This is a genomic window from Jiella endophytica, assembly GCF_004519335.1.
GTDB classification, from domain to species: Bacteria; Pseudomonadota; Alphaproteobacteria; order Rhizobiales; family Rhizobiaceae; genus Jiella; species Jiella endophytica.
Genome location: NZ_SOZD01000012.1, coordinates 1 through 54,090, shown reverse-complemented (window position 1 = coordinate 54,090; position 54,090 = coordinate 1). Strand labels below are relative to the sequence as shown.

Here is a 54,090-nt window from a genome sequence, read left to right as displayed (position 1 = left end):
TGCTCGTCGACGGCGGTCTGCCGGTCCGGATAGCCGCCAAGAAGGGCGGTCACTGCAGAAAAGTTGAACCCCATCGTTCTTCTCCAGGCGCTGAAGAAAAATCTTGGGGATGACTGTCCTGCGGATTTCTTGTGATTGACGAGCGCATTTTATCGATCGGGCAATACGCAAGCGTTTTCGCAGAAACGTGATCTTACCCAGCGACCGGATTGCCGAGAACTGTGCGTCAAACGCCAGGCGGGCGCTGCGGAAAGAGCCCCCGTCGCAGCGCCGATTTCCTCTGCCGCCCTTGCCATTGAGCAGCCGGCGGACATCTACGGCCTTCATTGCGCGATGACCTCACGGGGTCCCGCTCCCATCTCAAAAGCGACGAACCGCTCATGACAGCCACGCGCGACGCGCATCTCCCGGATGCGGGCAGGACCGTGCGACGGCCAATGCTGGTCACTTTGATGATCGCCTCGGCGCTCTCGCCGCTGGCGATCAACATCTTCATCCCGTCCATGGCCTCGATCGCCAGGGATCTGGTCGCCGACGAGGCGATCGTCGGCCTCGGCCTGTCGCTCTATCTCGCCGCGACGGCGCTGATCCAGCTCTTGGCCGGTCCGCTGTCGGATCGCTACGGCCGCCGGCCAGTGATCATCGGCGGCATGGTGCTGTACCTCGTCGGAACGGTCATGTGCCTCGCCGCTGCCGACGTCGTCTTGTTTCTCGCCGGCCGGGTGGTGCAGGCGGCGAGCGCGACGGGCATCGCCTTGTCGCGGGCGATCGTTCGCGACGTCTATGAGCGCGAACGCGCTGCCGCGATGATCGGCTATGTCACTATGGGTTTCGCCATTGCGCCGCTGCTCGGCCCGCTGATCGGCGGCACGATCGACACGGCATTCGGCTGGCGGATGGTGTTCTGGCTCCTGGCGGCGATCGGCATCGTCGCCATCGGCCTGCTCTTCGTCGATCTCAACGAGACCAATCCCGAGCGCGGCAAGCCGATGCGCGGTCAGTTGGCCAATTACGCCGCCCTCCTCACCGCCGGCTCGTTCTGGAACTATGCCATGGTTTCAGCGCTGATTTCGGCGGTTTTCTTCGCCTTTCTCGGCGGTGCCCCCTTCGTCGCGGCGAGTCTCCTCGGCATGACGCCGGCGGAATACGGCCTGTGGTTCGCGCTCTGCGCCGCGGGCTACATCATCGGCAATTTCATCACCGCCCAGCTCTCCGAACGGCTTGGCATCAAGACGCTGATGGTGGCCGGCAGCGCCATTTCCATGGGGGCGGCGCTGCTTTCCCTTGCTTTGGTCGGGGCCGGCTGGCTGAGCCCGCTGACGCTGTTCGGCCCGATGTTCCTCGTCGGCATCGGCAACGGTCTGGCGACGCCGACCTCCACCGCCGGCGGCGTCAGCGTGGTTCCCCATGCCGCCGGCGCCGCGGCGGGCATGATGGGAGCGCTGCAGATCGGCACCGGTGCGCTCGCCTCGTTTGCCGCCGCGCTGGTCGCGACTCGCCATGGCGGGCCGATCGGCCTGTTGGCGCTGATGTCGGTGTTCGGTCTCGGCTCCCTCGTCGCCGCCATGCTGGTGCGGCGCGTCCGGCACACGGCGTGACGCCGGCCGGCCTGATCCTCGCAGGCGGCAGGGGCAGCCGCATGGGCGGCGCTGTCCCGAAGCCGCTCGTTCCCCTCGCCGGCCGGCCGCTGATCCTTCATGTCGTCGCAAGGCTCGAGCGACAGGCGGCGCCGCTGATCCTCGCCGCGCCCGCCGGCGCCGGATACGATCATCTCAATCTCCCCCTCGCGCCCGACCACCGGCCTGGCCTCCCCGGCCCACTCGCTGGCATCGAGGCCGGGCTTCAGGCGCTGTCAGTGATGGGAACGGCCGGGCCAGACCGGCTCTTCGTCACGCCGGGGGATACACCCTTCCTGCCGGTCGACATCGTCGAACGGCTGGCCTCGACAGATCTCGACAAGCCGGTGGCGGCCGTCCATGCCGGTCGCATCCAGCCGGCGACGGCGATGTGGCCGCTGACGGTGCTGCCGGATCTCGAACGCTGGCTCGACGAGGGCCGGCCGCTGGCAATCCGTGCCTTTCTCGAGGCGATCGGGCATGTGGTGGCGGAGATCCCCGCGACCGCGGACGCACCGGCGGGCGACCCGTTCTTCAACGTCAACACGCCGGACGATCTTTCGCTGGCTGAAGCCTTTCTCCGCCGGCAGCATGGTGCGTGACGCGCAGACATGCGGGGCGAAATCCACGGGGCGGCCGGCAAACGAGAGTTGCTTTCGGCTTTCGAAAAATGGCAGCATGCCTTCCGACCAAGCATGCCCAATCGGTCGGCAGCTTAGCTGCCGCGCCGGTTTGGAAAACAGAGCAACCAATTTCTGACGACATAAGGGGTTTCCATGCGTCTTGCCCAATCATTCGCTCTCGCCGCCGCGCTGTCGGCGCTGCTCGCCGGCGCGGCCGTGGCTCAGGAGAGCGACGCCGACAAGGACTGGTCGACGGTCAGGATCGGCACCGAGGGCGCCTATCCGCCCTTCAACTTCCTCGACGCATCGGGCGAACTCAAGGGCTTCGACGTCGACATCGCCAAGGCGCTCTGCGAGCACATGAAGGTGGAATGCACCTTTGTGACCCAGGACTGGGACGGCATGATCCCGGCGCTGCAGAACGGCAATTTCGACGCGATCATCGCCTCGATGTCGATTACGCCGGAGCGCGAGGAGCAGATCGCCTTCACCAACAAATACTACAACACGCCGCCGGCGATCGCCGTGCCGAAGGACAGCGAAGTCACCGAGGCAACCGACGAGGCGCTGTCGGGCAAGGCGATCGGCGCGCAGGTCTCGACGACCCACGCCCGCGCCGCCGCGGCGCTCTTCCCGGACGCCGACATCCGCCAGTATCCGACCGCCGAGGAATACAAGCTCGACATCGAGAACGGCCGCCTCGACGCGGTGATGGACGATGTCGTCGTGCTCGACGAATGGGTGAAGAGCGACGAGGGCAAGTGCTGCAAGATCCTCGGCACGCTGCCGGCCGATCCGCAGATCTATGGCAAGGGCGTCGGCATCGGCCTTCGCAAGGGTAACGACAAGCTCAAGGAGATGTTCAACAAGGCGATCGCCGAGATCCGCGAAGACGGCACCTACGAGAAGATCCAGGGCCAATACTTCGACTTCGACGTCTACGGCGCCGAGACCAAGTGACGCTCGCCTACGGATAGGAGGACACAGGCCGCCGGCACCCTGCCGGCGGCCTTTTTTCGGCGCGGCGCGAATTGCATGCCGGCAACTCAATCGACTGCGGTGACGATCTGACCCGATGAACGAATCCCTCACCCTTCTCGGCTTCGGCTCGACCGGCTGGGGCGACGACCTCGCCCGGGGCGTTCTCGTCACCGTCTCCCTGTCGCTCGCAACCTTGCCGATCGGTCTCGTCCTCGGCTTCCTCCTGTCGCTCGCCAAGCAGTCCGAAGACGCGCTGCTGAAGCTTTCCGCCGATATCTTCACGACGATCTTCCGCGGCCTGCCCGAACTCCTGACGCTGTTCCTCGTCTATTTCGGCATCAATGCCGCGCTGAAGTCGGCAAGCCAAGCGACCGGCCTGCCGGACATCGCGCTGTCGAGCTTCGTCTCCGGCATGGTGGCGCTCGGCGTCGTCTTCTCGGCCTTCGCCAGCGAGGTGTTCCTCTCCGCCTTCCGGGCGATCCCGCACGGCCAGCGCGAGGGCGGGCTATCGCTGGGGCTCGGCAGGGCCAAGGTGATGCTCCTCGTCATCCTGCCGCAGCTGATCAAGATCGCCTTGCCGGGCCTTGCCAATCTCTGGATGAACCTTCTGAAGGACACCGCCCTCGTCTCGGTCATCGGCCTTGCCGACATCCTGCGGCAGGCCGGAATCGCCGCCCGCGTCTCGCGCGAGCCCTTCCTGTTTTTCGGCACGGCGATCGTCCTCTACCTAATCCTCACCATCATCTCGTCCTTCGCCATCGGCGGCATCGACCGCTGGACCAAGCGCGGCGAGGTGGCGAAATGAGCGGCAACACGACGACGCTCGCCGTTCCGGCCGCACCGCGGCCGAAGCTGAAGCCCGCCGGCCTGATCGCCATCGGCATCTGGATCGCCGTCGCTATCGCCTTCGTCTTCTATTTCGTCCAGGCCTTCGACGTGACGCTGATCGAGCGTTTCGGAATGAAATATCTGTCAGGCCTCTGGGTCACGGTCTCTCTGGTCGCCGTCTCCTTCGTCTGCGGCGCCATCGTCTCGCTGCCGGTCGCGCTCGGCCGGATGGCGACGAACCCGATCGCCCGGGCGCTGTCCTTCGCCTTCGTCTACTTCTTCCGCGGCACGCCGCTGATCGCTCAGATCTTCCTGATCTACTATGGCTTCGGCCAGTTTCACGGCTTCTTCGAGACGATCGGACTGTGGTGGTTCTTCCGCGAGGCCTGGTATTGCGGCCTTCTCTCCCTCGCCCTCAACACCGCCGCCTACCAGGCCGAGATCCTGCGCGGCGCCATCGAGAGCGTGCCGAAGGGCCAGTGGGAGGGCGGGCGCTCGCTCGGCATCCCGCGCCTGGTGATCTTCTTCAAGATCGTGCTGCCGCAGGCGCTGATCGTTGCGCTACGCCCCTATGCCAACGAGATCATTTTGATGATCAAGGCCTCGGCGATCGTCGCGATCATCACCGTCTACGACCTCTTCGGCGAGACCCGGCAGGCCTATTCGCGCACCTACGACTTCCAGACCTATGTCTGGGCGGCGCTGCTTTACCTCGCCATCGTCGAGGCGCTGAGGCACGCCACCAACTGGGCCGAGCGGCGGCTGACACGCCATTTGAAGCGGTGAGCGTTTGAACCCATCTCAATTTTGAGATATGGATGCGTTGGAAAGTCGAACTCACGCAGGATGCTGCATCCAAATCTGAAGCGCTACCGGGCGACCTCCGCGGTAAGTTCATCTTCATTGCTCGGCGTCTTGAGAGTGAGTCGCCGATGCAGGTCGGCATGCCCCATGTTCGACCGCTCGGAAACAAGCTTTGGGAAATGCGTCTGCAAGGCAGGGATGGTATTGCGCGGGCGGTCTATTTTCTCGCCTCGGGTCAACGCATCCTCGTCGTCCGGATCTTTGCGAAGAAGAGCCAGAAGACACCGCGTTCCGAAATCGATCTGGCACTGAAGCGACTGAAGGATGCGACATGAACCGCGCCGACACCATCTCCCTCGACGAACTGGCGGCCAGGCACCTCGCCGATCCGGAGGTGAAAGCCGCCTATGACGAGATGGCCAACGAATTCGCCGTGGCAAAGGCCCTGATCGCCGCCAGGAGCGCATCGAGACTTTCGCAGAAGGACGTCGCCGAGCGGATGAAGACCTCCCAGTCGGCGATCGCCCGGATGGAGAGCGGCCGGCAATCGGTGTCGACGGGCTCGATCCAGAAATACGCCACCGCCGTCGGCCGCCCGATCACCATCGAGATCAAGCCGCTGCCGGCGCCCCGCGGGTCCCAGTCCGCGGCATGAGAGCCCGGCCGCTTCACGCGGCCAAACGCGGCGTCTTCAGGCCAGACCCGGCTTTGTGTCGCGCGTTTTCATGCCGGCATTCTGGCACCCTGTGCCGGAACTGACATTTTCACGGGCCAGGCAGGCCAACGACCGGACGACAACCGCCTTTTCGCCAGCGGCTCGATTGAAAAGCCGCGCCCTGCCGATAGTTTCGCCCCCGACATTCTTTAAAGGAAGAGGAAGACGGATGGCCAAGGTCGCATTCATCGGGCTCGGCGTGATGGGCTACCCCATGGCCGCGCATCTGAAGGACAAGGGCGGCCACGACGTCACCGTCTACAACCGCACTGCCGAAAAGGCCAGGAAATGGGCCGGCGAGCATGGCGGCGGCCATTCCCCGACCCCGCGCGAGGCCGTGGTGGACGCCGACTTCGTCTTCATGTGCGTCGGCAATGACGACGACGTCCGCTCGGTCGTCTATGGCGAGGACGGCATCTTCGCGGGCATGAAATCCGGCGCGACGCTGATCGACAACACCACCGCCTCGGCGGAGCTCGCCCGCGAGCTTGGCGAGGCCGCATACGAGCAGGGCTTCAAGTTCCTCGACGCGCCGGTGTCGGGCGGGCAGGCCGGCGCCGAGAACGGCGTCCTCACCGTCATGTGCGGCGGTTCACAGGCGGATTTCGACGCAGCGAAACCGGTGATCGAATGCTACGCCAAGATGGTCGGGCTGATGGGCCCCGCCGGCTCCGGCCAACTCACCAAGATGATGAACCAGATCTGCATTGCCGGGCTCGTCCAGGGGCTTTCAGAGTCCATCGCCTTCGGCCAGAAGGCCGGGCTCGACATCGAGAAGGTGGTTTCGGTGATCTCCAAGGGCGCCGCCGGTTCCTGGCAGATGGAGAACCGCCACAAGACGATGAGCGCCGGCCACTACGACCACGGCTTCGCGGTCGAATGGATGCGCAAGGACCTCGGCATCTGCCTTGCCGAGGCCAAGCGCAAGGGCGCCCGCCTGCCGGTCACCGCACTGGTCGATCAGTTCTATGCCGAGGTGGAGGCGATGGGCGGCAAACGCTGGGATACGTCGAGTTTGCTGGCGCTGCTCAATCGGTAGCGAAGCATACAGTGTTCCAAGACTCTGTCATAACAGCCTCTCGTTGACAGGCGGCCCATAGGGTCGTTCTCTGAGCCGGACATCAATTGCAGGGGGCTCATGCGGATCGTTTGAGACGATGCGAAGCGGCGGGCAAACTTGCGAAAACACGGAATGGATTTCGAGGACGTCGATCTGGAATTCTTCCTCTCCCCCATCGTCGTTCCTGGAAAGCATGGTCGTCAGATTGCCATTGGCCGCCTGAAGGGCGTGACGGCCGTCATTTTCGCCCCACTTGGAAGTGAAGCCATCTCGATCATCAGCATGCGCCGGGCATCCAGAAATGAACGGAGGCTCCTTTGAAGAAAAAGTTTCCAAAGAGCGAGGACTTCAGCCCGGAAGACTGGGATGCCGTCGAATTTCCGGAATTGACGGACGCGGAGCTGGCCGAAGCCCGCCCGCTTTCTGAGGCCATGCCTCAGTTACACGCCGCGATCGTGGAAACACTTGGCCGACGTGCCGCGGCGCAAGACAAGCGACCGATCTCGATCCGTCTCGACGCGGATCTCGTCGAAAAGCTGCGTGCGACAGGGCCTGGCTGGCAAAGCCGCGTCAATGACGTTCTGCGACGGTGGATCGAGGGTAAGGCGGCCTGAGCCACGTTCGGCTCGAACCGGCTGCCGCGAAGCCGAGGCGCGCTGGACCATTCAGGCCTTCTCGGTTCGGCTCACTCGCCCCGCGGTTCCTTGTCGAGCACCATGTAGTCGAGCGGCAGCTGGGTGGTGTACTTGATCTGCTCCATCGCGAAGGACGAGGAGACGTCGCGGATCTCGATCTTCTCGATCAGCCGCTTGTAGAAGGCGTCATAGGCGGCGATGTCCGGCACCACGACGCGCAGCAGATAGTCGACGTCGCCGCTCATGCGGTAGAACTCGATCACCTCGGGAAACTCGCCGACCACCTCGGAGAAGCGCTTCAGCCATTCGGTCGAATGGGAATTGGTGCGGATGGCGACGAAGACGGTCACCCGGGCGTTGATCTTCTCGGGGTCGAGCACGGCAACGCGCCGCCTGATGACGCCCTCTTCCTCCAGCCGCTGGATCCGCCGCCAGCAGGGCGTCGTCGACAGGCCGACGCGCTTGGCGACGTCGGCGACCGCGAGGGTCGCGTCCTCCTGAAGCAGGCGCAGGATCTTCTTGTCGAGCCGGTCCATATGGCTTCCCGAACGATGGGCTGGAAGCAACGGGATACAGGAGATGAGCCGCGAGCGGAAGTTCGCGTCCACAACCGCTGTGCGGCGGCTTGAACGTCAGACGACAGCTGCGTCCCGCGACTGGCTAGCTCAGGCGACAGCGGGCTCGGGCTGGAGATGCGGGCGCAGGCTCGCTTCCAGTGCGTCGCGGTCGAAGGGCTTGTAGAGATAGCTGTCGACGCCCGCCCGCTTCAGCCGGGTCATCAGGCCGAGATTGGCCTCGACGATCATCGCGATGACATGCATGCCGCTGCCGGCCTGTTCGCGCAGCAGCTTGATGTCGCCGACGACGGTCTTGTCCTGGGCGCTGGCGCCGATCAGCAGGATGTTCGGCGCGCCGTGGCTTTCGATCCACTCGACGGCCTCGGCCGGCTTCTCCAGCGTGTCGACGGAGAGCCCTTCCCGGCTCAGGAGGCGAAAGGCGATCTTCCGGATGACCGGCGCATCGTCGATGATCAGGCAGGTCGTCATTGTCTCATCCTTCCGATGCCGCATCCCTGTCGTTTGCGAGCAGATGGCGAGTGTGTCGGGACACTTGGCGGGCCCGCGACGATCTACTTCGACGTTTCAAAGTCGAGGTCGCCAAAGGCCGTTCCTGCTCGCCGGTCGCAAGGTAACGTTACGGCTTTTCGGAAGTGTTCAGGAAAATGGCTAACGCTGGGTAAAACGGACCGCGAGAATGCCGTGCATCGCGTAATTGTGAGCGCGGTCCGCCAGATTTCGACGCCCCGCCGGACATTGCGGCATCTCGTCGAAGCCCTCCCCGGTCGAAGTGGCCACCCGGCGGCGGATAGCTGCCGTTTCGGCGCGGGGGGCCGGCTCAGCCGGCACTCGCCGGCTTCGGCTGCAGATGGAATTCCACCTTCTCGTCGGTCTTCTCATAGGTGACGGCGAGGCCGGATTCCTCCGCCAGGAACAGCGTGTAAAAGGGCTGGATCGCCTGGGCGTCGAGAGCCTCCTCGACCTCGGTGCCGTCGAGCATCTGGACGAGCCGCGGCTGCAGGCGGATGCGCCCGCCACCGGCGGAGACCGTCGCGCGGAAAGGCTCGATGCTTTCGATGACGACCTTGATCTCGCCGCCACGGCTGATGGCGGCACTCGCCATGACCACCAGATTGAGGACGATCTTGGCGTAGTTCTTGGGAACGTAACCCGGCTCACCTTCCCAGACGAGGCTCGGCTTCTCGTGGTCCATATAGCCGATCGCCACGGTCTTGGCGTCGTTGAGGTCGATCGCCGCGGTCTGGGAGCCGGCGGCGCCGAAGGCGATGCGCGCGAACTGGAGCTTGGCCACCGCCGCCTTCAGCGACGAGCGCACCAGATCCATCGACTCCTTGTCGCCCGGCATGTCGTCGAGGAGTTCCAGGCCGCTCTGGATGCCGAAGACCGGCGAGATGATGTCGTGGCACAGGCGGCTGGCCAGAAGCGCCGCGAGATCTGCCGCGGAGATGGATGGCAGGCTGGTCATGGACGCACCTCGGCCCCGTCAGGATCGTTAAAAAGCGAATCATCGCCGGTTTTGCGAAACGACCATGATTCCTCGCCGCCGGGAGGTCAACCAAGTGCTGGAGCAAGGTCCGAGCGCCGCGGGAAACCATCGACCCAGAGGTGCCTCGCGAAAAAGATGCGCTTTCCTTCGCCTGCATTAGTCTTTCGGAAACCACGATCGGATCAAATTGCGCGGAAAGGGGCGGATGCGCCCCGTTTCCGGCCGTCACGGCCCGCCTTGCGAAAGGAATGGATCATGCGTTCGATCGTCGGCACGTTCCGCAGTCTCGCCGTCGCCGCCTGCCTCGGCCTTGCGGCAATCGGCTCGCTCGCCAGCCCCGCCACCGCGCAGGCGGTCGGGCAGAACGGCTACACCATGGACGAGGTCGTCAATACCGGCCAGCAGTTCTTCGGCTCGACCTCGGGTGGCCTCGCCCAGCTGATCGAGCGGGCCTTCCAGAACTACGGCCTGCCGAACGGCTACATCCTCGGTCAGGAAGCCTCCGGCGCCTTCTTCGGCGGCCTGCGCTTCGGCGAGGGCTCGCTCTACACCAAGAATGCCGGCCAGCGGAAAGTCTTCTGGCAGGGCCCCTCGCTCGGCTTCGACGTCGGCGGCGACGGCGCCCGCACCATGATGCTGGTCTACAATCTGCCTTCGGTCGACGCCGTCTTCGGCCGCTTCGGCGGCGTTTCCGGCACCGCCTATCTCGTCGGCGGCCTCGGCATGACGGTTCTGGCCCGGGACAACGTGCTCCTCGTTCCGGTCAAGACCGGCGTCGGCGCGCGGCTCGGCCTGAATGTGGGCTACCTCAAGCTCACCCCGATGCCGACCTGGAACCCGTTCTGATCTTTCGAAGACCGGCGGTTGCCCCAGAAGGCAGCCGTCAATCGATTTTCCTGACGCCGGATCCCATAAGGGTCCGGCGTCTTCGCGCGTGCCGTGATATCGTCCCGCGATGCAGCATCTTGGGCCACTTCCGCGGCCCGCTTTGGCCGCGAGGAGCCGGCGCCGGCCGTGTCGCATTCACCATAGGGCGTTGCTTTTGTGGCGATCTCGCCGCTCGGGGCGCGCATGGAAGCGGCAAATGCTCTATATGTCTGCGCGAAGGACTTGACGCTTCGGAATTTCGATGATCGCCACCGCCCTCACTTTTGCGTTCGGCTTCCTGGCGGCGACCCTGATCGCCCTGGTCGTATCGCCGCTGTTCTGGTCGCGGTCGCGGCGCCTCGCGCTTCGCGAGTACCGCGCCACCATTCCGGCATCGGCACGGGAGATCCGCGCCAGCCTCGATCACGTGCGCGCCGAGGCGGCCGTCTCGGCGCGGCGCCGGGAGCTGAAGGCCGAGGCCGAGATGGACAAGGCGGCGCTGGCAAGGGCCGAGGCCGGCCGCATCGCCGGCGAGAACGCCGAATTGCGGGCCCGCAACACGGTTCTCGCCGAGAGCGTCGCGGCACTGACCGACGAGCTTTCGGAAGCCAGCGAGCAGCTCTCCTTGAGGGATGCCGAGATCGAGACGATCGAGAGCGATCTGCGCGCGGTCGGCAGCGATCTCGAGGCGCGGACCGACGAGCTCGACGCACTCTCCGACCGCTTCGACGAACTCGGCGCCATCGCCGACGAGCGCAAGGCGATGATCGTCGAACTCGAGACCAGAGTCGAGGATCTGTCGGATGCGCTGCGCGAGGCCGAACGCGACCGGCGCGAGAGCGTCCACCAGATCGAGCGGCTGCGCGGCGAGACGAGCGCCCTCCAGGCTCACCTCGCCAAGGAAAAGAATGCCGTGAAGCGGCTTGACGAAAAGGGCGCCAGACTGGCCTCGCAACTCGCCGACCGGGACGATCAGGTCGCAAGGCTGCTCGGCGAGGCGGCGAGCAGCGCTGCGCTGGCAGGATCCTCTTTCGGCCCGAAAGCCGGCGGGGCCGGTGAGGCGACCGAGGACGACGACGAGGCCCGGGGCGAGCGCCGCTTGCGCCTTCGCCCCGCCGTGCGCCCGGCTTTCGGCCGCCGCAGCGAAGAGGCCGCGGAAGAGCCCAAGGTGTCGCCTCTGCCGGCGGCCGATCCCGTGGCCGCTGCTTCCATTGCATCTGTCGTGGCCGCCACCGCAAAGCCTGCCGAGCCCGCTGCGCAGACCGAAACCCCCAACGAGACGGAGGCTGCCGCCGAGGAGCCCGTTGCCGCCGTTGCGCGGCCGTCTCTTGCCGAAACCCTCGGTCTTTCGGAACGGCCGGAATTTCCCGACGATCTCGGCGACGACGATCTGCGGCAGAAGGTCGGCGAACTCGCCGCCCGAGTCATCGCCCTCACCGCCGAGAAGGAAGGGCCGCGCTCGCCGCTCGACGCCATTCTCGACGCCGACGCGACGATCGCTCCGTCCGGCCCGGGGCAGGCATCGCAACCCTCCCTCGCCGACCGGGTGCGTCGCCTTCGCGAGGAAACCCGCGATCACGCCGCCGAATAGAGCCGCGACAGGACGATTGCGGCAGAGGTCGCGACGTTGAGGCTGTCGATCCCCGGCGCCATGGCAATCCGTACCGTCTCGCAGCGGGACAGCACGTCCTCCGGAAGGCCCGTTCCCTCGCTGCCGAGGAGAAGCGCGAGCTTGCCGCGCTGCAGAAGCGCCGAGATCCCGCTCTCGCCCTGCGGCGACAACGCCGCGAGATGGCGGCCCGCCGCTTCCAGCGCCGCGATGATCGTTGCGAGATCGGCGCCGTGGTGCCAGGGGAGCGTCAGAGCCGTGCCCACGGAGACGCGGATCGCCTTGCGATAGAGCGGATGGCAGGATGTCGCGTCGAGGATGACGCCGGCCGCACCGAAGGCGGCGGCATTGCGGAAGATCGCGCCGACATTGTCGTGATTGGCAAGGCCGATGGCGACGACCAGCGGCCCGGCAGACGCCACCGTCGCATCCAGGAAGCCGGCAAGGCCAGGATCGGCGGTGTCCGCCCTGTCCGGATGGCCGCGATCGATCCCGTGGGCAAGCACGCCGCGATGGATGGCAAAGCCGGCGACGTCGTCCATCACGTGCCGCTCGGTGACGAAGATCGGCACGTCGTCAGGCACCCGCGCCAGGCGGGGCTCGAGACCCGCGACACGGGCTTTCAGGACGAACAGGCTGGTCGGCCGGAAGCGCTCCGAGGTCAAAAGATGGTCGAGGACGACGGTTCCCTCGGCGATGAAGCCACCGCCGCCGATGCGGTCGCGCTCGCGGATGTCGGCATAGTCTGCGACACGCGGATCGTCGGCGTCGTCGATCTCGATGAGGCGGGCGGCAATGGCCGGTGGGATGCTCGGGGTGGTCATGGGATCATCTAAGCCAAAGTCACCGCCGATTTAAGGGGCGCGTGTCGGTCGTTCGATCCCGGCTTGCACGGCCCGGCCCCCTGTGAGAGGGGATCGGCTTCACCCGGAGCACCGACAACTCCTCCGGTCGCCAGGCCACAGAACGAGCGAGCCCATGATCCTCTATCCCGCGATCGATCTGAAGGATGGGGCCTGCGTGCGCCTGAAACTCGGCCTGATGGACGAGGCGACGGTGTACAACGCCGATCCGGCCGGCCAGGCCAAGGCCTTCCTCGATACCGGCTTCACCCATCTCCATGTCGTCGACCTCAACGGCGCCTTTGCCGGCCGGGCCGTCAACGACGACGCCGTCGAGGCGATCCTTGCCGCCGTCGGCTCCGAAATGAAGGTGCAGCTCGGCGGCGGCATCCGGACGATGGCCGATATCGAGCGCTGGCTGGAGAAGGGCCTGTCGCGGGTGATCCTCGGCACCGTCGCGGTGCGCGATCCGGAGCTGGTGAAGGCCGCGGCACGGCGCTTCCCCGGAAAGATCGCGGTCGGCATCGACGCCAAGGGCGGCAAGGTCGCCGTCGAGGGCTGGGCCGAAACATCGGAGCTTTCCGCCATCGATCTCGCCCGGCGCTTCGAGGATGCCGGCGTCGCGGCGATCATCTACACCGATATAGACCGCGACGGCGTGCTGGCCGGCATCAACTGGGAATCCACCATCGAACTCGCCGAGGCCGTCGACATTCCGGTGATCGCCTCGGGCGGCCTCGCCTCGATCGCCGACGTCGTGCGCATGACCATGCCCGACGCGACGAAGCTGGATGGGGCGATCTCCGGCCGGGCGCTCTATGACGGCAGGCTCGACGCCATCGAGGCGTTGAAGGTGCTGGCCGGACAAGGCTGAGCGACACGCCTCTGGCATTGGCGGCGGGACGGATTACATTGGAATGATTCCAATCTGAATATCCGTCCCTCTCCCGCCTGCCGCCGAGGTCGCCATGCTCTCCTTCGCACCCCTCTCCTTTGCCCGCGGGCGCCGCCGCTTTGCCGATCTTTCCGAGCGGGAGATCCTCGCCCTCGCCATCTCGGCCGAGGAGGACGACGGGCGGATCTATGACGGCTATGCCGAGCGGCTGGAGCAGGACTATCCCGCGACGGCGACGATCTTTCGCGAGATGGCGCGCGAGGAGGACGGCCATCGACGGGCGCTGATCGCCGAGCACGAGCGCCGCTTCGGACCGACCATTCCGCTGATCCGCCGCGAGCATGTCGCCGACTATGTCTCGCGCCAGCCGATCTGGCTGATCGAAAATCTCGGCATTGAAAGGATCCGCGCCGAAGCCGAGCGGATGGAGAAGGATGCGGCACGCTTCTACGAGGTCGCGGCCCAGCGCAGCGAGGATGCCGGCACGCGGCGTCTGCTCGGCGATCTCGCCGCCGCAGAGCGGGCCCACGAGCACAAGGCCGAGGAACTCGTGGCGGAAAATCTCGGCGGCGATGCCCGCCAGGAGGAGGACAGGACCGCCCGCCGCCAGATGATCCTCACCCTCGTCCAGCCGGGCCTTGCCGGCCTGATGGACGGCTCGGTGTCGACGCTGGCGCCGATCTTCGCCACCGCCTTTGCCACCCGCGACCCGCACACGACGCTGCTCGTCGGCCTTGCGGCCGCTGTCGGCGCCGGCATTTCGATGGGCTTCACCGAGGCGGCCCATGACGACGGCAAGCTTTCGGGACGCGGCTCGCCGATCAAGCGGGGCCTTGCCTCCGGCATCATGACCGCCGTCGGCGGCCTCGGCCATGCGCTGCCCTATCTCATCCCGGATTTCTGGACGGCGACGAGCATCGCATTTGCCGTCGTGTTCCTGGAGCTCTGGGCAATCGTCTGGATCCAGAACCGCTTCATGGAGACGCCGGTGCTTCGGGCGACGGTGCAGGTGGTGGTCGGCGGTGCGCTGGTGCTGGCGGCCGGTGCCGCGATCGGCGGGGGATGAGGGTAGGATGGGTCCGCTTGCTTCTGTCCGTTGTTGTGGGAGGCTGATCCCTCGAAATGCTTTCGGCTCATAGCGGGTTGGATTGCCGTCGCCGGTGCCCGCTTCGATCGGTACTTGAAGGAGACGAGACATGCGTAGCCTCAACGAGGTCATGGCCGGTCTGTCAGACGAACGCCGCGCCCGCATCGACCAGAAAGTAAAGAGGCTTGGGCGCGCGGAGGGGCTTCGACAGCTTCGCAAGGGGTTGAAGAAGACCCAGCACCAGGTCGCCGAAGCCACCGGCATGTCTCAGCACAACGTCTCGCGTCTCGAACATCGCGACGACATGCTACTGTCGACCCTGAACGACTATATCGAAGCCCTCGGCGGCCGGTTGCGCGTGATGGCCGAAATGCCGGGCGACGCAACAATCGAGATCGACCTCGCCCTCAAGGCTCCGGTCGGCCGCGGTGGCAGACGGCGCAAGCAGGAAACAGCCTGACGCCCATCCGCTTTACGGTGCCACGGCCCGCTCCTGATCTCCGCAAAACGCGAAAACGCCGCGGATCCAGCTGGAACCGCGGCGTTGCAATGTCTGACGAAGGGGCCAGCCTCAGGCGGCGACTTCCTCCGGCTCGCGCAGCACGTAGCCGCGGCCCCAGACGGTCTCGATGTAGTTCTTGCCGTCGGCGGCGGTCGCCAGCTTCTTGCGCAGCTTGCAGATGAAGACGTCGATGATCTTCAGCTCCGGCTCGTCCATGCCGCCGTAAAGATGGTTGAGGAACATCTCCTTGGTCAGCGTCGTGCCCTTGCGCAGCGAGAGGAGCTCCAGCATCGCATATTCCTTGCCGGTCAGATGCACCCGCTGGCCGCTGACCTCGACGGTCTTGGCGTCGAGATTGACCGTCAGGTCGCCGGTGTGGATGACCGACTGGGCATGGCCTTTGGAACGGCGGACGATGGCATGGATGCGGGCGACCAGCTCGTCCTTGTGGAACGGCTTGGTCATGTAGTCGTCGGCGCCGAAGCCGAGGCCGCGAACCTTGTCCTCGATGCCGGCCATGCCGGAGAGAATCAGGATCGGCGTCTTGACCTTCGACAGACGCAGCGTGCGCAGCACCTCGTATCCGGACATGTCGGGCAGGTTGAGATCGAGGAGGATCAGGTCGTAGTCATAGAGCTTGCCGAGATCCACGCCTTCCTCGCCGAGGTCGGTGGTGTAGACGTTGAAGCTCTCGGACTTCAGCATCAGTTCGATGCTCTGGGCGACCGCGCTGTCGTCTTCGATCAAAAGAACGCGCATGAGATAGTCCTCTCAGCCAGCCGAGCCGAACCCGGGAAATTCGGCATGGCGATTATTGTCATCGTTTGGCCCAAACTGGCACTGAATGGTTAACAAATCCTCCTGGCCCGTCATGGACTCAGGCCGCGTCGACATCGCGGTCTGACAGCGAGCATCCGGCAGAGGCGCCGAAGTCTCTCCTTTCGGGGCAAGAGAGCTCGCCGCGTTCGGTTTACCCTGCCTTAAACCCTCGATCCTATGATTAACCGTGCGCGTAAACAGACGGTTAAGGGCATAGGTCACGAGCCTTGCCCGAAGCAGTTCGACGCGCTGAGTTCCAACGCGCTTTGCCCGGCAAGGCCGTCAGTTGAGGGTTTGTGTATGAAACGCGACAACATGGTGCGGCTGACGCGCTTCAGGGTTCTGGAGAAGCGCCGCCAAGTCGAGCAGCTCGACCTGATGCTGGAAGAATTTTCCCGCATGGCCGGCGAGCTCGACGCCCAGATCCTCAACGAGGAAAAAAAGACGGGGATTACCGACGTCAATCATTTCGCCTATTCGACCTTCGCCAAGGCGGCGCGGCTGAGGCGCGACAATCTGCAGAATTCCGCCAAGGACCTGAAGGTGCAGATCAACGCCGCGCGGCTGTCGCTCGAGGAGACCGAGGCGGAACTCGAAAACGCCGAGAAGATCGAGCAGCGCGACGGACTTCGCGACGACGCCGAGCCGCGGCGCAGCGCGATCGGCTGACCGGCCGCCCGAACCGGACCACACATTCTCGGGACCATGCGCCGCATCAGGCGGCATGGTCCCCGTGTCTTATGAGTCACGCCGTGCGTTCGAGCCCGGCGCCGTCGATGATCCCCTGGATCTCGCTGCGGCAGGAGCCGCAATTGGTGCCGGCCTTGAGCAGCCGGCCGATCTCCGCGACGCCGGCGGCCCTGCCCGAAGCGACGGCCGCGGTGATCTCGTTCACCCCCACCGAAAAGCAGGAACAGACGATGGCGCCGGGATCCGGCCGCCCCGCGCCGCCGCGACCGGCCAAGAGAAGATAGCGCTCGCGCGGGGCGTGGGCGGCTTCGAGCGCCGACGCCGCCCAGACGCGGGAGACCGCGACGGGCTCTTTCGAAAGATAGACCGCGGCGACGAGCCGATCGCCATCGAAGGCGGCGAAGCGATGAGCCCCCGAGGTGCGGTCGTGATAGGCGAGGATCGCCGACCGCGGCATGCCGGACAGCGCCTCGGCGAGCAAAGCGGGATCCTCGAGCGCAGCCAGGCCGGCGATCTCGAGCCGGTAGCCGCCACCCGTCCGTGCCAGAGCGAAATAGTCGAAGCCTGCCGTCTCCGGCCGCTCCGCCGTCACGGCAAAGCCGTACCAGGCCGCCTCGAATCTCCTGACATCGACCCTGGTGGCCTTCAGTCCGGGCTGGCCGGACACCGGATCGGTGGCCGAGCCCACCAGCGCGTCGATCCGCCCACCGGAGGCGTTCTGGCCGCTCCAGTGCATCGGCACGAAGACCGAACCCGGCCGCTGCCTGCCACTGACGAGGACGCGGACGACGGCGCTGCCGCGCGGCGAGACCACCACCGCCAGATCGGCCTCGCCGAGGCCGAGCCTTGCGGCGTCCGCCGGATGCAGCTCGGCATAGGGCTCGGCGATATGGGCCGAGAGACGCGGCGACAGGCCGGTCCGGGTCATGGTGTGCCAGTGGTCGCGCACCCTGCCGGTATTGAGGATCAGACCGCCCGGCGCCGCTTTGGCCCCCGCCTTTTCGGCGGGCGCATCCACCTCTACCGGCACGAAGCGGGCGCGGCCGTCCGCATGGTAGAAGCCGCCTGAGGCAAAGAAGCGCGTGTCGCCATTTGCCGGCCCGGTCGCAGCACCCGCCGGGCGCGGCCATTGCGTCGGGGCCATCGCGTCATACGCGTCGGCATCGAGCCCGGCGAGCCCGCCGATGTCGAAGTCGCGGCTGCCGCCGTTCGCCTCGGCCGAAAGCCTTGCATGTTCGTCGAAGATCGCCGCCGGGCCGGAATAAGAGAAGGCACCGGCGGCGCCCATGCGCCTTGCCACCTCGCAGACGATCCACCAGTCGGGTCGCGCCTCCCCCGGCAAGGGCAGGAAGGCGCGCTGGCGCGAGATCCGGCGCTCGGAATTGGTCACGGTGCCGTCCTTCTCGCCCCAGGCTGCGGCGGGAAGCGAGATGGCGGCGTATTTCAGCGTGTCGGTCCGCTCGACGACGTCGGAGACGACGACGAAGGGACAGGCGGCGAGGGCTCCCGCAACGAAGTCGGCCTCTGGCATCGAGACCACCGGATTGGTGCCCATGATCCAGATCGTCTTGATCCTGCCGTCCGCGACGGCCCGAAACATCTCGACCGCCTTCAGCCCCGGCCTGTCGGCGATCTGCGGCGCATTCCAGAATCGCTGGACGATCCCCCGGTGGGTTTCGTCCTCGATCGCCATATGGGCGGCGAGCATGTTGGCCATGCCGCCGACCTCGCGCCCGCCCATGGCGTTCGGCTGGCCGGTGATCGAGAAGGGCCCCATGCCGGGCCGGCCGATGCGGCCGGTGGCGAGATGGCAGTTGACGATCGCATTGACCTTGTCGGTGCCGCGGACCGACTGGTTGACCCCCTGGCTGTAGACGGTGACGACCTTCTCGGTCCGGGCAAAGAGCTCGTAGAAGCTGCGGACCTCCCGCGCGTCGAGGCCCGTCGCCGCGGCCACTGCGGCAATGTCGAGGCTGCCGGCAGCATCGAGCGCTTCCCCGAAGCCGCGGGTATGGGCTTCGACATAGTCGGTGTCGATCGCGTCCGAGGATTTCAGGAAGGCGAGAAGGCCGGCGAAGAGGGCGACGTCGCCATCGCTCTCGATCGGCAGATGGAGATCGGCGATATCCGCCGTCATCGTCCGGCGCGGATCGATCAGCACCGCCTTCGTCGCGGGCCTTGCGGCCTTCGCCGCGGCGAGCCGCTGATAGACCACCGGATGGCACCAGGCGAGGTTCGAGCCGACCAGCACGACGAGATCGGCCTGCTCGAGATCCTCATAGGTGCCGGGAACGGTGTCGGCGCCGAAGGCGCGGCGGTGGCCGGCGACCGAGGAGGCCATGCAGAGCCGCGAATTGGTGTCGATATTGGCCGAGCCGACGAAGCCCTTCATCAGCTTGTTGGCGACATAGTAGTCCTCGGTGAGGAGCTGGCCGGAGACGTAGAAGGCGACCGCATCCGGCCCGTGCTCGGCGATGGTCTCGGAAAAGCGGCGGGCGACGAGATCGAGGGCGGTGTCCCAGTCTGTGCGAACGCCGTGATGGGTGGGATGGAGCCGCCGGCCTTCGAGCTGCAGCGTCTCGCCGAGGGCCGAGCCCTTCGAGCACAGCCGGCCGAAATTCGCCGGATGGTCGGGATCGCCGGCGATCGCGACGCTGCCGTCCGGTTTCGGCGTCGCCAGCACGCCGCAGCCGACGCCGCAATAGGCGCAGGTGGTGCGGACGGTTCGTTGCGGCGGCGCAGGATGCATCGATGTGTCCTTTTATGCTCGTTCGACGCTGATCAGATCTCGGTTCGGAGAAGGTTGCGACGGGATACCCCCCTCTGGCTTGCCAGCCATCTCCCCCTCAAGGGGGGAGATTGGACCTGGTTCGACGGCATCGCCTCTCCACTGCCGCCAGTCCCAGCGGCGCATTGCAGACGTGCCGCAAGGCAGGAAGCTGCCGATCTCCCCCCTTGAGGGGGAGATGTCCGGCAGGACAGAGGGGGGTGCAAAGCACTGCAAAGCACCAGGGCATCAGAGCAACAGCCACCCGGAGACCGCTACCGACAGCCTCGCCGGTCCTTCACCCCCGGCCCCCCAGCCGGCCGGGACCCGGCCCTCACCACTTCTTGTAGGGCAGGAATTTCCCCGTCATTTCGACCTTCACCCGGTCGCCCTTCGGGTCCTCGACCTTTGACACCACCATGTCGAAATCGATCGCCGACATGATGCCGTCGCCGAACATCTCGTGGACCATCGCCTTGAAGGACGGGCCGAACACGCCGGCGATCTCGTAGAGCCGGTAGATGCACGGGTCGGTCGGGATGTCGCGGTTCCAGTCCTTGCTCGGACATTCCTGCAACTCCTCGACGGCGGCCTGAGGCAGGTCGAGGAGGCGGCCGAGGATCTCCGCCTTGTCCTTCGGGCAGGCGCCCATGCCGGTCGCCATCATGTGAGTCCAGATCGGCGACATGCCGATCTCGGCGGCGATCGTCTCCCAGGACAGCTTCTTGCGCTTGCGGGCGGCGAGGACGAGCACCGTCACGTCGTCGCGGGTCATGATGTCGTCGGTCATGGTGGGGCTCCTTCGGTTGAGAGGCGATGACGGTTGAGAGGCGATGGCGTCAGGTCGCGATCATGGCGAGCAGCGCGACGACGGTGAAAGCGAGGACGGCGGAGACCGCCTGCCAGAAGCGGACGGGATCCCTCACGGCCAGCGGCTGGCGCTCGCGACCGACGAAATCGGGGTTCGGCCGCGTGAGGTCGTGAACGAATTCTGCGACCTCGGCGTAGCGGCGGCCGGGATCGATGGCGACGGCCTTCTTCAGCGCGCCCTCGACCCATTCGGGGACGGCGACGTCTTCGCTTGCCGCGGTCTCGTAGACGAGGCCGCGCTGCTCACGGGTCGTGCGGCTGCGGGCGAGCGCCGCGCCATAGGGCAGCCGGCCGGTCAGGAGGTGATAGGCCAGCACCCCGAGGGAGAAGACGTCCGAGCGCACCCGGCCGACCTCGCTGCGAAGCTGTTCCGGCGCCGCGAACTGCAGGGCGCCGGCAGGCAGCGTGTCGGCGACGAAGGGCCGGGCCTCCTCGACGCCGGCAACCCTTGCCGCGCCAAAATCGATCAGCGTGACGTGGCCGTCACGGCCGAGCATCAGGTTTTCCGGGCGAAGATCCTGATGCACCATGTCCTTGCGATGCATCGCTTGCAGCCCCGCCGCCGCCTCGCGGACGATCCGCTGCACCTCGGCAAGATGCATCCGCGGCGTCTCGCCCAGCACCGCGCGCAGCGTGCGGCCCTCGACCAGCTGCATGGCGGTGTAGAGGGCGGCGCGCGGCCGCCGCCGCGGAAGAGCCTTCAGGCAGTGCGGATTGGCCAGCCGCGCGGCGATCCACTCCTCCATCAGGAAAGCGCGGCGGGCGCCGGCATCGCCGGAAAGGTCGGAGGCGAGAAATTTCAGCGCCGCGGCCTCGCCGGTTTCGGCATCGCGGGCGGCAAAGACGTGGCTGCGCGGGCCGACATGCAGCCGGCGCTCCAGCACCCAGCCGTCGAAGACCGTCCCCTCCTCCGGCATCCGAGCCGGCGGCTCGAGATCGGCGCCGTCGAGCCACTCGTCGGCGGTCGCGGGCAGCTGGTCGACGCGGAGGATCTGGACCGTGAGATTGTCGGGGCTGCCCTTTTCCAGAGCCGCCGCCGTGATCGCCTTCGCCGCCTTGTCGAGGTCGTTTTCGCCGAGCCGGACGATGCGCAGGAGCTCGGCTGGCGCAAGGTGCTCGTGGACGCCGTCGCTGGTCAAAAGAAAGACGTCGCCCTCGCGAACCGGCAGCGCGCGATAGTCGATCTCGATATGGGGCTCCATGCCGAGGGCGCGGGCGAGATAGTTCTCGCTGGAGGAGAGGACCAGCCGATGATCTTCGGTCAGTGCCTCGATCCCGTCAGGCGTCAGCCGGCTGATGCGGGTGTCGCCGACATGCAGGCAATGGGCCGTGCGTCCCTTGAGGACCAGCGCGCTGAAGGTGGTGACGAAGCCCTGGTCGGGGTCGGCGCCCTCATGGGAAGCGGCGGTCCGGGCGGCGCGGCGGCTTTCGCCGTGAAGCCAGGCGTTGGTCGCGGCGATGACGTGGCCGGCAGCGTGACGGACGCTCCAGGCGTCGGAGGTGCAGTAATAGTCGGTGAGGAAGCTCTTCACCGCCGTTTCGGCGGCGACGCGCCCGACATCGGAGGACGAGATGCCGTCGGCGATGGCGACGGCGATGCCCTTCAGCCCGAGGGCTGGGGGGCGTGGGACGATGGCGCCGAAGAAGTCCTGATTGGCCGGCTTGCGGCCGGCCTCGGAGCAGCCGCCCAGCGATACGGCGAGGTCGCCCGCCGTCTCGTTGCCGGCGTCCCTGTCGCGGATGTCGCCGCCGGCCGCCCTGCCTGGCCCGGGCCTGCCCGTCTCGCCCGGGGCCCTTCCGGGCCGCGGGAAGATCTCCTTGGAGGAGCGGAGCAGGGGCTGGGTCATCGGGGCGGACCGTCTTCAGCCGATGCGGGCTTACTCGGCCGGCTCGGCGAGCGGGCTGACCGGGCCGGCGGCATTGCGGGCCTGCCGCGTCCCGTAATGGGTCGAATAGAGGGTCGCGCCGACGAAGGTGAGGCCGCCGACGACATTGCCGATGATCGTCGGGATCTCGTTGTAGAGGAAATAGTCGCCCCAGGTGAATTGGCCGCCGAGGATGATGCCGGAGGGGAACAGGAACATGTTCACGATGGAATGCTCGAAGCCGAGATAGAAGAAGACCAGGATCGGCATCCACATGGCGACGACCTTGCCGGTCACCGAGGTCGACATCATCGCCGCGACGACGCCGGTCGAGACCATCCAGTTGCACATGACGGCGCGGATGAAGAGCGTCAGCATGCCGCCGAAGCCGGCCGCGGCGTAGCCGAGCGTGCGGGCCTCGCCGATGTGGCCGATCTTCTCGCCGACGGCGTCGGGCGCCTTGGTGAAGCCCATGGTGAAGATGATCGCCATGAAGACCGCGACGGTCAGCGCGCCGGCGAAATTGCCGAGGAAGACGAGGCCCCAGTTGCGGGCGAGACCCTTCAGGTCGCAGCCCGGGCGCTTGTCGAGGAGGGCCAGCGGCACCAGGGTGAACACCCCGGTCAGTAGGTCGAAACCGAGAAGATAGAGCATGCAGAAGCCGACCGGGAAGAGCAGCGCTCCGACCAGCGGGTTGCCGGTATTGACGGTGATCGTCACGGCGAAGGCCGCCGCCAGCGCCAGGATCGCGCCGGCCATATAGGCGCGGATCAGCGTGTCCTTGGTGCTCATGAAGATCTTCGCCTCGCCGGCATCGACCATCTTGGTCACGAATTCCTTCGGCGCGAGATATGACATTACCTTAACCCCTGATTGAACGTCTCGGTGCTGGTTGCTTCACGTCGAGCGATCCCTCGCCCCTCTCGACGCCCTGATCGGCGCTTCCCCATCCGGCTGTCGTTATTGCCGGCGCTCCCTGCCGGTGGGAGCGCCCGTCACGCCGCCCGTGAGGCGGCCGTTCGGCCTATTCGGCCGCTTCGACGATGCCCGCCGCCTCGGCGGCGAGCGACAGTTCGATGACCCTGGTGAGCGGATCGACACGGGTCTTGAACACCCGCACGCGCCCCTCGTCCGGCCCCCGCATCTCGCCGCTCTCGAGCGAGATCACCGCGTTGTGCAGCGGGCAGGTGACCGAGGAATCGTGGACGATGCCCTGGGAGAGCGGGCCGCCCTTGTGGGGGCAGCGATCCTCCGTCGCAAAGACGTGGTCCTCGGCGGTGCGGAACACCGCGATCCGTCCGAAGGGAGTCGCGACGCAGCGGGCGCCGCGGCGCGGAATGTCGGTGACGAGGCCGATCTCATGCCAGGCGCTCATTATTCCGCCGCCTCCTTGAAGGTGATCTCGGCCATCGGCCTGAATTCGTGGGATGCGACGCCGCCGCTGGCGCGATCGGCCCAGGGATCGCGCTGGGCGGTCTCCTGGCTCTTGACGAAGCGTTCGAAATAGAACCGGCGCTTCTCGGCATCATCGACGACGGCCGCCCGGACCGACTCCATGCCGACGCGCTTCAGCCATTTGTAGATGCGCTCGAGATAGTGGCCCTGCTCGCGATAGAGCTGGACGAGGGCGACGATCATCTCCAGGGCCTCGTCCTCGGTCTTCACCTGGGTGAGAACCTCGGTGCCCTTGATGTCGAGCCCGGCCGCGCCGGCGAAATGGATCTCGTAGCCGGCGTCGGTGCAGATGACGCCGACATCCTTGCAGGTCGCCTCGGCGCAGTTGCGCGGGCAGCCGGAGACCGCCATCTTCACCTTGGCGGGGGTCCAGGAGCCCCACATGAACTTCTCGATCCTGACGCCGAGGCCGGTGGAATCCTGCGTGCCGAAGCGGCACCAGTCGGTGCCGACGCAGGTCTTCACCGTTCTCAGCGCCTTGCCATAGGCAGCGCCGGAGACCATGCCGGCAGCGTTGAGGTCGGCCCAGACGGCGGGCAGGTCCTCCTTTTTGACGCCGAGGAGGTCGATCCGCTGGCCGCCGGTGCATTTCACCGTCGGGATCTGGAACTTGTCGGCGACGTCGGCGATCGCCCTCAGCTCCTTGGCCGAGGTGATGCCGCCCCACATGCGCGGCACGACGGAATAGGTGCCGTCCTTCTGGATGTTGGCGTGGACGCGCTCGTTGATGAAGCGGGACTGGTCGTCATCGACATATTCGCCCGGCCAGTCGGCGATGAGATAGTAGTTCAGCGCCGGCCGGCACTTGGCACAGCCGCAGGAGGTCTTCCATTCGAGCTCCTGCATCACTTCGGGAATCGACTTCAGCTGCTTGGCGACGATCAGCCGGCGCACGTCCGCATGGCCGAGATCGGTGCAGCCGCACATCGGCTTGACCGCCTGGGGGTTGAAGGCATTGCCCAGCGTCAGCGCCATCAACTGCTCGACGAGGCCGGTGCAGGTGCCGCAGGAGGACGAGGCCTTGGTGTGGACGCGCACCGCGTCGAGCGACGTCAGGCCCTTGGAGGTAATGGCGCCGGTGATCTTCGACTTGCAGACGCCGTTGCAGCCGCAGATCTCCGCATCATCCGGCAAGGCTGCAACGGCCGCCATAGGGTCCAGCGGCGCGGCTCCCTGATAGGACTGGCCGAAGATCAAGGTCTCGCGCATCGCCGCGACGGGAGCGCCGTCGCGGATGAGGTCGAAGAACCAGTTGGCGTCGCCGGTGTCGCCATACATCACCGCGCCGACCAGCCGGTCGTTCTCGATGACGAGGCGGCGGTAGACGCCCTGCGACGGGTCGCGCAGGACGATCTCCTCGCGGCCCTCGCCGACGGAGAAATCGCCGGCGGAAAACAGGTCGCAGCCGGTGACCTTCAGCTTGGTCGAGAGCTCCCTGACTGAGAAGCTGCCGGGTTTGCCGACGAGGCAGTTGGCCAGAACCTTGGCCTGTTCGTAGAGCGGCGCGACGAGGCCGAAGAGCGTGCCGTTGAACTCGACGCATTCGCCGACGGCATAGATGTCCGGGTCGGAGGTGCGCATCTGCGCATCGACGACGATGGCGCGGTTGACCGCCAGCCCCGCCGCCCTGGCGATCTCGACGGAGGGGCGGATGCCGACGGCCATCACCACGAGATCGGCCTCGAGCCGGGTTCCGTCGGCAAGCTCCACGGCCTCGACCCGGGTGTCGCCGAGGATCCGCTCGGTCGAGGCGCGGGTCATCACGGCGATGCCGCGCTTTTCGAGATCCTTGCGCAGGAGATAGCCGGCCGCCTCGTCGAGCTGGCGGTCCATCAGATGGCCCGACAGATGCAGGACGGTCACCTCCATGCCCCGCAGCCTCAACCCCGCCGCAGCCTCGAGCCCGAGGAGGCCGCCGCCGATGACCACGGCGCGGCTGCCGGGCCTCCCCGACGCCTCGATCATCCGATTGGTATCGTCGAGGTCGCGATAGGTGATGACGCCGTCGAGGTCGCGTCCCTCGACCGGGACGATGAAGGGCACCGATCCTGTGGCGACGATCAGCCTGTCGTAGGGCACCTCGCCCTTTTCGCCCACCACCACCTTGCGGGCGCGATCGATGGCGACGACCTTCTCGCCGAAGCGGCAGGTGACCTTGTGCTCGCCATACCAGTCGTCGCTGTGTGTGACGATTTCCTCAAAACTCTTTTCGCCGGAGAGCACCGGCGAGAGCATGATGCGGTTGTAGTTGCCCCGCGGTTCGGCGTTGAACAGCGTGACCGCGAAGGCGTCGGGATCGGTTTCGAAGAGCGTTTCGAGCACTCGGCCCGAAGCCATGCCGGCGCCGATGACGACCAGTCTCTGCATGGAGGATCCTTTCAGTAGTACCAGGCGACGACGTGGGCGAGCGTTCCGTCCCGGTAGATCGGGAGGGCCACCATCGAGGCGTAGCCGGCCGTCAGGAGTGCGGTGTCGTATTTGACGAGCGGCAGGCCGGTGCCGAGGACCTCGCCGATCGGCCCCTGCCACGCGGCGACGCGGCGCTCGTGCTCGTCGTTCCAGAGCGGCCCCTCGCGCTGGCAGATGCCGTCGGCGAGTGCTGCCTCGCTCGCCGCGCCGCTGCGCGACGAGCGGGCGTTCCACAGCTCGAAGCGACGGGCGATCGGCGTGCCGCGCGCGGACAAGAGCGTCAGCACGTAGGTCTGCCGACCCGGCACGGCGATCGGCAGGCCGAGGCCGGTGGTGAGGCCCGCCTTGCCGGCGCTGTCGGCGCGGATGAAGCGATAGCCGGAGCCGAGATCGCGCATCAGCATCGGCGCATTGGCCGCCCAGACTCCGCCGGGCAGGCCCTGGCCGGGCGGGAAGTGGGTATGCTGGGAGACCCACTCGAAATGCCGGGCGGCGCCGTAATAGCCGTCGTCGAGCATCAGAAGCCCGTTCGCCTCGCACCAGACCTCGATGGCGCCGGTGCGCTGGTCGTCGTCGGCGCAGAGCACCACGACGACGGCCTTCAGCTCGCTGCCGGCAAAGACCGGCACCGCAACGGCGCTGGTGAGGCCGGCCGCCCGTGCCGCTTCGGCGCGCTGGAAATACGACCCGTCGAAGGCCTTCAGCACGACCGGGCGGGCCTCGTCCCAGGCCTTGCCGGGCAGGCCCTCGCCTTTGCCGAAGCTCTTTTCTTCCGAGACCGCGGCGAAGGCGTCGAGGGCGCCGTAATTGCCGCTCGACCAGACCAGCCGGCCATCCTTCGGCACCCACACTTCGGTCGCTTCGACGAAGGTGCGGGTGGTTGCGGTCGCAGGGTCCATGATAGCGCTCATGCGGCGCGCCCTTCCGTGAATGGTTGCGGGCCGACCAATCCTGCCGACGACGAAAATTTGCAGCGCCCGACGGTGCGACCTAAAGTGGCGGCAGTGGTTCGGGCGAGTGCGGGATGGCCGAGTTCGAGTGGGACGATCACAAGCGCGCCGGCAATCTCGCCAAGCATGGGGTCGACTTCGCGCTGGCACGGCGTTTCGACCTCAAGACGGCGGACATCGAGGCCGATGTCAGACATGCCTATGGAGAAGAGCGTTTTCAGGCCAAGGCACCGATCGACGACCGGCTCTACGTCATGGTCTTCACCTACCGGGGCGATGCGGTCCGGGTTATAAGTCTCAGAAAGGCGAATGAACGCGAGGTCTTGCGTTATGAGAAGAAGACGTCCGCTAATCCATCCGACCCCTGAGGAGGACGCCGCCATCACCGCGGCGGCGCTCTCCGACCCCGACAATCCGCCGCTCACCGACGAGGAATTGGAGCAGATGCGGCCGGCCCGCGACGTGATGCCCCGCGAGCTGTTCGAAAAGCTCACCGGGACGAAGGCCGTCTTCGTCGCCGACGAGGTCGTCGCGCATTTCAAGGAAAAATTCGGTCCCGACTGGGAGGAGGAGATGCGCGACGTCCTGCGCGCTGCGACGGAGCGCAAGGACGAGGCCGCTGAGTAGGACACGTCGTTCTGGTTATTCGTGACCTTTAAATTGTAAACTTCTAGAATTCTCTCCGGGGGAGTCGGGCGGCTAGGGGGATTGGCGCAATGGGCGGCGACGTTTACGCTTGGGACGAAACCAAGCGTCTCATGAACATCGCCAAGCATGGGATCGATTTCACGACCGCGCCATCGCTGGATCGAAACAACGCGATCATTCAGCCGGATACGAGATTCAACTATGGCGAAGAGAGGTTTATCGCGACGGGCCCGATCGGCGGACGCCTCCATGTTCTCGTCTACGCCCGCCGTATCGGCGCGATGGCTGGAACGACGATCATTCGGGTCATAAGTTTGCGCAAGGCCAACAAACGCGAGAGGCTTGTCTATGAAAAAGCCATGGCTGACAGAGCCGATCAGTGACGACGAAGACGCCGCCATTACCGCGGCTGCCCTGTCCGATCCCGACAATCCGCCGCTGACCGACGAGGACTGGGCCCGCATGCGTCCGGCGCGCGAGGTGATGCCGCCGTCGTTCTTCGAGCCGGTCACGGCGCCGCCCCGCCGGTTTTTCATGGCGGAGATCGAATTCGACGTCGCCGACCATTTCAAGCGTGAATTCGGCGACGATTGGCAGCGCCATCTCAACGATGCCTTGCGCGAGTTCATTGCCCGCAAGCAGGCGGCCGAATAGCCGGACGGGCCGCCAACGACAGAAGCTATCTGTCTGGGGAGCGAACGAGCGTGCATCAGGCTGCCTCTCTCGCCTTGGTGCTCGGCGAGATCGCGGCTTCATCGTTCTTTGATCCTGCCGAGGCCGCACCCTCCACCGCCTCGTTCGGCCGAGCGCCGCCTTCGTATTCCTCGAGGAAGCTCAGGAGCTGCTCGCGATAGAGATAGTAGTCGGGGTGCTCCATCAGCGCCTTGCGGCTGCGCGGCCGCGGCAGATCGACGGTCATGATCTTGCCGATCTTCGCCTTCGGCCCGTTGGTCATCATCACCACCTTGTCGGCGAGGAGGATCGCCTCGTCGACGTCGTGGGTGACGCAGACAGCCGTCACCTGGGTGCGCTTCCAGACGTCCATGAGAACGTCCTGAAGCTCCCAGCGCGTCAGGGAATCCAGCATGCCGAAGGGTTCGTCGAGGAGGAGTAGCTTCGGCGACAGGGCGAAGGCGCGGGCGATACCGACGCGCTGCTTCATGCCGTTGGAGAGGTCGGCGGCCTTGCGGTGCATGGCGTCCCCGAGGCCGACGCGGTGGAGATAATGCTCGACGACGTCCCGGCGCTCGGCCGGGGTGGCGTTCGGATAGACCCGATCGACCCCGAGGGCGACGTTTTCGCGCGCCGTCAGCCAGGGCATCAGCGACGGCGCTTGAAACACCACCGCGCGGTCGGGTCCGGCGCCTGAAACCTCGCGACCGTCGAGGACGATGCCGCCGGAGGAGATGTCGGCAAGGCCCGCCGCCATCGACAGGACCGTCGACTTGCCGCAGCCGGAATGGCCGATCAGCGTGACGAACTCGCCCTTTTCCATCTTCAGGTCGAAGCCGTCGACGACGGTGAGCGGCCCCTTCGGCGTCGGATAGACCTTACGGACCTCGAAGAACTCGACGAAGCCGCGTTCGATCGGCGAGCGGGCGGCGTCGAGCCAGGCCTTGGGCAGGTCCGGCGCCGGCGCGCGCTTCTTCGCCCCGACGGTGATCGGCGTGACATTCGGCAGGCTGACCGGGTCGCCCGCCTCGGCGCTCGCATCGCGGCCCTTTTCCATCAGATAGTTCGTCACCTCGCGCCTCAGCCGCTTGAAGGCGTCGCTGGTGTTCATCGCCGTGCGATCGCGCGGATGCGGCAGGTCGACGGCGAAGGAGGGGCCGAGCGTCGCGCGGGGGCCGGGGTCGAGCGGCACGATCCGGTCGGCGAGCAGGATCGCCTCGTCGACGTCGTTGGTGATGAGGATGATCGTCTTCTTCTCGATCTGGCTGATCGCCGCGAACTCGTCCTGGAGCTTTGCCCGCGTCAGCGCGTCGAGGGCCGAGAGCGGCTCGTCGAGAAGCAGGATTTCCGGGCTCATCGCCAGCGCCCGTGCAACCGAGACGCGCTGGCGCATGCCGCCGGAAAGCTCCGCCGACTTGCGTTCCGCCGCATGGGAGAGGCCGACCATCGCGATGTATTTCTCGATCCGCGCCTGGCGGTCGGCCTTCGGCTCTTTGGCGAAGACCGTATCGACGGCAAGCGCGACGTTGCCGCGCACGGTGAGCCAGGGCATCAGCGAATAGGACTGGAAGACGAGGCCGCGCTCGGGGCCGGGGCCGGTCACCGTCTCGCCTCGCATCAGGACGGAGCCCTGGTCCGGCAGGATCAACCCGGCGAGAAGCGAGATCAGCGTCGTCTTGCCGGAGCCGGAGAAGCCGACGATCGCCACGAACTCGCCCTCGGCGACCGCGAGGTCGAGGTTCTTCAGGATCTCGGCGCGGTCCTTGCCCTCGCCGTAGCTCTTGGAAACCGATTTCAGTTCGATGATGGGAGCCCGGGCGGGGTTTTGAGACTGCGTCTTCGTCGGTTTCGGAGTGCTCATGATCGCGCTCACCGCGTGCCGGAGAAGGTGAAGGCGGCCTGCAGTGCGGCCATGATCCGGTCGAGGACGAAGCCGACGATGCCGATGGTGATGACGGCGACGATGATCCGGGCCAGCGAATCCGAGGAGCCGTTCTGGAACTCGTCCCAGACGAACTTGCCGAGGCCGGGATTCTGGGCGAGCATCTCGGCGGCGATCAGCACCATCCAGCCGACGCCCAGCGACAGTCTCAGACCCGTGAAGATCAGCGGCATCGCCGAGGGAAGCACCAGCTTGGTGATGGTCTTCGCCGTCGACAGCTGCAGCACCTTGCCGACATTGACGAGGTCCTTGTCGATCGAGGCGACACCGAGCGCGGTGTTGATCAGCGTCGGCCAGAGCGAGCAGAGCGTGACGGTGATCGCCGAGACGACCATCGATTTCGGCAGCGCGTCCGAGGCGTTCACATAGAGCGCCGAGACGATCATCGTGACGATCGGCAGCCAGGCGAGCGGCGAGACCGGCTTGAAGATCTGGATCAGCGGGTTGAGCGCGCCGTTGACGGTCGGCGAGAGACCGCAGGCGATTCCCACCGGCACGGCAATCAGCGTTGCCAGCACGAAACCGAGAAACACCGTCTCAAGACTGGTGAGGATCTGCTCGGGATAGGTCGGCGCGCCGGTATAGTCGCGGACCTTGACGCGGTCGGCATGGCCGGCAGCGACCAGCTTCTGATTCCGCTCGTCCTGGCGCTCGTAGAACGCCGCCCTGTCGGCCGAAGAGCGTTCGTAGTCGGCATAGAGCGCCTCGACCTGCCCCCACACGGCCGCGGGCCCCGGCACGGTACCGAGCGAGGTCTGGACCGTCGGGGCGAGCGCCGCCCAGACCGCGAGGAAGGCGAGAATGCCGATCAGCGGCACGCAGAGCCCCTGCCAGAGGCCTTTCAGATTGGCCCGCGGATCGTCGCCGGCGGCGATCCTGGCGATCGGTACCGACCAACCGAGCCCGATGGCGGTCAACGGGCCGGTGGCCCTGGTGATCCGCATCATGCGCTTTTCGCGCCTCAGGATCCGGCGCTCGGCCTCGGACAGTTCGTGGCCCATGAAGTCGGAAGCAGTGCTCATCGTGAAGCCATGTCCTTGGATCGGTGACCGCCCCGAAGACCCGGCGCAGGGCTGCGCCGGATGCCGTGGGCGCCGGGCTCAGTTCGAGGCGAGCGAGGCGACGTCTTCCTTGCCCTTCAGGCCGATCGAGAACTTCTCGAGATAGGCGTTGGGCTTGCGGCCGTCGTATTCGACATGGTCGATGAAGGCGTCGGTCGCCGGCTTGTAGCCGTCGGTCTCGGGAATGTCGGACGCTTCGAGGAGGCCGTCGTCGATCAGCGAAGCGGCGGCCGTCCTGTAGATGTCCGGCCGGTAGACGCTCTTCGCCGTCTCGGCATACCACTCGTCCGGCTTTTCCTCGGAGATCTGTCCCCAGCGGCGCATCTGGGTGAGATACCAGACCGCGTCGGAATAATAGGGATAGGTGGCGAAGTAGCGGAAGAAGACGTTGAAGTCCGGGACCTCGCGCTTGTCGCCCTTCTCGTATTCGAAGGTGCCGGTCATCGAATTGGCGATCACCTCGGCGTCGGCGCCGACATATTCGGGCCGCGACAGGATCTCGACGGCTTCCTTGCGGTTTTCCGGGCTCTCGTCGAGCCACTTGCCGGCGCGGATCAGCGCCTTGGTGACGGCGACGGCCGTCTCGGGATTCTCCTCGACGAACTTCGCCGTCATCCCGAAGACCTTTTCGGGATTGTCTTTCCAGATCTCGTAGTCGGTGATCACCGGAACGCCGATGCCCTTGAACACCGCCGCCTGGTTCCAAGGCTCGCCGACGCAGTAGCCCTGGATGGTGCCGGCCTCGAGCGTCGCCGGCATCTGCGGCGGCGGCGTCACCGAGAGAAGCACGTCGGCCTTGACCTGACCGGACGTGTCGGTCGGCGTGTAGAAGCCGGGATTGAGCCCGCCGGCGGCGAGCCAGTAGCGCAGCTCGTAATTGTGGGTCGAGACCGGGAACACCATACCCATGTTGAACGGCTTGCCGGCCGCCCGATACTGCTCCACCACCGGCTTCAGCGCCGAGGCCGGGATCGGGTGCTGGGGCATGCCGTCGGCATTTGTCGGAATGGCCTTCTTCATCTCCTCCCAGACGGCATTCGACACGGTGATGCCGTTGCCGTTGAGGTCCATCGAGAAGGGCGTGACGATGTGGGCCTTGGTGCCGAAGCCGATGGTCGCCGCAAGTGGCTGGCCGGCCAGCATGTGGGCGCCGTCGAGCTCGCCGGTGATCACCCGGTCGAGCAGCACCTTCCAGTTCGCCTGGGGCTCCAGCGTGACATAGAGCCCCTCGTCCTCGAAGAAGTGCTTCTCCTTGGCGATGGCGAGCGGCGCCATGTCGGTCAGCTTGATGAAGCCGAATTTCAATTCGTCCTTTTCCGGGATCAGCATCTCGGCGCCGGCCGGCTGCCAGGCAAAGGCGGCGCCGGCGAGCGTTGCTCCCAGGAAGAAACGTCGGGTTATCGAAGTCACCATGGGCATGAACAAAAGCTCTCCCGTTGCCCGGAGCGGGGTTACCGCCGGCTGATCTGTTTTTGGAAACAAAAAAGGCTGCCCGACGCTTCCCGCCACGCGTCTTACGCTGTGGCGTTACAAAGAAGTGTCGGCAGCCTTGCCAGTGACGCCCGCCTTTGGACGTCGAAACTTTCAGGCGGTCACGACCGCCTAGAGTGTTTCTTTAGAACAGCTCGTGGCATGGTGCAATGCGAGAAACGTTGTTTTCGCAGGATTTTTAAGCGAAGCGGAATTCTGCACAAACAATAGACAGATTGAAGATGTTCTATGCAACCGTTTTGCTGACGGCGTGAGCATCTGCCCGTGGGGTGGACGATAATCCGAGGAGCAAGCTGCGCAGCCGCTCGGGCCCATCAGACTGGCCTGTCGTCTCACAGGAGACTCCAGGCTGCCTTTTCCGCATGGCTGTGCGGACGCGGCATGGAATACGTCAGAACTTTTTCGGCAGGCCCGCGTCCTTGAGTGATTGGTTCGCGGTGTGCCGGGATTTGATGTTCGAATCGACCGTAAAGTATCGGTCGGTTATCGGGCTGTACCAAATCTCGTGATCTCCTCTGCCCTGCCGGTGGAAACGGCATCCGGCGGCCGAGAGGAGTTCTTTGAGTTCGCGCGTGAACCCTGGCACGGATCAATGCCGTGGATTGGAAACGCTTGCCGAGAACTCGGTCCTGATATGAACCGGAATGCTGGGCCCGTCGTAGCGCAGGCCGTTGAGTTCGACGAGATCCTGCAATGCGCCGAGCACCTTCGCTTGCAGAAGGTCCAGACTCTCGGACTCAACGGAGAGGCCGCAGACGTCTTCGCTGCTGGCCACCCAGACGCCAGCCTCCTCGTCCCATTCTGCCAGCACCACGATCCCGTCTTTCATCTGGGTCCGATCCCCGTTCGCGTAGAGCATATTACATCGGTTCCCGCGGTCAGAGATGCAAATCCTGTGAAAGAATGGCACAGGGCGCAGTTGTTGGCGGTATTTTTCGCCGCCGGCTGCCTTGCCTCATATGGAAGGACCGAAGGCTCACCGCGCCGTCCCGTCATGGCGCCGTATCGAACAGGCCGCTCGGCCGCTCGCCCGGCGATTCGCCCGACGCGCCACCGTCCGCAGCGCCCGTCGCAGCGTCGAACAGCGCTGGCGAGAACGTTTCGCCGGCGATCCTGGCGCCCTCTTCGGAGAGCGGCGCATCGCCCCAGCGGGTCATCTGCTGATAGAGCCAGCGGCCGTGGTCGGAATCAGGCCGCGCCGCGCCGTCGCCAAAGAACACCATGAAGTCGGGGATCTCGCGCTGTCGGCCGGGCGCCGTCTCCAGCCGGCCGGTGAGACCCGGCAGCAGCGTCCTGGCATCGACGTCCAGCCTGTCCGGCGCCGCAAGGAGCCGTGCCAGCGTCTCGAAATTGGCCGGATCGGCGCACCAGCGCGCGGCCTCGCAGAGCGCGAGAATGAGACCCTCAAGGGCGTCCGGATGGTCGCGCGCCATCGTTTTGGTGACGCCGAGCACCTTTTCCGGGCCCCGCCGCCAGATTTCGGCACGACTGGTGACGATGCGCCCTGCTCCGCGGGCAACGGCGATGGTGCCCCAGGGCTCGCCGGCGCAGAAGCCGTCGATGCCGCCGCCGGCAAGCGCGTCGGGCATCAGCGGCGGCGGCACGACGGTGATCTCGACGTCGCGCTCGGGGACGACCCCGGACGCGGCGAGCCAGTATCGGAGATCGTAATTGTGGCTGGAATGGCGATGGACGACCGCCAGCTTCAGCGGCGGCTCGCCCTTTTCCGCCCGCTGCCGCACGGCTGCGGCAAAGGCCCGCCCTGCGCTCCCCGGCGCCGTGTCGAAGTCTTCGGGCCCCGCCGCCTGCATCTTTGCCGCGACGGCGCTGGACACGGTGACGCCATTGCCGCCGAGCGCCAGCACCATCGGCGCCAGCATCGGCACCGGAAGCGGCCCGAGGCCGAGATTGGCAGCGATCGGCATCGGCGCCAGCATGTGGGCGCAGTCGAACTGGCCGACGCCGATGCGATCGCGGATCGTCGCCCAGGAAGTTTCTCGCTGCAGCGACAGGACGACGCCGCGCTCCTCGGCAAATCCCATATGGGCGGCGGCGATCAGGACGGCGCTGTCGAGAAGCGGCACATAGCCGGCGCGGATGAAGCTCGACTCGGCCATCACGCGTCTCCGAGAAGGTTGTAGGCGGACACCAGGCTGGCGGCGACTTCGCCAATCCGGCGGTTCTCGTTCATCGCCGCGCGTCGCAGCAGCTTGTAGGCGGTGTCCTCGTCGATCTTCTTCGCCTTCATCAGGATGCCCTTGGCGCGGTCGACGGACTTGCGCTCGGCAAGCTCGGACTTCGCGTCGGCAAGTTCGCGCGCCAGCCGGCTGACGGCGTTGAAGCGCGAGATCGCCATTTCGAGGATCGGCTTGATCCGCTCCTTCTTCAGCCCGTCCACCACATAGGCCGAGACGCCCGCCTCGATCGCCGCCTCGATCTCGGCGGTGTCGGAGCGATCGACGAACATCGCCATCGGCCGCTTCACCGTGCGCGACACCTGGAAGAAATCCTCCAACTGGTCGCGGTTTGGGTTTTCGAGATCGACGACGATGACGTCCGGCGACAGCGCCTCGATCCGCTTGACCAGACCCGCGACCGTCGTGACGATCGAGACGTTGGCATGGCCCGCATCGCGCAAGCCCTCCTCGATGATCGAGGCGCGCAGACCGTTGTCGTCGACGAGGAGGATGTTGAGCGGCTGCGTCATGCCGTCGATATTGCACCTGCTCAGAGAGTTTTCGCAACGGCAAAAACAGGAGGGCCGGGAGCCGGCAGAGACGGCTGCCTTGCCCGCCCGCCGGCGAGAAAATCCCTGTGGTTGATCCCGATCAATGTTTGCACTGCGGCGCGGGTCCAGTCTGGAGGCCACCTGAATGGAGGTCTTCCGGACATGACCCGAATGATGAAAGCCGCTGTCGTTCGCGCCTTTGGCGAGCCGCTGACGATCGAAGACGTGCCCGTCCCGCAGCCCGGCCCGGGCGAGGTGCTGGTCAAGGTCGCGAGCTGCGGCGTCTGCCACACCGATCTGCATGCCGCCGACGGCGACTGGCCGGTGAAGCCCTCGCTGCCGTTCATTCCCGGCCACGAGGTGGTCGGCACGGTCGCGGCGCTCGGTGCCGGCGTCGATGAAGTTGCGGTCGGCGATCTCGTCGGCGTGCCCTGGCTGCACGATGCCTGCCGCAACTGCGAATATTGCGAGAGCGGCTGGGAGACGCTCTGCGAACACCAGCACAACACCGGCTACAGCGTGAATGGCGGCTTTGCCGAATATGTCATCGCCGCAGCGCCCTTTGCCGCCCGGCTGCCGAAGGGCGTCGATCTCGCCGCCATCGCGCCGATCCTCTGCGCCGGCGTGACCACCTACAAGGGCCTGAAGGAGACCGAGGCGAGGCCCGGCGAATGGGTGGCGATCTCCGGCATCGGCGGCCTCGGACATGTCGGCGTGCAATATGCCAAGGCGATGGGCTTCAACGTCGTCGCTCTCGACATCGCGCAAGACAAGCTGGAACTCGCTCTGAAGGACGGCGCCGACATCGCCGTCGACGCCTCGGCGCCGGACGCCGTCGAGAAAGTGCTTGAGGCGACCGGCGGTGGCGCCCATGGCGTGCTTGTCACCGCGGTCTCGGTGCCGGCCTTCAACCAGGTGCTCCACATGGTGCGGCGGGGCGGCACGGTCAGCCTCGTCGGCCTGCCGGCGGGCGAATTCCCGACGCCGATCTTCGACGTCGTCCTGAAGCGCATCACCGTTCGCGGCTCGATCGTCGGCACCCGGCGCGACCTCGACGAGGCGATCGCCTTTGCCGCCGCCGGCAAGGTGAGGAGCGAGGTGAAGACCGCGCCGCTCGACAAGATCAACGACATCTTCGCCGACCTCAAGGCCGGCAGGATCGAGGGGCGCATCGTGCTCGACATCGATCTCGCCGGCGCCAGGCGGCCGGCAGAGCTCGCCGCGGTGGAACCTGCCTGAGGAAACGATCCGGCGAAGACCCGCACTCGCTCTTCGGGCCGCCATGCCTATCGCAGCAACAGCCATCGAGACCGTCCGCGCCGGCTTCGGGCGCGGCCTGAATGAGGGAGGAAGATCATGTACAGGACGATCCTCGTCTGCTTCGACACTCCAGAGCGCATCGACCGCCTGCTGGGCGTCGCCTTGCCTCTGGCCGCCAGCCACGGCGCCCACCTCGTCGGCCTGCATGTGACGCCGAGCGTCCTTGCCGACCTCGCGACGGAGATTTCCGTCGAATATCTCGAGGCGACGCGCAAGTCGCTGCGGGAGACGGCGGCAGCCGTCCGTTCGGCCTTCGAAAAACGGGCCGCCGTGAGCGACGTTTCGACCGAATGGCGCGTCGAGGAGCCGACCAGCCCGGATTTCGCCAAGGCGGTGACCCGCCACGCGCTCTGCGCCGACCTCGTCGTCGTCGCCCAGTCCCACGCTTCGGAATGGCATGGCGGCGGGCTCGTCACCGATGTGCTGTTCGAGACCGGCAGGCCGATCCTCTTCGTGCCGCGCGAGGGGTGTTTCAGCACCATCGGCAAGCGGCCGGTGGTCGCCTGGAACGGCACGCGGGAATCCGCCCGCGCTGCCTTCGACGCGATCCCGCTGATTTCAGGCGCCGAAAAGGTCTGCGTGCTCGCCATCGATCCGCATCGCGGCAGCGGCAGCGAGGGCCTGGCGCCGGCCGACGATCTGGCGACCGCGCTGGCGCGCCACGGCCTGCCGGTCGAGGCTTCCGTCACCTATAGCGGCGACATCTCCGTCGGCGACACGCTGTTGTCCTACCTCGCGGATGCCGGCGCCGATCTTCTCGTGATGGGATGCTACGGCCATTCGCGCATCCGCGAGATGCTGTTCGGCGGTGTCACCCGCCAGATCCTGCGGGAGATGACCGCTCCTGTGCTGATGTCCCGCTGACGCCCGCAGCCTTGCGGCCGTCGCAGCGTGCCTGCCCCGGAAACGCGAACACCCGGCCCGCTCGCGCAGGCCGGGTGTTTCTATCACGGCGCGGTACCAGTCTTCAGCGGTAGCGGTCGAACAAATCGCGCTTCAGGCCGAGCTGGCGCAGCGCGGCCTCCGGCGGCTTGCGGCCGGCCTCGAGCGCGACGGCGCAGTGGCGCGCAGCCCTCACATCCTCGAAGAAATCGGCAACTCCCGCGACGAAACCCCTGCGGCGGCTCATGACACACTCCTTGGCAATGCAGCTGTTTTGATGATCTTGTCGGGATAGGACATAACCCTCGGGCAGGGCCGGTTGAAGCGACAATCGGGCGTTGCTGATATGCGCAGAGCGCACATCGAAGGGTCGAGGTTTGAACAATACACATGCTAGACGCGCCGGCGTGCAGCGGGACCCGGCTGCAGACCAGGCCGACCGGCCGGCAGCCGCGGCCTTGCCGCGACCGGCGCGCCTGTCCGGCCGGCGCATTCGCCGACGTTTCGCCGCGACGCGTCTCGTCGCCCTCGCCGGCCTTTTGCTTTTTGCCGTCCTCGCGGTTTTCCTCGCCGGCCGCTTTGCCGAGCGCCAGGCCCTTGCAGAGGTTCATGCCGGAGCCGTCGAGACCCTCAACGTGCAGATCGCGACGCTCGACGGCGTCCTCGACAAATATCGCGTGCTGCCGCCATTGCTTGCCCAGACGGCCGAGTTCCGGCAGTTCTTCGCGGGCTCGGGCGGCGCGGCTCAGGCTTCGAGCGACATTCCCGACCGCGCGGCGCTGCGGCTCGCCACCGAATCCGTCGTCGGCCTTTCGGGCGCGCTCGACCTTCTGCTCCTCGACCCGGCGGGCGAGATCTTCCACTCGGTGCGCGGCCGGCTGCGCGATGGCGAAGGGCGGCTCGAGGACGCGCTGGCCGTCGCCCGGCAAGGGCGGCTCGGCCGCCAGAGCCTCGTCCTGGCCGATGGAGAGCGGGCCTATGTCTTCGTCGCCGCAGTCCGGCCGGAATTTGCCCTCGAAGGCTTCATCGCCATCGTCGTCGGGCTGGAAAATGTCGAGGCCACCTGGGCGCTGTCGAAGAACACCATCACGGTCACCGACCGCTCGGGCCGCATCTTCCTGTCGAACCGGCGGGACTGGCGGATGGAACGGCCGGAAACGGTGCAGGCCCTCGTCGCTCGGACCGGCGCGCCGGCGCCCCTCGATCTCAGCCGCAGCCTGCCGCTGCTCGAATGGCGGATCCATGTCCTTGCCGACACGTCGGATGTCGGCGCCGCGCGCCTCGCCGGCCAGACCATCGCCGGCCTGCTCGCGCTCGGCCTTGCCGGCATCGCCGCCGTGGCGCTCCGCCGGCGCGAACTCTCGATCATCCGCGAGCGGCGCGACCGGGCGCTGGCACTGCGGCTCGAGCGGGTGGTGCGGGATCGCACAAGGGCCCTCAGCCGGGCCAATCTCTCCCTGAAGGGCGAGGTCGAGGAGCGGCGCCTTGCCGAAGAGCGGCTTCGCCAGACCCAGGGCGAGCTGGTGCAGGCGGCAAAGCTCGCCAGCCTCGGCCAGATGGCGGCAGCGCTCGGCCACGAGTTCAACCAGCCGCTCGCCGCGATCCGCACCTATGCCGACAATGCCGACCGCTTCCTGTCGCGCGGCCGTGCCGACATGGCGAGCGGCAATCTGAAGCGCATTTCGGCGATGACCGACCGCATGGCCGAAATGTCGAAGACCCTCCTCGCCTTCGCCCGCAAGCCGGGCACGACGCTGAGCCCGGTGGCGCTCGGGCCGATCCTCGACGAGGCGATGATCCTGGTGCGCCCGCGGCTGCGCAAGGCGGGCATCGCCTTCGAGGTCGATCCGGCGCTGCGACCGGTGGAGGTGATGGGCGGGCGGATCCGCCTCGCTCAGGTCTTCGTCAATCTCGTCAACAACGCCGCCGATGCGATCGCCGGGACCGGCAAGGGCGCCGCTGGCACCGACGGAGGGAGCCAGCGCCCGCAGGGGCGCATCGCCATCGCCCTTCACCCTGGCGGCGCGCCGGGCACCGTCGAGATCCGCGTCCGTGACGATGGGCCGGGCATTGCCGCGGCGATCGGCACCGACGTCTTCGAGCCCTTCGTCACCACCAAGGCGAGCGGCGAGGGGATCGGCATCGGCCTGTCGATCGTCCGAAACATCCTCGCCGATTTCGGCGGCGAGATCCGACTGGTCGAGACCGGGCCCGAGGGGACGACATTTGCAATCGTCCTTGCAAGCGCCGATACGGGCCAGTCCGCTTTGGCCCTCTCGCGCGAAGGAGTCTGACCGATGCCCGGTTTCGGCGAACCGACCGTTCATCTCGTCGACGACGACGACGACCTTCGCGACGCCCTCTGCCAGGGGCTCGAACTCGAGGGCATGCCGGTCGAGCTGCATGAGGACGGCTCGACGCTTCTCTCCCGCCTCGGCCATGAGAGCTATGCCGTGGTGGTCAGCGACATCCGCATGCCCGGCCTCGACGGGCTGGAGCTGTTGAAGTCGGCGCTGGCCGTCGACCCGACCATGCCGGTGATCCTGATCACCGGCCACGGCGACGTGCAGATGGCGGTCGACGCCATGCGCGCCGGCGCCTACGACTTCATCGAAAAGCCCTTTTCGGTCAGTCGGCTTCACGCCGTGGTCGAGCGCGCTCTGGAAAAGCGCCGGCTGGTCCTCGAAAACCGCATCCTGAGGTCGACGCTCGACGACGGCGACGAACTCGCCCTGCGGCTGGTCGGCCGCACCCCCGGCATCCAGCGGCTGCGCCAGCAGATCCATGCGCTCGCGGACACCGACGTCGATGTCCTCGTGCTCGGCGAGACCGGCACCGGCAAGGAGGTGGTGGCGCGCGGCCTGCATGATTGCGGCAGCCGGGCAAAGGGCAACTTCGTCGCCATCAACTGCGCGGCTCTGCCCGCCGACATCATCGAGTCGGAGCTCTTCGGCCACGAGCCGGGCGCCTTCACCGGCGCCGCCAAGGTCAGGATCGGCAAGCTCGAACACGCCCATCGCGGCACGATCTTCCTCGACGAGATCGAATCGATGCCGCTCGATCTCCAGGCAAAGCTCTTGCGGGCGATCGAGACCCGTTCGATCGAACGGCTCGGCTCAAACAAGCCGATCCCGCTCGATGTGCGCTTCGTCGCCGCGACCAAGACCGACCTTGCCGAGGCCGGTCGCCATGGGCGGTTCCGCTCGGACCTCTATTACCGCCTCAATGTGGTGACGCTGACGATCCCGCCTTTGCGGGAACGGCGGGAAGACGTGCCGCTGCTGTTCTTCCATCTGGCCCGCGAGGCGCGCGCCCGCTTTCGCCGGGAGATTCCGGCGATCGATCACGGGCTGGAGATGCAACTGATGCGCCGCGACTGGCCGGGCAATGTCCGCGAGCTCCGGAACTATGCCGATCGGTTCGTCCTTGGCATGTGGTCGGGCTTCGACGAGGCCGATGGCGCGCAGGCCGCCGGCTCGCAGACCGGCAACGCTGGGGGCCGCCTTGCCGCTGCGAACGGCGCGTCTGCCGGGGGAGCGCATGAGGGGCTGGCGGGGACTGCGACGAGCGCTGGATCGCTTGCCGACCGACTCGCCGCCTATGAGAAGGCTGTCATCGAGGCGGAGCTCTCCCGGAACGGCGGCTCTCTTAAGCCGACTTATGAAACCCTGCAGATCTCGCGGAAAGGTCTCTACGACAAGATCCGCCGTCTCGGGATCGAAAGCCGCGAGGCGCTCGAGGATTGAGGGGAACCCGGACGGGAGCGCCGGGCAGGGCCGGGCTACGGCGGGGACGGTGGCGGTGGCGGGCGGAGACCAAACGGCCCGGCGGCGGGACCACCGCTCTGGCCATGCCTCTCCATGCGCGATACAGCATCGAGCCGAAGATCGGACCGATCCTCGGCAGGCAGTGCGGCGTCGATCAGCAGCTCCCGTCCCGGCCTGGCGGTCTCGGCCATGAAGGGGGACGGCTTGACGGCGGACATTTCTCCTGCCGAGGCACGGCGGATCGCGCTGACGGCGCAGGGTTTCAACGGTCCGGAACGTGACGGCGAGGTCACGGCTGCGCGGCTGCGCCGGACGATCGCCCAGCTCGGCCTCCTGCAGGTCGACAGCGTCAATGTGCTTTCCCGCGCCCACTATCTCCCGCTGTTCTCGCGCCTTGGCGCCTACGACCGGGCCCTGCTCGACCGTGTCGTGGTCGATCGGCCGAGGCGCTTCTTCGAATATTGGGGGCATGAAGCGTCGATCCTGCCGATCGACTGCCATCCGCTGATGCGCTGGCGGATGGAACGCGCCCGTGCCGGCAAGGATATCTGGGGCCGGCTGGAGCCATTCGCCAAGGAACGGCGCGGCGAGGCCGACGCGCTTCTCGAACGCATCGCCAGGGACGGGCCGATCGCCGCCTCCGACCTGGAGAGCACCACGGCGGAAAAGGGCATGTGGGCCTGGAGCGACGTCAAGCACGCGCTGGAATGGCTGTTCTGGGCAGGGCTGGTCGCGGCGACCCATCGACGGAACAGTTTCGAGCGCGTCTACGACCTGCCCGAGCGGGTGCTGCCGCGCGCGGTCCTCGATGTACCGACGCCGTCGCGGGCCGATGCCCAGCGCCAGCTCCTCGCACGGGCCGGCCAGGCGCTCGGCATCGCGACGGCGGGGGATCTGCGCGACTATTACCGGCTGCCCGCCTCGGATGCGCCGCTGCCGATCGCCCAGCTGGTCGAGGAAGGTACGCTGACGCCCGTCCGCGTGCGCGGATGGAAGCAGCAGGCCTATCTCCACAGTAACGCCAGGGCCGGGCGCAAGACGAGTGGGGCAGCGCTCGTCTCCCCCTTCGACCCGCTGGTCTGGCACCGCGACCGCACCGAGCGGCTGTTCCGGTTTCGCTATCGCCTGGAAATCTACACGCCCCAGCACAAGCGGGAGCACGGCTACTACGTGCTGCCGTTTCTCCTCGACGGAGCACTGGTGGCGAGGGTCGACCTGAAGGCCGACCGCAAGGCGGGGGTGTTGGTGGTCCAGCAGGCGACGGTCGAACCGGACGCGCCGCCCGAGACGATCCCGGCCCTGGTCGCCGAGTTGCGCCGAATGGCGGACTGGCTGGAACTGCCGGATCTCGGCAGCGGGCCGATCACCGGCATCGGCCCGGCTGTCTCCGCCGCCGGATGACGCCCTGACGGGGCTTTTCCCCAACGCCCGGGCGTTTCGGCAGCCGGTCTCTGCTGGAGGACCGGTTGCCGGCGCCGCCCGTCCCGGGCGGCGCCGCTATCTGGCGAAAAGGCATCTCAGGCGGCCTTCAGCGCCGCGATGGCGCCAAGCGCATCGTTGGTCGCCTTCTGGCGCTGCTCGGGGCCGACCGCCACGCCCTCGGCGGCGATCACCTCGAGATCCTTCACGCCGAGGAAGGTGAAGATCGAGCGCAGATAGCTTTCCGCATGTTCGAAGGAGGCGACCGGCGTTTCGGCGCCGTAGAAGCCGCCGCGCGACAGGGTCAGGATCACCCGCTTGTCGCCGGCGAGGCCCTCGGGGCCGGTCTCCGTGTAGCGGAAGGTCTTGCCGGCGACCGCGATGCGGTCGATCCAGGCCTTCAACTGGCTCGGGACGGAAAAGTTGTAGAAGCCGACGCCGATCACCACGATATCGGCGCTCATGAACTCCTCAAGCACCTTGCCGCCGAGCGCGATGTCTTCCTGCAGCGCCTGATCGTGCTGGACTTCGGCGCTCTGGCCGGCAAGATAGCGCCCGGTGAGGTGGGTGATCGGCTCGGCAACCAGATCGCGATAGGTGACGTCGAGTCCCGGGATCTCCGACGTCAGGCGCTCGACGGTCGCCTTGGAGAGCTTACGGCTGACGGAGTTGTCCCCGAGGATGCTGGAATCGAGATGGAGCAGTTTCATCGTTGTAACCCCTGGTAACTAGGTATGGAATTGATACCGAGGATCATTAAATGACTGCCATGGGTTCCCGCAAGGAGGCACAGTGATGAAACCAGAGAACAAGCCTGTAACCGAGGGTGACAAGCTGTTTCCGTGCAGTTGCCAGGCAGTCGGCGGGGTGCTCTCGCGGATCGGCGACAAGTGGTCGGTTCTCGTGGTGATGCTTCTGGCCGACGGCCCGAAACGCTTCAGCGAACTGAAGCGGGCGATCGGCACGGTCTCCCAGCGCATGCTCACGCTGACACTGCGTGGGCTGGAGCGCGACGGGCTGGTCACCCGCACGGTGACGCCGTCGATCCCGCCGCGGGTCGACTACGAACTGACCGAACTCGGCCATTCGCTCTGCGGGCCGGTGCGCGGGATCGGCGACTGGGCCTTCGACAATCATGCACGCATAGAGGCCGCCCAGCGGGCGTTCGACGCCCGGCAGGAAGACGCCGCGTGATCGGCGAACAGATCGTTGTCAAAAACGTATGTCCCGCTTCACGGCGGAACGTCCGACAGCCATCGCCGGATGGCAGGGCTCGCCGCCAGAGCGGCAAGCCCTCTTCGCAAGTCGCACCCGCGCGGACGCCCTTGCAGATCCGGTGCGCTATCCCCTGCCGCCGAAGACGCGCTTCGGCTTGAAGCTGCCTTCCTCGATCGCGCCGAGGGCGATCAGCCGGCCATGGCCGGTGGCAAAAGCCTCGTCGCAGAACACCGGCGCATCGCGGCCCCTGAGGATCACCGGATTGCCGGAAAGGACGCGGCTCGCCTGTTCGTCGCTGAGCAGCACCTCGTAGATGTCGGCGAGCGCCGCCTCCGGGGCGATGAGATACTCGTCGAGCGGGGCGAAATCGACGACGCGCGGCTTTGCGCCGGATTCGATCGCCTCCGCGTCGAGTTCCTCGCGACCTTCCTCGGCCGCCTCGAGAAGATCGTCGAGCGGCACCATGTCATCCTCGGCGAAGGCGCCGACGGAGACCCGGCGCAATTCGACGACATGGCCGAAACAGCCAAGATCGCGACCGAGATCGCGGGCAATGGCGCGCACATAGGTGCCCTTGCCGCACTCGGCCTCTAAGACCGTGGTGTCGTCGTCCGGCTGTTCGACGATCTCGAGCCGCAGCACCTCAACGGTGCGCGGCGCGATCTCCACCGTTTCGCCTTCACGCGCCAAGTCGTAGGCCCGTTCGCCGGCGATCTTGATGGCGGAAAAGGCCGGCGGCACCTGGCTGATCTCGCCGACATAATTCGGCAGCTGAGCCTCGATCGCCTCGCGGGAGGGCCGCAGCTCAGAGCTCCGGGTCACCGGCCCTTCGGTGTCGTCGGTGGTCGTCTCGGCGCCCCAGCGCACGGAGAAGCGATAGACCTTGCGGCCGTCCATGACGAAGGGGACGGTCTTGGTGGCGTCGCCGAGGGCGATCGGCAGCATGCCCGAGGCCAGCGGATCGAGCGTGCCGGCATGGCCAGCCTTCTGGGCGAAATACAGCCATTTCAGCTTGGCCACCGCGTCGGTGGAGCCCATGCCCTTCGGCTTGTCGAGGACGACCCAGCCATTCACCGGCCGTCCCTTCGGCTTCTTGCCGCGCCGCGCCATCAGTTCTTGTCTCCGTCTGCGCCGCCCGGCTGCGATGCGTCGTCGTCCCCATGGTCGAGGTCCCTCTGAACCTCCGGCGACTTCAAGAGCGCGTCGATGCGGGCGAAATTGTCGAAGGAGGTGTCGGTGCGAAACCGCACCTCCGGCATGTATTTCATCTGCTTCAGTGCCGGCGTCAGGCGGCCGCGAATGAACTTCGCGTTCCTGTTCAGCGCCGCGACGAAGGGCTCGGTGTTGTCCTGGCCGAGCACCGTGACATAGGCCGTCGCAATCTTCAGGTCCGGCGACATCCGCACCTCGGAGACCGAGACGACGGCCTTTTCGAGCAGCGGATCGAGGATCTCGCCGCGCTGGAAGATGTCGGTCAGCGCGTGGCGAACCTTCTCGCCGACGGAAAGCTGGCGGGTGGATGGTTGTTTCATGGCAAACTTGCTTCAGATATCTTTTTCTGTCGGTGAACTGCCAAGCAATCGCACGACTGCATCGACAGCCGCCTTCTGGGCCGTCGACTCCACGCGGTTGTCGAGCGTGGAGCCCATCAGCGACAGGATGACTTTCAGTTGGCCGTTGTGATCGTCGACAACCTGCTTCAGGCGATCGACTTGTCGTCGTAGTTCCACGTTTTCGGACTGCAGCGTCCGCACCGCCCGTTCAGGGGTGAGGATCGACTTGAGGTACTCGGCCGCGCGCTTCCAGGACAGACCGCCCTCGCCACCGGTCGGCTTGCCGCTCACGGACCATGGTGCTCCATCAATCGCCACGTCAGCCGCTTGTTCTCTTCGTTCTCGCGCTCGATCCTGTCGAGGTCGGCCGCGGTTCGCGCCAGCCAGATCCGCATGAGATCGCTTTCACGCTCCAGACCTTCGGCGATCGAGGCCAGGCGGCTGGCCTCGAAGTCCTGCCCATTCGTACCCGAAACCTCGCTCGCGTCGAGGGTCGAAGACGAGCCGCGAAGCGGCAGATTCGCAACCATGCAGCCCCTCCTTCGATACGAAAGCCTTGAGCCCGTCGCGCTGGCGAGCACGACGATCACGCTACAATTGCAAATCTGCCCGGCGAGGCTGATCTTGGCAAGAGACCGGGTCTGCAGCGCTGACGCCCGATAAGGACGTGATGCGCCGCAGACCCGGATAGCTTTTCGAGCCCTACAGCGTCCGCGCGACGTGCTCGACGCGGAAGCACTCGATGACGTCGCCCTGGCGGATGTCCTCGTAGCGCTCGAAGGCCATGCCGCATTCCTGGCCACTCTGAACCTTCTGCACCTCGTCCTTGAAGCGCTTCAGGGTCTTCAGCGTGCCCTCGTGGATGACGACGCTGTCGCGGATCAGGCGCACGCCGGCACCACGCTCGACCTCGCCCTCGGTGACGAGACAGCCGGCGACCTTGCCGACCTTGGTGATGTTGAACACCTCGCGAATCTCGGCGTTGCCGAGGAAGGTCTCGCGACGCTCCGGCGAGAGCAGGCCCGACATCGCATCCTTCACGTCATCCACCAGGTCGTAGATGATGTTGTAGTAGCGGATCTCGATGCCCTCGCGCTCGGCCGCGTCGCGGGCCTGCTTGTTGGCCCTGACGTTGAAGCCGATGATCGCCGCGTTGGAGGCGGCGGCCAGCGAGATGTCGGACTCGGTGATTGCGCCGGCGCCCGAATGAACGACGTTCGCCCGAACCTCGTCGGTGGAGATCGCGTCGAGCGCGCCGATGATCGCCTCGACCGAGCCCTGGACGTCGCCCTTGATCAAAAGCGGGAAGTCCTTCAGCCCGGTATCCTGCAACTGCGACATCATCTGCTCGAGCGAGCCCCGCTGGCCGGCGGACTTGGCCACCTGCTTCTCGCGGGCGAGCCGCTGGCGGTACTCGGAGATCTCGCGGGCCTTGCCCTCGTTCTCGACGACGGCGAACCGGTCGCCGGCATGGGGCGTGCCCTGCATGCCGAGGATCTCCACCGGCATCGAGGGCGGGGCCTCCTTCAGCTGCTCGCCCTTGTCGTTGATCAGCGCGCGCACCCGGCCCCATTCGTCGCCGGTGACGACGATGTCGCCGACCTTCAGCGTACCGGTCTGGACGAGCACGGTCGCGACCGGGCCGCGGCCCTTGTCGAGCTGCGCCTCGATGACGACGCCCTCGGCTGTGCGCTCCGGATCGGCCTTGAGGTCCAGCAGTTCGGCCTGCAGGAGGATCGCCTCCAGGAGCTTGTCGAGATTGGTGCCCTTGACCGCCGAAACTTCGACGTCGAGCACTTCGCCGCCCATCGATTCGACGAACACCTCGTGCTGCAGAAGGCCGCTGCGGACCTTCGCAGGATCGGCGCCCGGCTTGTCGATCTTGTTGATCGCGACGACGATCGGCACACCCGCCGCCTTGGCGTGATTGATGGACTCGATCGTCTGCGGCATGACGCTGTCGTCCGCCGCCACCACCAGAACGGCGATGTCGGTCGCCTGAGCGCCGCGTGCACGCATCGCCGTGAAGGCGGCGTGGCCGGGCGTATCGATGAACGAGATCTTCTGGCCGTTCTGCTCGACCTGATAGGCGCCGATATGCTGGGTGATGCCGCCGGCCTCGCCGGAGACCACCTTGGTGTGGCGGATCGCGTCGAGCAGCGAGGTCTTGCCGTGGTCGACATGGCCCATGATGGTGACGACCGGCGGCCGCGACACCAGATGCTCCGGATTGTCGTCGACACCGAAGATGCCGGACTCGACGTCCGACTCGGCGACACGGTTCACCGTGTGGCCGAATTCGGTGGCGATCAGCTCGGCGAGATCGGCATCGATGATGTCGCCCGGCTTCATCATCTGTCCCTCCTTCATGAGGAACTTGATGACGTCCACGGAACGCTCCGACATACGGTTGGCGAGTTCCTGGATGGTGATCGTCTCTGGCAGTACCACTTCGCGCGCAATCTTCTCCCGCGGCTGATTCTGCTGCGAGCGTTTGAATTTCTCCTGGCGGCGGCGGATCGACGACAGCGACCGCCCCCTGCCGCCCTCGTCGGCCGTCAGGGCCTTGTCGAGGGTCAGCTTGCCGCGACGACGGCCGTCGTCGCGGTCCGGACGGGCCGGCTTCGGCGCCTCGCTGGGCGCTCCGCCCCGCGGGCTGCGACGCGGGCTGGCGCCACGCCGGGCGCTGTCCTCGTCGTCGCCAAGGCCCCTGCGTCGGCCCTCGCCGCGCTCGGCCCTCGCGGCCGCCGCCTCTGCGTCCGCCTGGGACATCGGGGCCGCCTCCTTGGCGGCTGCCACCGGCTTGTTGCCTCGGCGGGTGGCGGCGTCCGCCTCCGCCTTGCGGCGGGCCTCGGTCTCGGCTTCGAGACGGGCCTGTTCCTCCGCCTGGCGGCGCTCGGACTCCTCGCGCTCGGCGCGCCGGCGCTCGTCTTCGGCGATGCGCCGGGCCTCTTCCTCCTGGAACAGGCGGCGGGCCTCGACCTCGCGCTGCTTGGCGAGCTCCAGCGCGCGGCGGCGCGCATCCATCTCACGCGAGGAGAGATCGGACAAAACGGCGCCGCGCGGCTGGCGCTGGCCAGGAGCCGTCTGCGGCGCATTGCGGCGATCGTCGCGGCCACCAGGGCGGTTGCCGCCCCTGTCGCCGCGCTGGTCACCCCGATTGTCGGAACGGCCGTCGCCACGCGGACCACGTCCGCCATCGCGGCCACCGTCGCGCTGCCCCTGGCCATCCCTGCCCCGAGGCGCCTGCGACGGCGCGGGAGCACGCGGCTGGCTCGGCGCCGCCGGCGCGCTGCGCTGCGGCGCCGGAGCCGCGGAAGCGGCGGCGCGCGGCGGTTCGGACGCCTCGGCGGTGACCGGCTTATCGGACGTCGGCGCTTCGGCCACCGGAGCGGAGGCGGGCTCTGCCACCGCCTCGGCGACAGGCGCCTCGGTCGTCTTCGCTTCGGCTGCCGGCGCTGCCGTCTCGGCCGCAGGCGCAGCCTCGGCGACTTCCGGGGTCGCTTGCGCTTCGGCGGCAGGCGCCTGACCCAGCTTCGGGCCGAATTCGATCTGCTTCGGGCGGCCACCGGTGTTCAGCGGCTGCGGCGCCGGCGTGATCTTCGGTGCCGCAGCGGGCGCGGGCGCCCGCTCGGCGGCGGGCTGCACCGGCTCGGTTGTCTCGGTCGGCCGCGGCTTCAGCCCGGCGGCGACGTTCGGCTTCGGCGCCGGCGTCTCCTCGGGCTTGTGAATCCGACGCTTCTTGGTCTCGACCACGACATTCTTGGTCCGACCATGGCTGAAGTTCTGGCGCACCGTCGACTGCTCGACGCCGCCACGCTTCAGGGTCAGGGTCTTCTTCGTGCTCACATGGAGCGTCTTGTCGTCGCCGGACTTGGTATCGCTCATCTACGCTTCCACTTCCTGCGCGGGGTCGGTCCCGCGCCGTTCGTCTCGCAAGGAAGCGTCGCTGCATGAGGCGCTTCCGATGGTTTGCAGTCTCATTCTTCGGCCGTCGAGTCGCCGCCAGCGGCGCCTTCGATCGCCTCCATGGGGCTCTCGCCCCGATATTTCGCCAGCGCTTCCAAGCGCTTCAGCACAGCCGAACCTGCATCACCGGCAAGAATGGCTGCATGTATCACATTCCACCCGCCCAACGCCAAGCTGATTTCGTCTGCCCCGAGCAGGCGAAATCCCGGGATCGGGCGGCCGGTTCCGCGCTCGCCGGCGCGGCGTGCCGCGTCGATCTTGCGCAATCCGTCCTCGGCCGCGTCGCATGCCTGGACGAGGCCGAGCGCCCGCCCCGAACGCATCGCCGCCTCGACCTTGGCGGCGCCGGTGACGAGCTGGCCGGCCTTGCGGGCGAGGCCGAGCGACCCCGCCACCTGTCGAACCAACAGCCGGTCGACCATCGCGCCGAGATCGGCGGGCGTTTCCACCTCGGAGCGGAACGCCCTTGCGAACAGCCGGCGCTTGACCGCCGTCTCCACCGCCTCGCGGCTGAAGGAGACATGGGCGCCGCGGCCAGGAAGCCGCCGCGCCAGATCCGGAACCACCCGGTTGTCGGGATCGCGCACGAAGCGGATGAGGTCGGCGGCCTCGAGGCTCTGCCGGGTCACGATGCAGGTGCGACCGTTCAGGGCCTCGTCTCCGTCAAGATCGTCCGCTGCCGGACCGCCGGTCCGGCTGGCATCGTTGCCCGTTGCCGCCACGCCTCGTCCTTTGCCGCAGCTCAGGCGGCGCTCTCCTCGACCGCGTCCTCGTTCTCTTCACCCTCGTCATCGGGCCCGGCCAGATCCGCCTCGGTGATCCAGCCGGCCTTCAGACGGGCCGAAAGGATCATCTGCTCGGCATCGGCGCGCGAAACCTCGAAGGGGCTGAGCGTGCCTGGATAGCGCTTGGTCTCGCCATCCTTGCGCTCGCCCCAGCCGGTGAGGTCGTCGACGGCGCAGCCGGCAAAGTCCTCGAGCGACTTCACGTCGTCCTCGCCGAGGGCGACCAGCATCTCGGTGGTCAGGCCGTCGATTTCCTTCAGCACGTCCTCGACACCGAGTTCCTTGCGGCGGGCGTCGAACTCGGCCTCGCGCTGTTCGAGATATTCCCGGGCGCGGGTCTGGATCTCGCCGGCAGTCTCCTCGTCGAAGCCCTCGATCGCGGCGACCTCCTCGAGATCGACATAGGCCACCTCCTCGACCGAGGCAAAACCTTCCGAGGCGAGCAGCTGGCCGACCATCTCGTCGACATTGAGGGCCTCCATGAAGGCCTCCGAACGCTCCTGGAATTCCTTCTGGCGGCGCTGGGATTCCTCTTCCTCGGTCAGAATGTCGATGTCCCAGCCGGTCAGCTGCGAGGCGAGGCGGACATTCTGGCCGCGGCGGCCGATCGCCAGCGACAGCTGGTCGTCGGGGACGACGACCTCGATCCGCTCGGCATCCTCGTCGAGCACCACCTTTGCGACTTCCGCCGGCTGCAGCGCATTGACGAGGAAGGCGGCGGCGTCCGGCGACCAGGGAATGATGTCGATCTTCTCGCCCTGCAGTTCGCCGACCACGGCCTGGACGCGCGAGCCGCGCATGCCGACGCAGGCGCCGACTGGATCGACCGAGGAGTCCGACGAGATCACGGCGATCTTCGCCCGCGAGCCCGGGTCGCGCGCGACCGCCTTGATGGTGATGATGCCGTCGTAGATCTCCGGCACTTCCATGGTGAAGAGCTTCGCCATGAACTGCGGATGGGTGCGCGACAGGAAGATCTGCGGGCCGCGCTGCTCGCGGCGCACGTCGTAGACATAGGCGCGGACCCGATCGCCATAGCGGAAGACCTCGCGCGGGATCTGCTCGTCGCGGCGGATGATGCCCTCGCCGCGGCCGAGATCGACGATGACGTTGCCGTATTCGACGCGCTTGACCGAACCGTTGACGATCTCGCCGATGCGGTCCTTGAACTCGTCATACTGGCGGTCGCGCTCGGCCTCGCGGACCTTCTGGACGATCACCTGCTTGGCCGACTGGGCGGCGATGCGGCCGAAATCCATCGGCGGCAGCTGCTCGGCGATGAAGTCGCCGGGCTCGGCATCGGGGTTCTTGTCGCGGGCGAGCTCCAGATAGATCTGGGTCGCCGGGTTCTCGACATCCTCGACCACCTCGAGAAGCCGCTGCAGCTTCATCTCGCCGGTCTTGGTGTTGATATCGACGCGGATGTTGGTTTCCTGCCCGTATCTCGAGCGGGCGGCCTTCTGGATGGCGTCGGCCATGGCGCCGATAACGATGTCGCGGTCGATCGACTTTTCCCGCGCCACGGCGTCCGCGATCTGCAGAAGCTCCAGCCTGTTCGCACTGACTGCCATTTGTCGTTCTCCTGATCGGGCGGCAGCAGCGCGTCTCGCGCTGCCACCCGTCCCATCTTCTGGCGCCCTGCCGGCTTCGCCGGCGGCGCGCTTCAATGTGTCTCGCCGGGCTTGTTACCGGCATTCGTTCCGCCAGCTTCGGCCGTCGGCATCTGCGGCCGTCCCGCCCCTGAAGGGGCCCAACCGCCTGCCCATCCCGGACAGGCCTCAGTGCGGGTCGGCACCGTCCTCCTCGACCGTCTCGCCACGGCGCTTGCGGGCCGCCTTGTCGGCCTTCAGCGAGGCGGCGATCAGATCGTCCGTCAGCACCAGCCGCGCCTCGCCGATGGCGTCGAAGGGGATCTCTACCGAAGCCGGCTCGCCGTAAGCCGGCTGATCACGCTCGATGCGGATCCCGTCGTCAGCGACCGCGACGATCTTCCCCCGAAAGCGCTTGCGCTCGCCGATGAGACGGTTGGTCTCGAGCTTCATCAGATAGCCGGCCCAGGTCTCGAAGTCGCTCTTTCTGACCAGCGGCCGGTCGATGCCCGGCGAGGAGACCTCCAGGTGATAGGCCCTGTCGACCGGATCGGCGACGTCGAGCACCGGCGAGATCGCCCGCGACACCGCCTCGCAGTCCTCCACCGTCATGGTGCCGTCCGGCCGCTCGGCCATGATCTGCACGGTCATGCCGTTGAGGCCCGAGGTCCTGACGCGCACGAGGCGGTAGCCGGCCTGCTCGATCGCCGCCTCGACGACGCTGGCCACCTTGGCTTCCAGTCCCTGTTCCTTGACGATGCGCATGCGCTTTCGACTGTTGCTCCTGGCTACGGCACCGGCCCGAAAATCGATTTCCGGAAAGGACGATGCGCAGATTCCATCACCCGGAGCGTCCCTAACCCGTCCAGTCGGACGCGCGGCGCTCCAGCTCCGGCAGTGTGCCACGGCCCGGCCAAGCCGGACATTCCGGCCCTGGCGACCAAGCCTGCAATCCGCGATGAACCGAAAGGCCTTGAACGCCGTCAGGGCATTTCGCCACCGCGCCGTTCTCGCGAGCCGGCTTGGGCTGTTGCGGGTAACAAAAAAGAGCGGGACCGGTTGGACCCACTCTCACGACATCACCGCAGAGAATATGGGGCTCATATAACCCGCTTCGCCGGCGGCATCAAGTGCCGGATCGACGTTCGTGATGATCGGTGACGAGCCCCCGTCGCGGCTCCATCCCATTACGATCGGCGACCATGTATTCGGCCGGTGCAGGAACCAGACGAGGGCGGGAAAGGCCAGTGGGCGATTGTCGCACCAAGGGCAGCGCCACATGTGCGCCATCTACCCCACCGACCGTCCGGCGAAGCCGGCCCCACTCCGCCAAGCCGTTCGCGTTGCGTCTCGCCCGCGCCCGATCCACTCCGGTGCGATTTGCCCTTCCGTCGCCCACAGGCCCCGCGCGGTCCCCCGTTCATTCCATCGGACGCAAAAAACGCCCCGCCGGTTGGGACCGAGCGGGGCGTATTGTTGGGGTGATGGTGTGAAGAAGCTGGATTTTGCGATTGGCAGACCTGGCAGCGACCGACTTTCCCGCGTCTTGAGACGAAGTATCATAGGCGCTGGGGCGTTTCACGGCCGAGTTCGGAATGGGATCGGGTGCGGCCGCCCCGCTGTAACCACCAGGTCGGCCAATCGCAAAATTTGCATTCGAGAAGCTGGGAAGAGTTGCTTTCGCTCACGGCAGATCCCTTCGGGATCGCCTGCGCGGGCGCGGCGCTTTGCGGCGACGGCCTCGAGGCCTGGGGCTGTCCTCGCCGATATCAGCCCTTGCGGGCCGGCGGCACAGACGCGCGCTTGCTTGAGCTGGTTTTGCAGAAGATCTCTTCAATCGTCGCCGGACAACCATGTCCAACCCTTCCACCGTCCGAGCCCGCCGCGAAGCGGCACATGGCGAGGACAGCCCCGCTTCGAACGAAGCGGCGTTCCGAAGGAACGGAGCCAAGCGGGCGGATGCCCGCGCTGGCGATTGAAGCCAAGAATGAAGACAATGATCATCCCGGCGGGATGATCATTGACGAATGAGAACGATCAAGCCGATCGAGCGATTAGTACCGGTAAGCTTCACGTGTTGCCACGCTTCCACA

At 66.6% G+C, this 54,090-nt stretch carries 56 protein-coding genes, 1 rRNA gene and 1 pseudogene (1 of these 58 only partly in view); 27 read left to right on the top strand and 31 right to left on the bottom strand.

What is annotated here, in order from left to right:
* Nucleotides 1-74, bottom strand: the 5' portion of a protein-coding gene (locus E3C22_RS22870; protein WP_134764204.1) for a hypothetical protein. Its footprint begins 469 nt before the window's first position; only the first 74 of its 543 coding nucleotides appear in the window; it begins with the start codon at nucleotides 72-74; the stop codon falls past the left edge of the window.
* 306 nt (nucleotides 75-380) lie between these two features.
* Between E3C22_RS22870 and E3C22_RS22865 the strand changes: the two genes are divergently transcribed.
* From E3C22_RS22865 to E3C22_RS22820, 10 genes and pseudogenes are all read left to right on the top strand, one after another.
* Complete coding sequence (locus E3C22_RS22865; protein ID WP_134764203.1) at nucleotides 381-1,598, top strand: multidrug effflux MFS transporter; 1,218 nt, start codon at nucleotides 381-383, stop codon at nucleotides 1,596-1,598.
* On the top strand, nucleotides 1,595-2,218 hold the full coding sequence (gene mobA / locus E3C22_RS22860) for a molybdenum cofactor guanylyltransferase (RefSeq protein WP_280988152.1): 624 nt from the start codon (nucleotides 1,595-1,597) through the stop codon (nucleotides 2,216-2,218). Before E3C22_RS22865 ends, mobA begins: the two co-directional genes overlap by 4 nt.
* A 174-nt stretch (nucleotides 2,219-2,392) precedes the next feature.
* Nucleotides 2,393-3,199, top strand: coding sequence for an ABC transporter substrate-binding protein (locus E3C22_RS22855; protein WP_134764201.1), 807 nt, complete (start codon nucleotides 2,393-2,395; stop codon nucleotides 3,197-3,199).
* Nucleotides 3,200-3,314: 115 nt separating this feature from the next.
* Complete coding sequence (locus E3C22_RS22850; RefSeq protein WP_134764200.1) at nucleotides 3,315-4,025, top strand: ABC transporter permease; 711 nt, start codon at nucleotides 3,315-3,317, stop codon at nucleotides 4,023-4,025.
* On the top strand, nucleotides 4,022-4,834 hold the full coding sequence (locus E3C22_RS22845; protein WP_134764199.1) for an ABC transporter permease: 813 nt from the start codon (nucleotides 4,022-4,024) through the stop codon (nucleotides 4,832-4,834). Before E3C22_RS22850 ends, E3C22_RS22845 begins: the two co-directional genes overlap by 4 nt.
* Nucleotides 4,835-4,866: 32 nt before the next feature.
* Nucleotides 4,867-5,187 (top strand): type II toxin-antitoxin system RelE/ParE family toxin, encoded by a 321-nt coding sequence (locus E3C22_RS22840; RefSeq protein ID WP_134764198.1) that lies wholly within the window; start codon nucleotides 4,867-4,869, stop codon nucleotides 5,185-5,187.
* Entirely contained in the window at nucleotides 5,184-5,507 is a 324-nt protein-coding gene (locus E3C22_RS22835; RefSeq protein ID WP_134764197.1) for a helix-turn-helix domain-containing protein, read from the top strand. The genes E3C22_RS22840 and E3C22_RS22835 overlap by 4 nt, the downstream gene beginning before the upstream one ends.
* Before the next feature lie 229 nt (nucleotides 5,508-5,736).
* Nucleotides 5,737-6,606, top strand: a complete 870-nt coding sequence (locus tag E3C22_RS22830; protein WP_134764196.1) for an NAD(P)-dependent oxidoreductase — start codon at nucleotides 5,737-5,739, stop codon at nucleotides 6,604-6,606.
* Nucleotides 6,607-6,732: 126 nt separating this feature from the next.
* A pseudogene (locus E3C22_RS22825) lies at nucleotides 6,733-6,948 on the top strand (BrnT family toxin); the annotation flags it as partial.
* Nucleotides 6,945-7,241 carry a BrnA antitoxin family protein gene (locus tag E3C22_RS22820; RefSeq protein WP_134764195.1) on the top strand — a complete coding sequence of 99 codons (297 nt, stop codon included), beginning with the start codon at nucleotides 6,945-6,947 and terminating at the stop codon, nucleotides 7,239-7,241. The pseudogene E3C22_RS22825 and the gene E3C22_RS22820, both read left to right, overlap by 4 nt.
* A 71-nt stretch (nucleotides 7,242-7,312) precedes the next feature.
* Here the strand turns inward: E3C22_RS22820 and E3C22_RS22815 are convergent, their stop codons facing one another.
* From E3C22_RS22815 to chpT, 3 genes are all read right to left on the bottom strand, one after another.
* The gene (locus tag E3C22_RS22815; RefSeq protein WP_134764194.1) at nucleotides 7,313-7,798 is read right to left on the bottom strand and encodes an Lrp/AsnC family transcriptional regulator; all 486 of its coding nucleotides are present in this window, start codon (nucleotides 7,796-7,798) and stop codon (nucleotides 7,313-7,315) included.
* Between the two features lie 129 nt (nucleotides 7,799-7,927).
* On the bottom strand, nucleotides 7,928-8,308 hold the full coding sequence (locus tag E3C22_RS22810; RefSeq protein WP_167591878.1) for a response regulator: 381 nt from the start codon (nucleotides 8,306-8,308) through the stop codon (nucleotides 7,928-7,930).
* Nucleotides 8,309-8,657: 349 nt separating this feature from the next.
* On the bottom strand, nucleotides 8,658-9,305 hold the full coding sequence (gene chpT / locus E3C22_RS22805) for a histidine phosphotransferase ChpT (RefSeq protein ID WP_134764192.1): 648 nt from the start codon (nucleotides 9,303-9,305) through the stop codon (nucleotides 8,658-8,660).
* Nucleotides 9,306-9,581: 276 nt separating this feature from the next.
* Between chpT and E3C22_RS22800 the strand changes: the two genes are divergently transcribed.
* Both E3C22_RS22800 and E3C22_RS22795 read left to right on the top strand, forming a co-directional pair.
* Nucleotides 9,582-10,172 (top strand): DUF1134 domain-containing protein, encoded by a 591-nt coding sequence (locus E3C22_RS22800; protein WP_134764191.1) that lies wholly within the window; start codon nucleotides 9,582-9,584, stop codon nucleotides 10,170-10,172.
* Between the two features lie 283 nt (nucleotides 10,173-10,455).
* Nucleotides 10,456-11,784, top strand: coding sequence for a coiled-coil domain-containing protein (locus E3C22_RS22795; protein ID WP_134764190.1), 1,329 nt, complete (start codon nucleotides 10,456-10,458; stop codon nucleotides 11,782-11,784).
* Here E3C22_RS22795 and E3C22_RS22790 read toward each other — a convergent pair.
* On the bottom strand, nucleotides 11,769-12,626 hold the full coding sequence (locus tag E3C22_RS22790; RefSeq protein ID WP_134764189.1) for a TrmH family RNA methyltransferase: 858 nt from the start codon (nucleotides 12,624-12,626) through the stop codon (nucleotides 11,769-11,771). The two genes, E3C22_RS22795 and E3C22_RS22790, sit on opposite strands and share 16 nt — an antisense overlap.
* Before the next feature lie 154 nt (nucleotides 12,627-12,780).
* Here E3C22_RS22790 and hisA point away from each other — a divergent pair, with 154 nt between their 5' ends.
* The 3 genes from hisA (at nucleotide 12,781) to E3C22_RS22775 (ending at nucleotide 15,086) form a co-directional block, all read left to right on the top strand.
* A complete protein-coding gene (gene hisA / locus E3C22_RS22785; protein WP_134764188.1) occupies nucleotides 12,781-13,518 on the top strand; it encodes a 1-(5-phosphoribosyl)-5-[(5-phosphoribosylamino)methylideneamino]imidazole-4-carboxamide isomerase in 738 nt (245 codons plus the stop codon).
* A 94-nt stretch (nucleotides 13,519-13,612) separates the two neighbouring features.
* Nucleotides 13,613-14,605, top strand: coding sequence for an iron exporter MbfA (gene mbfA / locus E3C22_RS22780; RefSeq protein WP_134764187.1), 993 nt, complete (start codon nucleotides 13,613-13,615; stop codon nucleotides 14,603-14,605).
* Nucleotides 14,606-14,735: 130 nt separating this feature from the next.
* Nucleotides 14,736-15,086 (top strand): helix-turn-helix domain-containing protein, encoded by a 351-nt coding sequence (locus E3C22_RS22775; protein WP_134764186.1) that lies wholly within the window; start codon nucleotides 14,736-14,738, stop codon nucleotides 15,084-15,086.
* A 111-nt stretch (nucleotides 15,087-15,197) separates the two neighbouring features.
* Here the strand turns inward: E3C22_RS22775 and ctrA are convergent, their stop codons facing one another.
* On the bottom strand, nucleotides 15,198-15,887 hold the full coding sequence (ctrA, locus tag E3C22_RS22770; protein ID WP_134764185.1) for a response regulator transcription factor CtrA: 690 nt from the start codon (nucleotides 15,885-15,887) through the stop codon (nucleotides 15,198-15,200).
* Nucleotides 15,888-16,247: 360 nt separating this feature from the next.
* Here ctrA and E3C22_RS22765 point away from each other — a divergent pair, with 360 nt between their 5' ends.
* The gene (locus tag E3C22_RS22765; RefSeq protein WP_134764184.1) at nucleotides 16,248-16,616 is read left to right on the top strand and encodes a flagellar export protein FliJ; all 369 of its coding nucleotides are present in this window, start codon (nucleotides 16,248-16,250) and stop codon (nucleotides 16,614-16,616) included.
* A gap of 76 nt (nucleotides 16,617-16,692) precedes the next feature.
* Here the strand turns inward: E3C22_RS22765 and E3C22_RS22760 are convergent, their stop codons facing one another.
* From E3C22_RS22760 to E3C22_RS22725, 7 genes are all read right to left on the bottom strand, one after another.
* Entirely contained in the window at nucleotides 16,693-19,386 is a 2,694-nt protein-coding gene (locus E3C22_RS22760; RefSeq protein WP_134764183.1) for a nitrate reductase, read from the bottom strand.
* Between the two features lie 352 nt (nucleotides 19,387-19,738).
* Complete coding sequence (gene cynS / locus E3C22_RS22750) at nucleotides 19,739-20,194, bottom strand: cyanase (protein WP_134764182.1); 456 nt, start codon at nucleotides 20,192-20,194, stop codon at nucleotides 19,739-19,741.
* Between the two features lie 49 nt (nucleotides 20,195-20,243).
* Entirely contained in the window at nucleotides 20,244-22,121 is a 1,878-nt protein-coding gene (locus E3C22_RS22745) for a bifunctional protein-serine/threonine kinase/phosphatase (protein WP_134764181.1), read from the bottom strand.
* A gap of 30 nt (nucleotides 22,122-22,151) precedes the next feature.
* Nucleotides 22,152-22,997, bottom strand: a complete 846-nt coding sequence (locus E3C22_RS22740; protein WP_134764180.1) for a formate/nitrite transporter family protein — start codon at nucleotides 22,995-22,997, stop codon at nucleotides 22,152-22,154.
* Nucleotides 22,998-23,163: 166 nt separating this feature from the next.
* Entirely contained in the window at nucleotides 23,164-23,514 is a 351-nt protein-coding gene (gene nirD / locus E3C22_RS22735) for a nitrite reductase small subunit NirD (protein ID WP_134764179.1), read from the bottom strand.
* Nucleotides 23,514-25,961 carry a nitrite reductase large subunit NirB gene (gene nirB, locus E3C22_RS22730; RefSeq protein ID WP_134764178.1) on the bottom strand — a complete coding sequence of 816 codons (2,448 nt, stop codon included), beginning with the start codon at nucleotides 25,959-25,961 and terminating at the stop codon, nucleotides 23,514-23,516. The genes nirD and nirB overlap by 1 nt, the downstream gene beginning before the upstream one ends.
* Before the next feature lie 11 nt (nucleotides 25,962-25,972).
* Nucleotides 25,973-26,914 carry a GAF domain-containing protein gene (locus E3C22_RS22725; protein WP_134764177.1) on the bottom strand — a complete coding sequence of 314 codons (942 nt, stop codon included), beginning with the start codon at nucleotides 26,912-26,914 and terminating at the stop codon, nucleotides 25,973-25,975.
* A gap of 113 nt (nucleotides 26,915-27,027) precedes the next feature.
* Between E3C22_RS22725 and E3C22_RS22720 the strand changes: the two genes are divergently transcribed.
* The 4 genes from E3C22_RS22720 to E3C22_RS22705 all read left to right on the top strand — a co-directional run bounded on the left by E3C22_RS22720 (nucleotide 27,028) and on the right by E3C22_RS22705 (nucleotide 28,255).
* On the top strand, nucleotides 27,028-27,321 hold the full coding sequence (locus E3C22_RS22720) for a BrnT family toxin (protein ID WP_134764176.1): 294 nt from the start codon (nucleotides 27,028-27,030) through the stop codon (nucleotides 27,319-27,321).
* Nucleotides 27,284-27,580 carry a hypothetical protein gene (locus E3C22_RS22715; RefSeq protein WP_134764175.1) on the top strand — a complete coding sequence of 99 codons (297 nt, stop codon included), beginning with the start codon at nucleotides 27,284-27,286 and terminating at the stop codon, nucleotides 27,578-27,580. Before E3C22_RS22720 ends, E3C22_RS22715 begins: the two co-directional genes overlap by 38 nt.
* A gap of 89 nt (nucleotides 27,581-27,669) precedes the next feature.
* Nucleotides 27,670-27,984: a BrnT family toxin gene (locus tag E3C22_RS22710; RefSeq protein ID WP_134764174.1), complete on the top strand. Its 315-nt coding sequence runs from the start codon at nucleotides 27,670-27,672 to the stop codon at nucleotides 27,982-27,984.
* Nucleotides 27,950-28,255 carry a BrnA antitoxin family protein gene (locus E3C22_RS22705; RefSeq protein ID WP_206027018.1) on the top strand — a complete coding sequence of 102 codons (306 nt, stop codon included), beginning with the start codon at nucleotides 27,950-27,952 and terminating at the stop codon, nucleotides 28,253-28,255. The genes E3C22_RS22710 and E3C22_RS22705 overlap by 35 nt, the downstream gene beginning before the upstream one ends.
* 55 nt (nucleotides 28,256-28,310) lie before the next feature.
* Here the strand turns inward: E3C22_RS22705 and E3C22_RS22700 are convergent, their stop codons facing one another.
* From E3C22_RS22700 to E3C22_RS22670, 7 genes are all read right to left on the bottom strand, one after another.
* On the bottom strand, nucleotides 28,311-30,134 hold the full coding sequence (locus tag E3C22_RS22700) for an ABC transporter ATP-binding protein (protein ID WP_134764173.1): 1,824 nt from the start codon (nucleotides 30,132-30,134) through the stop codon (nucleotides 28,311-28,313).
* A gap of 8 nt (nucleotides 30,135-30,142) precedes the next feature.
* On the bottom strand, nucleotides 30,143-31,237 hold the full coding sequence (locus E3C22_RS22695) for an ABC transporter permease (RefSeq protein ID WP_206027017.1): 1,095 nt from the start codon (nucleotides 31,235-31,237) through the stop codon (nucleotides 30,143-30,145).
* Between the two features lie 78 nt (nucleotides 31,238-31,315).
* A complete protein-coding gene (locus tag E3C22_RS22690; protein ID WP_425365005.1) occupies nucleotides 31,316-32,689 on the bottom strand; it encodes a CmpA/NrtA family ABC transporter substrate-binding protein in 1,374 nt (457 codons plus the stop codon).
* A 469-nt stretch (nucleotides 32,690-33,158) separates the two neighbouring features.
* Nucleotides 33,159-33,353, bottom strand: coding sequence for a type II toxin-antitoxin system HicA family toxin (locus tag E3C22_RS22685; protein WP_134764171.1), 195 nt, complete (start codon nucleotides 33,351-33,353; stop codon nucleotides 33,159-33,161).
* Nucleotides 33,354-33,356: 3 nt separating this feature from the next.
* A complete protein-coding gene (locus tag E3C22_RS22680) occupies nucleotides 33,357-33,596 on the bottom strand; it encodes a DUF1902 domain-containing protein (RefSeq protein ID WP_134764170.1) in 240 nt (79 codons plus the stop codon).
* A 163-nt stretch (nucleotides 33,597-33,759) separates the two neighbouring features.
* Entirely contained in the window at nucleotides 33,760-34,884 is a 1,125-nt protein-coding gene (locus tag E3C22_RS22675) for a CmpA/NrtA family ABC transporter substrate-binding protein (protein ID WP_134764169.1), read from the bottom strand.
* Nucleotides 34,884-35,474: an ANTAR domain-containing response regulator gene (locus E3C22_RS22670; protein ID WP_134764168.1), complete on the bottom strand. Its 591-nt coding sequence runs from the start codon at nucleotides 35,472-35,474 to the stop codon at nucleotides 34,884-34,886. The genes E3C22_RS22675 and E3C22_RS22670 overlap by 1 nt, the downstream gene beginning before the upstream one ends.
* A 183-nt stretch (nucleotides 35,475-35,657) precedes the next feature.
* Here E3C22_RS22670 and adhP point away from each other — a divergent pair, with 183 nt between their 5' ends.
* Nucleotides 35,658-36,734 (top strand): alcohol dehydrogenase AdhP, encoded by a 1,077-nt coding sequence (adhP, locus tag E3C22_RS22665; RefSeq protein WP_134764167.1) that lies wholly within the window; start codon nucleotides 35,658-35,660, stop codon nucleotides 36,732-36,734.
* 117 nt (nucleotides 36,735-36,851) lie between these two features.
* Nucleotides 36,852-37,679 carry a universal stress protein gene (locus E3C22_RS22660; RefSeq protein WP_134764166.1) on the top strand — a complete coding sequence of 276 codons (828 nt, stop codon included), beginning with the start codon at nucleotides 36,852-36,854 and terminating at the stop codon, nucleotides 37,677-37,679.
* A gap of 103 nt (nucleotides 37,680-37,782) precedes the next feature.
* On the opposite strand, the gene E3C22_RS24600 is transcribed toward E3C22_RS22660, so the two are convergent.
* Nucleotides 37,783-37,944: a hypothetical protein gene (locus E3C22_RS24600; RefSeq protein WP_167591877.1), complete on the bottom strand. Its 162-nt coding sequence runs from the start codon at nucleotides 37,942-37,944 to the stop codon at nucleotides 37,783-37,785.
* Between the two features lie 130 nt (nucleotides 37,945-38,074).
* On the opposite strand from E3C22_RS24600, the gene E3C22_RS22655 reads away from it, so the two are divergent.
* The 3 genes from E3C22_RS22655 (at nucleotide 38,075) to E3C22_RS22645 (ending at nucleotide 42,865) form a co-directional block, all read left to right on the top strand.
* Nucleotides 38,075-39,991: a sensor histidine kinase gene (locus tag E3C22_RS22655; RefSeq protein WP_134764165.1), complete on the top strand. Its 1,917-nt coding sequence runs from the start codon at nucleotides 38,075-38,077 to the stop codon at nucleotides 39,989-39,991.
* Between the two features lie 3 nt (nucleotides 39,992-39,994).
* Nucleotides 39,995-41,443: a sigma-54-dependent transcriptional regulator gene (locus E3C22_RS22650; protein ID WP_134764164.1), complete on the top strand. Its 1,449-nt coding sequence runs from the start codon at nucleotides 39,995-39,997 to the stop codon at nucleotides 41,441-41,443.
* Between the two features lie 225 nt (nucleotides 41,444-41,668).
* The gene (locus E3C22_RS22645; protein WP_245515150.1) at nucleotides 41,669-42,865 is read left to right on the top strand and encodes a winged helix-turn-helix domain-containing protein; all 1,197 of its coding nucleotides are present in this window, start codon (nucleotides 41,669-41,671) and stop codon (nucleotides 42,863-42,865) included.
* A 116-nt stretch (nucleotides 42,866-42,981) separates the two neighbouring features.
* Here E3C22_RS22645 and E3C22_RS22640 read toward each other — a convergent pair whose 3' ends face one another.
* Nucleotides 42,982-43,593: an FMN-dependent NADH-azoreductase gene (locus tag E3C22_RS22640; protein ID WP_134764162.1), complete on the bottom strand. Its 612-nt coding sequence runs from the start codon at nucleotides 43,591-43,593 to the stop codon at nucleotides 42,982-42,984.
* An 85-nt stretch (nucleotides 43,594-43,678) separates the two neighbouring features.
* On the opposite strand from E3C22_RS22640, the gene E3C22_RS22635 reads away from it, so the two are divergent.
* Nucleotides 43,679-44,077 carry a winged helix-turn-helix transcriptional regulator gene (locus tag E3C22_RS22635; RefSeq protein ID WP_134764161.1) on the top strand — a complete coding sequence of 133 codons (399 nt, stop codon included), beginning with the start codon at nucleotides 43,679-43,681 and terminating at the stop codon, nucleotides 44,075-44,077.
* A 147-nt stretch (nucleotides 44,078-44,224) separates the two neighbouring features.
* On the opposite strand, the gene truB is transcribed toward E3C22_RS22635, so the two are convergent.
* From truB to rrf, 9 genes are all read right to left on the bottom strand, one after another.
* Nucleotides 44,225-45,211, bottom strand: coding sequence for a tRNA pseudouridine(55) synthase TruB (truB, locus tag E3C22_RS22630; RefSeq protein WP_134764160.1), 987 nt, complete (start codon nucleotides 45,209-45,211; stop codon nucleotides 44,225-44,227).
* Complete coding sequence (gene rbfA, locus E3C22_RS22625; RefSeq protein ID WP_134764159.1) at nucleotides 45,211-45,633, bottom strand: 30S ribosome-binding factor RbfA; 423 nt, start codon at nucleotides 45,631-45,633, stop codon at nucleotides 45,211-45,213. The genes truB and rbfA overlap by 1 nt, the downstream gene beginning before the upstream one ends.
* Before the next feature lie 12 nt (nucleotides 45,634-45,645).
* The gene (locus E3C22_RS22620) at nucleotides 45,646-45,945 is read right to left on the bottom strand and encodes a hypothetical protein (protein WP_134764158.1); all 300 of its coding nucleotides are present in this window, start codon (nucleotides 45,943-45,945) and stop codon (nucleotides 45,646-45,648) included.
* Complete coding sequence (locus E3C22_RS22615; RefSeq protein ID WP_134764157.1) at nucleotides 45,942-46,244, bottom strand: hypothetical protein; 303 nt, start codon at nucleotides 46,242-46,244, stop codon at nucleotides 45,942-45,944. The genes E3C22_RS22620 and E3C22_RS22615 overlap by 4 nt, the downstream gene beginning before the upstream one ends.
* 112 nt (nucleotides 46,245-46,356) lie before the next feature.
* The gene (gene infB, locus E3C22_RS22610; protein WP_245515149.1) at nucleotides 46,357-49,542 is read right to left on the bottom strand and encodes a translation initiation factor IF-2; all 3,186 of its coding nucleotides are present in this window, start codon (nucleotides 49,540-49,542) and stop codon (nucleotides 46,357-46,359) included.
* A gap of 92 nt (nucleotides 49,543-49,634) precedes the next feature.
* Nucleotides 49,635-50,273 carry an RNA-binding protein gene (locus E3C22_RS22605; protein WP_425365004.1) on the bottom strand — a complete coding sequence of 213 codons (639 nt, stop codon included), beginning with the start codon at nucleotides 50,271-50,273 and terminating at the stop codon, nucleotides 49,635-49,637.
* Between the two features lie 92 nt (nucleotides 50,274-50,365).
* Nucleotides 50,366-51,979 (bottom strand): transcription termination factor NusA, encoded by a 1,614-nt coding sequence (nusA, locus tag E3C22_RS22600; protein ID WP_134764155.1) that lies wholly within the window; start codon nucleotides 51,977-51,979, stop codon nucleotides 50,366-50,368.
* A 207-nt stretch (nucleotides 51,980-52,186) separates the two neighbouring features.
* A complete protein-coding gene (gene rimP, locus E3C22_RS22595) occupies nucleotides 52,187-52,810 on the bottom strand; it encodes a ribosome maturation factor RimP (protein ID WP_280988153.1) in 624 nt (207 codons plus the stop codon).
* A 705-nt stretch (nucleotides 52,811-53,515) separates the two neighbouring features.
* Nucleotides 53,516-53,630, bottom strand: a 5S ribosomal RNA gene (gene rrf / locus E3C22_RS22590).
* Between the two features lie 41 nt (nucleotides 53,631-53,671).
* Between rrf and E3C22_RS22585 the strand changes: the two genes are divergently transcribed.
* Nucleotides 53,672-54,028 carry a hypothetical protein gene (locus tag E3C22_RS22585; protein WP_134764153.1) on the top strand — a complete coding sequence of 119 codons (357 nt, stop codon included), beginning with the start codon at nucleotides 53,672-53,674 and terminating at the stop codon, nucleotides 54,026-54,028.
* The last annotated feature ends 62 nt before the right edge of the window (nucleotides 54,029-54,090 follow it).

What these genes read in the sequence shown, in the direction of transcription:
- rbfA (WP_134764159.1), bottom strand. Translation starts at nt 45,633, where the DNA reads ATGAAACAACCATCCACCCGCCAGCTTTCCGTCGGCGAGAAGGTTCGC.
- E3C22_RS22700 (WP_134764173.1), bottom strand. Translation starts at nt 30,134, where the DNA reads ATGAGCACTCCGAAACCGACGAAGACGCAGTCTCAAAACCCCGCCCGG.
- E3C22_RS22635 (WP_134764161.1), top strand. Translation starts at nt 43,679, where the DNA reads ATGAAACCAGAGAACAAGCCTGTAACCGAGGGTGACAAGCTGTTTCCG.
- adhP (WP_134764167.1), top strand. Translation starts at nt 35,658, where the DNA reads ATGACCCGAATGATGAAAGCCGCTGTCGTTCGCGCCTTTGGCGAGCCG.
- E3C22_RS22670 (WP_134764168.1), bottom strand. Translation starts at nt 35,474, where the DNA reads ATGACGCAGCCGCTCAACATCCTCCTCGTCGACGACAACGGTCTGCGC.
- nirD (WP_134764179.1), bottom strand. Translation starts at nt 23,514, where the DNA reads ATGAGCGCCTGGCATGAGATCGGCCTCGTCACCGACATTCCGCGCCGC.
- E3C22_RS22720 (WP_134764176.1), top strand. Translation starts at nt 27,028, where the DNA reads ATGGCCGAGTTCGAGTGGGACGATCACAAGCGCGCCGGCAATCTCGCC.
- E3C22_RS22800 (WP_134764191.1), top strand. Translation starts at nt 9,582, where the DNA reads ATGCGTTCGATCGTCGGCACGTTCCGCAGTCTCGCCGTCGCCGCCTGC.
- ctrA (WP_134764185.1), bottom strand. Translation starts at nt 15,887, where the DNA reads ATGCGCGTTCTTTTGATCGAAGACGACAGCGCGGTCGCCCAGAGCATC.
- E3C22_RS22715 (WP_134764175.1), top strand. Translation starts at nt 27,284, where the DNA reads ATGAGAAGAAGACGTCCGCTAATCCATCCGACCCCTGAGGAGGACGCC.
- E3C22_RS24600 (WP_167591877.1), bottom strand. Translation starts at nt 37,944, where the DNA reads ATGAGCCGCCGCAGGGGTTTCGTCGCGGGAGTTGCCGATTTCTTCGAG.
- E3C22_RS22660 (WP_134764166.1), top strand. Translation starts at nt 36,852, where the DNA reads ATGTACAGGACGATCCTCGTCTGCTTCGACACTCCAGAGCGCATCGAC.
- E3C22_RS22760 (WP_134764183.1), bottom strand. Translation starts at nt 19,386, where the DNA reads ATGCATCCTGCGCCGCCGCAACGAACCGTCCGCACCACCTGCGCCTAT.
- E3C22_RS22830 (WP_134764196.1), top strand. Translation starts at nt 5,737, where the DNA reads ATGGCCAAGGTCGCATTCATCGGGCTCGGCGTGATGGGCTACCCCATG.
- mbfA (WP_134764187.1), top strand. Translation starts at nt 13,613, where the DNA reads ATGCTCTCCTTCGCACCCCTCTCCTTTGCCCGCGGGCGCCGCCGCTTT.
- E3C22_RS22650 (WP_134764164.1), top strand. Translation starts at nt 39,995, where the DNA reads ATGCCCGGTTTCGGCGAACCGACCGTTCATCTCGTCGACGACGACGAC.
- hisA (WP_134764188.1), top strand. Translation starts at nt 12,781, where the DNA reads ATGATCCTCTATCCCGCGATCGATCTGAAGGATGGGGCCTGCGTGCGC.
- E3C22_RS22725 (WP_134764177.1), bottom strand. Translation starts at nt 26,914, where the DNA reads ATGAGCGCTATCATGGACCCTGCGACCGCAACCACCCGCACCTTCGTC.
- E3C22_RS22640 (WP_134764162.1), bottom strand. Translation starts at nt 43,593, where the DNA reads ATGAAACTGCTCCATCTCGATTCCAGCATCCTCGGGGACAACTCCGTC.
- E3C22_RS22835 (WP_134764197.1), top strand. Translation starts at nt 5,184, where the DNA reads ATGAACCGCGCCGACACCATCTCCCTCGACGAACTGGCGGCCAGGCAC.
- truB (WP_134764160.1), bottom strand. Translation starts at nt 45,211, where the DNA reads ATGGCGCGGCGCGGCAAGAAGCCGAAGGGACGGCCGGTGAATGGCTGG.
- E3C22_RS22865 (WP_134764203.1), top strand. Translation starts at nt 381, where the DNA reads ATGACAGCCACGCGCGACGCGCATCTCCCGGATGCGGGCAGGACCGTG.
- E3C22_RS22810 (WP_167591878.1), bottom strand. Translation starts at nt 8,308, where the DNA reads ATGACGACCTGCCTGATCATCGACGATGCGCCGGTCATCCGGAAGATC.
- infB (WP_245515149.1), bottom strand. Translation starts at nt 49,542, where the DNA reads ATGAGCGATACCAAGTCCGGCGACGACAAGACGCTCCATGTGAGCACG.
- E3C22_RS22675 (WP_134764169.1), bottom strand. Translation starts at nt 34,884, where the DNA reads ATGGCCGAGTCGAGCTTCATCCGCGCCGGCTATGTGCCGCTTCTCGAC.
- E3C22_RS22705 (WP_206027018.1), top strand. Translation starts at nt 27,950, where the DNA reads ATGAAAAAGCCATGGCTGACAGAGCCGATCAGTGACGACGAAGACGCC.
- E3C22_RS22850 (WP_134764200.1), top strand. Translation starts at nt 3,315, where the DNA reads ATGAACGAATCCCTCACCCTTCTCGGCTTCGGCTCGACCGGCTGGGGC.
- nusA (WP_134764155.1), bottom strand. Translation starts at nt 51,979, where the DNA reads ATGGCAGTCAGTGCGAACAGGCTGGAGCTTCTGCAGATCGCGGACGCC.
- chpT (WP_134764192.1), bottom strand. Translation starts at nt 9,305, where the DNA reads ATGACCAGCCTGCCATCCATCTCCGCGGCAGATCTCGCGGCGCTTCTG.
- E3C22_RS22680 (WP_134764170.1), bottom strand. Translation starts at nt 33,596, where the DNA reads ATGAAAGACGGGATCGTGGTGCTGGCAGAATGGGACGAGGAGGCTGGC.
- E3C22_RS22790 (WP_134764189.1), bottom strand. Translation starts at nt 12,626, where the DNA reads ATGACCACCCCGAGCATCCCACCGGCCATTGCCGCCCGCCTCATCGAG.
- cynS (WP_134764182.1), bottom strand. Translation starts at nt 20,194, where the DNA reads ATGACCGACGACATCATGACCCGCGACGACGTGACGGTGCTCGTCCTC.
- E3C22_RS22855 (WP_134764201.1), top strand. Translation starts at nt 2,393, where the DNA reads ATGCGTCTTGCCCAATCATTCGCTCTCGCCGCCGCGCTGTCGGCGCTG.
- E3C22_RS22690 (WP_425365005.1), bottom strand. Translation starts at nt 32,689, where the DNA reads ATGGTGACTTCGATAACCCGACGTTTCTTCCTGGGAGCAACGCTCGCC.
- E3C22_RS22815 (WP_134764194.1), bottom strand. Translation starts at nt 7,798, where the DNA reads ATGGACCGGCTCGACAAGAAGATCCTGCGCCTGCTTCAGGAGGACGCG.
- E3C22_RS22710 (WP_134764174.1), top strand. Translation starts at nt 27,670, where the DNA reads ATGGGCGGCGACGTTTACGCTTGGGACGAAACCAAGCGTCTCATGAAC.
- E3C22_RS22765 (WP_134764184.1), top strand. Translation starts at nt 16,248, where the DNA reads ATGAAACGCGACAACATGGTGCGGCTGACGCGCTTCAGGGTTCTGGAG.
- E3C22_RS22795 (WP_134764190.1), top strand. Translation starts at nt 10,456, where the DNA reads ATGATCGCCACCGCCCTCACTTTTGCGTTCGGCTTCCTGGCGGCGACC.
- E3C22_RS22740 (WP_134764180.1), bottom strand. Translation starts at nt 22,997, where the DNA reads ATGTCATATCTCGCGCCGAAGGAATTCGTGACCAAGATGGTCGATGCC.
- E3C22_RS22845 (WP_134764199.1), top strand. Translation starts at nt 4,022, where the DNA reads ATGAGCGGCAACACGACGACGCTCGCCGTTCCGGCCGCACCGCGGCCG.
- E3C22_RS22745 (WP_134764181.1), bottom strand. Translation starts at nt 22,121, where the DNA reads ATGACCCAGCCCCTGCTCCGCTCCTCCAAGGAGATCTTCCCGCGGCCC.
- nirB (WP_134764178.1), bottom strand. Translation starts at nt 25,961, where the DNA reads ATGCAGAGACTGGTCGTCATCGGCGCCGGCATGGCTTCGGGCCGAGTG.
- E3C22_RS22695 (WP_206027017.1), bottom strand. Translation starts at nt 31,237, where the DNA reads ATGAGCACTGCTTCCGACTTCATGGGCCACGAACTGTCCGAGGCCGAG.
- E3C22_RS22775 (WP_134764186.1), top strand. Translation starts at nt 14,736, where the DNA reads ATGCGTAGCCTCAACGAGGTCATGGCCGGTCTGTCAGACGAACGCCGC.
- E3C22_RS22840 (WP_134764198.1), top strand. Translation starts at nt 4,867, where the DNA reads ATGCGTTGGAAAGTCGAACTCACGCAGGATGCTGCATCCAAATCTGAA.